The organism is Paraburkholderia mimosarum LMG 23256 = NBRC 106338 (genome assembly GCF_000739815.1).
Taxonomy (GTDB): domain Bacteria; phylum Pseudomonadota; class Gammaproteobacteria; order Burkholderiales; family Burkholderiaceae; genus Paraburkholderia; species Paraburkholderia mimosarum.
In genome coordinates, this window is record NZ_BBJJ01000055.1 from 1 (window position 1) to 48018 (window position 48018).

The 48018-nt window shown below is 63.6% G+C and carries 48 protein-coding genes and 1 tRNA gene; 14 read left to right on the forward strand and 35 right to left on the reverse strand.

The window, feature by feature from the left end; all coding sequences use genetic code 11:
* The 5 genes from BMI01S_RS42605 to BMI01S_RS27675 form a co-directional block, all read left to right on the forward strand.
* On the forward strand, positions 1–247 hold a 247-nt coding region (locus tag BMI01S_RS42605; protein ID WP_218002758.1), incomplete at its 5' end, for a hypothetical protein.
* A gap of 170 nt (positions 248–417) precedes the next feature.
* Entirely contained in the window at positions 418–1632 is a 1215-nt protein-coding gene (locus BMI01S_RS27660) for a DUF2863 family protein (protein ID WP_028210378.1), read from the forward strand.
* A gap of 196 nt (positions 1633–1828) precedes the next feature.
* Complete coding sequence (locus BMI01S_RS27665) at positions 1829–2764, forward strand: helix-turn-helix transcriptional regulator (protein WP_042291220.1); 936 nt, start codon at positions 1829–1831, stop codon at positions 2762–2764.
* A gap of 10 nt (positions 2765–2774) precedes the next feature.
* Positions 2775–3449: an energy-coupling factor ABC transporter permease gene (locus tag BMI01S_RS27670; protein WP_028210379.1), complete on the forward strand. Its 675-nt coding sequence runs from the start codon at positions 2775–2777 to the stop codon at positions 3447–3449.
* A gap of 182 nt (positions 3450–3631) precedes the next feature.
* Positions 3632–4300, forward strand: coding sequence for a BspC domain-containing protein (locus tag BMI01S_RS27675; protein ID WP_028232057.1), 669 nt, complete (start codon positions 3632–3634; stop codon positions 4298–4300).
* A gap of 86 nt (positions 4301–4386) precedes the next feature.
* Here the strand turns inward: BMI01S_RS27675 and BMI01S_RS27680 are convergent, their stop codons facing one another.
* Together BMI01S_RS27680 and yaaA are read right to left on the reverse strand one after the other, a co-directional pair.
* A complete protein-coding gene (locus tag BMI01S_RS27680) occupies positions 4387–5550 on the reverse strand; it encodes a M14 family metallopeptidase (RefSeq protein ID WP_028210381.1) in 1164 nt (387 codons plus the stop codon).
* A gap of 41 nt (positions 5551–5591) precedes the next feature.
* Complete coding sequence (yaaA, locus tag BMI01S_RS27685) at positions 5592–6395, reverse strand: peroxide stress protein YaaA (protein WP_028210382.1); 804 nt, start codon at positions 6393–6395, stop codon at positions 5592–5594.
* A gap of 77 nt (positions 6396–6472) precedes the next feature.
* Between yaaA and BMI01S_RS27690 the strand changes: the two genes are divergently transcribed.
* On the forward strand, positions 6473–6961 hold the full coding sequence (locus BMI01S_RS27690; protein ID WP_028210383.1) for a putative toxin-antitoxin system toxin component, PIN family: 489 nt from the start codon (positions 6473–6475) through the stop codon (positions 6959–6961).
* A gap of 116 nt (positions 6962–7077) precedes the next feature.
* Entirely contained in the window at positions 7078–8268 is a 1191-nt protein-coding gene (locus BMI01S_RS27695; RefSeq protein WP_028210384.1) for a pyridoxal phosphate-dependent aminotransferase, read from the forward strand.
* Between the two features lie 96 nt (positions 8269–8364).
* On the opposite strand, the gene BMI01S_RS27700 is transcribed toward BMI01S_RS27695, so the two are convergent.
* Entirely contained in the window at positions 8365–9006 is a 642-nt protein-coding gene (locus tag BMI01S_RS27700) for a glutathione S-transferase family protein (RefSeq protein WP_028232056.1), read from the reverse strand.
* 108 nt (positions 9007–9114) lie between these two features.
* Here BMI01S_RS27700 and BMI01S_RS27705 point away from each other — a divergent pair, with 108 nt between their 5' ends.
* The 6 genes from BMI01S_RS27705 to BMI01S_RS27730 all read left to right on the forward strand — a co-directional run bounded on the left by BMI01S_RS27705 (position 9115) and on the right by BMI01S_RS27730 (position 14223).
* Positions 9115–9342 carry a hypothetical protein gene (locus BMI01S_RS27705; RefSeq protein ID WP_028232055.1) on the forward strand — a complete coding sequence of 76 codons (228 nt, stop codon included), beginning with the start codon at positions 9115–9117 and terminating at the stop codon, positions 9340–9342.
* A complete protein-coding gene (locus BMI01S_RS27710; protein WP_028232054.1) occupies positions 9339–10127 on the forward strand; it encodes an oxepin-CoA hydrolase, alternative type in 789 nt (262 codons plus the stop codon). Before BMI01S_RS27705 ends, BMI01S_RS27710 begins: the two co-directional genes overlap by 4 nt.
* Before the next feature lie 43 nt (positions 10128–10170).
* Positions 10171–10890: a histidine phosphatase family protein gene (locus BMI01S_RS27715; protein ID WP_028232053.1), complete on the forward strand. Its 720-nt coding sequence runs from the start codon at positions 10171–10173 to the stop codon at positions 10888–10890.
* A gap of 42 nt (positions 10891–10932) precedes the next feature.
* Positions 10933–12060, forward strand: coding sequence for a phosphotransferase (locus BMI01S_RS27720; RefSeq protein ID WP_028210389.1), 1128 nt, complete (start codon positions 10933–10935; stop codon positions 12058–12060).
* A gap of 58 nt (positions 12061–12118) precedes the next feature.
* The gene (locus tag BMI01S_RS27725; protein WP_028210390.1) at positions 12119–13378 is read left to right on the forward strand and encodes an acyl-CoA dehydrogenase family protein; all 1260 of its coding nucleotides are present in this window, start codon (positions 12119–12121) and stop codon (positions 13376–13378) included.
* Positions 13379–13512: 134 nt separating this feature from the next.
* On the forward strand, positions 13513–14223 hold the full coding sequence (locus tag BMI01S_RS27730; protein ID WP_028232052.1) for a glutathione binding-like protein: 711 nt from the start codon (positions 13513–13515) through the stop codon (positions 14221–14223).
* An 86-nt stretch (positions 14224–14309) separates the two neighbouring features.
* On the opposite strand, the gene BMI01S_RS27735 is transcribed toward BMI01S_RS27730, so the two are convergent.
* The 28 genes from BMI01S_RS27735 to BMI01S_RS27870 all read right to left on the reverse strand — a co-directional run bounded on the left by BMI01S_RS27735 (position 14310) and on the right by BMI01S_RS27870 (position 41485).
* The gene (locus BMI01S_RS27735) at positions 14310–14780 is read right to left on the reverse strand and encodes a MaoC family dehydratase (RefSeq protein WP_028232051.1); all 471 of its coding nucleotides are present in this window, start codon (positions 14778–14780) and stop codon (positions 14310–14312) included.
* Complete coding sequence (locus tag BMI01S_RS27740) at positions 14777–15247, reverse strand: MaoC family dehydratase (RefSeq protein WP_028232050.1); 471 nt, start codon at positions 15245–15247, stop codon at positions 14777–14779. The genes BMI01S_RS27735 and BMI01S_RS27740 overlap by 4 nt, the downstream gene beginning before the upstream one ends.
* Before the next feature lie 39 nt (positions 15248–15286).
* Positions 15287–16411, reverse strand: coding sequence for an acyl-CoA dehydrogenase family protein (locus tag BMI01S_RS27745; RefSeq protein WP_028210393.1), 1125 nt, complete (start codon positions 16409–16411; stop codon positions 15287–15289).
* A gap of 11 nt (positions 16412–16422) precedes the next feature.
* Positions 16423–17619: an acyl-CoA dehydrogenase family protein gene (locus tag BMI01S_RS27750; RefSeq protein ID WP_028232049.1), complete on the reverse strand. Its 1197-nt coding sequence runs from the start codon at positions 17617–17619 to the stop codon at positions 16423–16425.
* A gap of 67 nt (positions 17620–17686) precedes the next feature.
* Positions 17687–18121, reverse strand: coding sequence for a DUF1178 family protein (locus BMI01S_RS27755; protein ID WP_028210395.1), 435 nt, complete (start codon positions 18119–18121; stop codon positions 17687–17689).
* Between the two features lie 231 nt (positions 18122–18352).
* The gene (locus BMI01S_RS27760) at positions 18353–18943 is read right to left on the reverse strand and encodes an NUDIX domain-containing protein (RefSeq protein WP_028210396.1); all 591 of its coding nucleotides are present in this window, start codon (positions 18941–18943) and stop codon (positions 18353–18355) included.
* 105 nt (positions 18944–19048) lie between these two features.
* Positions 19049–19351, reverse strand: a complete 303-nt coding sequence (locus BMI01S_RS27765) for a DUF2818 family protein (RefSeq protein WP_028210397.1) — start codon at positions 19349–19351, stop codon at positions 19049–19051.
* Positions 19351–20823 carry an NADH-quinone oxidoreductase subunit NuoN gene (gene nuoN, locus BMI01S_RS27770; RefSeq protein WP_036018109.1) on the reverse strand — a complete coding sequence of 491 codons (1473 nt, stop codon included), beginning with the start codon at positions 20821–20823 and terminating at the stop codon, positions 19351–19353. Before nuoN ends, BMI01S_RS27765 begins: the two co-directional genes overlap by 1 nt.
* A gap of 25 nt (positions 20824–20848) precedes the next feature.
* Entirely contained in the window at positions 20849–22348 is a 1500-nt protein-coding gene (locus tag BMI01S_RS27775) for an NADH-quinone oxidoreductase subunit M (RefSeq protein WP_028210399.1), read from the reverse strand.
* Between the two features lie 13 nt (positions 22349–22361).
* Positions 22362–24416: an NADH-quinone oxidoreductase subunit L gene (nuoL, locus tag BMI01S_RS27780; RefSeq protein ID WP_028210400.1), complete on the reverse strand. Its 2055-nt coding sequence runs from the start codon at positions 24414–24416 to the stop codon at positions 22362–22364.
* A gap of 11 nt (positions 24417–24427) precedes the next feature.
* The gene (gene nuoK / locus BMI01S_RS27785; RefSeq protein ID WP_006052894.1) at positions 24428–24733 is read right to left on the reverse strand and encodes an NADH-quinone oxidoreductase subunit NuoK; all 306 of its coding nucleotides are present in this window, start codon (positions 24731–24733) and stop codon (positions 24428–24430) included.
* A gap of 17 nt (positions 24734–24750) precedes the next feature.
* A complete protein-coding gene (locus BMI01S_RS27790) occupies positions 24751–25425 on the reverse strand; it encodes an NADH-quinone oxidoreductase subunit J (protein ID WP_028210401.1) in 675 nt (224 codons plus the stop codon).
* Between the two features lie 175 nt (positions 25426–25600).
* Positions 25601–26089 (reverse strand): NADH-quinone oxidoreductase subunit NuoI, encoded by a 489-nt coding sequence (gene nuoI, locus BMI01S_RS27795; protein WP_028210402.1) that lies wholly within the window; start codon positions 26087–26089, stop codon positions 25601–25603.
* Positions 26090–26102: 13 nt separating this feature from the next.
* Positions 26103–27167 (reverse strand): NADH-quinone oxidoreductase subunit NuoH, encoded by a 1065-nt coding sequence (gene nuoH / locus BMI01S_RS27800; RefSeq protein ID WP_028210403.1) that lies wholly within the window; start codon positions 27165–27167, stop codon positions 26103–26105.
* On the reverse strand, positions 27168–29501 hold the full coding sequence (nuoG, locus tag BMI01S_RS27805) for an NADH-quinone oxidoreductase subunit NuoG (RefSeq protein ID WP_028232048.1): 2334 nt from the start codon (positions 29499–29501) through the stop codon (positions 27168–27170).
* Positions 29502–29597: 96 nt separating this feature from the next.
* The gene (gene nuoF, locus BMI01S_RS27810; RefSeq protein ID WP_028210405.1) at positions 29598–30926 is read right to left on the reverse strand and encodes an NADH-quinone oxidoreductase subunit NuoF; all 1329 of its coding nucleotides are present in this window, start codon (positions 30924–30926) and stop codon (positions 29598–29600) included.
* Entirely contained in the window at positions 30923–31408 is a 486-nt protein-coding gene (nuoE, locus tag BMI01S_RS27815; protein WP_028210406.1) for an NADH-quinone oxidoreductase subunit NuoE, read from the reverse strand. Before nuoE ends, nuoF begins: the two co-directional genes overlap by 4 nt.
* A 129-nt stretch (positions 31409–31537) precedes the next feature.
* Positions 31538–32791, reverse strand: a complete 1254-nt coding sequence (locus tag BMI01S_RS27820) for an NADH-quinone oxidoreductase subunit D (protein WP_028210407.1) — start codon at positions 32789–32791, stop codon at positions 31538–31540.
* Between the two features lie 9 nt (positions 32792–32800).
* Positions 32801–33406 (reverse strand): NADH-quinone oxidoreductase subunit C, encoded by a 606-nt coding sequence (locus BMI01S_RS27825; RefSeq protein WP_028210408.1) that lies wholly within the window; start codon positions 33404–33406, stop codon positions 32801–32803.
* 21 nt (positions 33407–33427) lie between these two features.
* Positions 33428–33907 (reverse strand): NuoB/complex I 20 kDa subunit family protein, encoded by a 480-nt coding sequence (locus BMI01S_RS27830; protein ID WP_027819582.1) that lies wholly within the window; start codon positions 33905–33907, stop codon positions 33428–33430.
* Positions 33908–33979: 72 nt separating this feature from the next.
* Complete coding sequence (locus BMI01S_RS27835; RefSeq protein ID WP_028205678.1) at positions 33980–34339, reverse strand: NADH-quinone oxidoreductase subunit A; 360 nt, start codon at positions 34337–34339, stop codon at positions 33980–33982.
* A 164-nt stretch (positions 34340–34503) separates the two neighbouring features.
* Positions 34504–34588: transfer RNA gene (locus tag BMI01S_RS27840), tRNA-Leu, on the reverse strand.
* 110 nt (positions 34589–34698) lie between these two features.
* On the reverse strand, positions 34699–35088 hold the full coding sequence (gene secG / locus BMI01S_RS27845) for a preprotein translocase subunit SecG (protein WP_028210409.1): 390 nt from the start codon (positions 35086–35088) through the stop codon (positions 34699–34701).
* A gap of 100 nt (positions 35089–35188) precedes the next feature.
* Positions 35189–35983: a triose-phosphate isomerase gene (gene tpiA / locus BMI01S_RS27850; protein ID WP_028210410.1), complete on the reverse strand. Its 795-nt coding sequence runs from the start codon at positions 35981–35983 to the stop codon at positions 35189–35191.
* A 157-nt stretch (positions 35984–36140) separates the two neighbouring features.
* On the reverse strand, positions 36141–37154 hold the full coding sequence (locus BMI01S_RS27855) for an NAD(P)H-quinone oxidoreductase (protein WP_028210411.1): 1014 nt from the start codon (positions 37152–37154) through the stop codon (positions 36141–36143).
* Between the two features lie 145 nt (positions 37155–37299).
* Positions 37300–39459 carry a polyribonucleotide nucleotidyltransferase gene (pnp, locus tag BMI01S_RS27860; protein ID WP_028210412.1) on the reverse strand — a complete coding sequence of 720 codons (2160 nt, stop codon included), beginning with the start codon at positions 39457–39459 and terminating at the stop codon, positions 37300–37302.
* A 323-nt stretch (positions 39460–39782) separates the two neighbouring features.
* Entirely contained in the window at positions 39783–40052 is a 270-nt protein-coding gene (rpsO, locus tag BMI01S_RS27865; RefSeq protein WP_028210413.1) for a 30S ribosomal protein S15, read from the reverse strand.
* A gap of 179 nt (positions 40053–40231) precedes the next feature.
* A complete protein-coding gene (locus BMI01S_RS27870; protein WP_154671359.1) occupies positions 40232–41485 on the reverse strand; it encodes a branched-chain amino acid ABC transporter substrate-binding protein in 1254 nt (417 codons plus the stop codon).
* A 242-nt stretch (positions 41486–41727) separates the two neighbouring features.
* Here BMI01S_RS27870 and BMI01S_RS27875 point away from each other — a divergent pair, with 242 nt between their 5' ends.
* Positions 41728–42279, forward strand: coding sequence for a hypothetical protein (locus BMI01S_RS27875; RefSeq protein WP_161635547.1), 552 nt, complete (start codon positions 41728–41730; stop codon positions 42277–42279).
* A gap of 115 nt (positions 42280–42394) precedes the next feature.
* On the opposite strand, the gene BMI01S_RS27880 is transcribed toward BMI01S_RS27875, so the two are convergent.
* The 4 genes from BMI01S_RS27880 to ltrA all read right to left on the reverse strand — a co-directional run bounded on the left by BMI01S_RS27880 (position 42395) and on the right by ltrA (position 47694).
* Positions 42395–43945, reverse strand: a complete 1551-nt coding sequence (locus BMI01S_RS27880) for a 2-isopropylmalate synthase (RefSeq protein ID WP_028232046.1) — start codon at positions 43943–43945, stop codon at positions 42395–42397.
* Between the two features lie 389 nt (positions 43946–44334).
* On the reverse strand, positions 44335–45210 hold the full coding sequence (pssA, locus tag BMI01S_RS27885) for a CDP-diacylglycerol--serine O-phosphatidyltransferase (protein WP_028210417.1): 876 nt from the start codon (positions 45208–45210) through the stop codon (positions 44335–44337).
* Positions 45211–45222: 12 nt separating this feature from the next.
* Positions 45223–45876, reverse strand: coding sequence for a phosphatidylserine decarboxylase (locus BMI01S_RS27890; RefSeq protein ID WP_028205688.1), 654 nt, complete (start codon positions 45874–45876; stop codon positions 45223–45225).
* A gap of 117 nt (positions 45877–45993) precedes the next feature.
* Complete coding sequence (gene ltrA, locus BMI01S_RS27895) at positions 45994–47694, reverse strand: group II intron reverse transcriptase/maturase (RefSeq protein WP_028232045.1); 1701 nt, start codon at positions 47692–47694, stop codon at positions 45994–45996.
* Positions 47695–48018: the final 324 nt, after the last annotated feature.

The window sequence follows — 48018 nt, forward strand, 5'->3', positions numbered from 1 at the left end:
AACTCAACTACCGGCTTCTTTCTGCGTTGCTGCGTCAGCAGCAGAGAAACGAAATTATGAAGACTGCCGGGCGATCTGTCAACAGGTTTTTTTACTTCGCTTAACCTGCCGCGCAACCTCGAACCACCCGCAGACCCAGACGCCACAAGGCTTTCGCCCGGGCTTCCCGTCTCCCCGCGCCTTCATCGAAAGCGCGAAAGACCGGAATTCTAGTCACGCCCGTGACATCTTGCAAGCGGTTTTTTGACGCCCTGGCACAGCAGTAAACAACCCCTTCTCGTGGACGTCAGCGGCCCACCCTCAGCCGCCATCCCGCATCGCATAAGCCCACATTGGGCGCGCTTCTGCTGGCCAATCAGATGACGCGCGCGGAACCGACTAGAATATGGGGTTCTCTGCCCCCCAACTCACAGATTTATGCGCTCGCGAATCGCCAAACGCCTTCCTCCTGACGCCGACAAGCTCGTCGGCCTCTCGCTCGCCCTGTTCGCTTCGGGCAGCCGTACCGAAGACCGCTTCTGGGAGGCCAAGCTCGACACCCTGCTCGCGAAGGTCGTGCGCAACGGCAATCAGACTACGCTCGACGCCGCGCTCGACCATCTGCAGCAGAATCATCCGGACGCCTATGGGGCGCTCGCCGATATGGCCGAGACGCACAGCGAGTCGTTCGTCGTCGAACATGAAGGCGCCCAATTCGAGGCACTGCTCGTGGCCGCGCCGGTGCTGGCCTGGACGCGCTATGTCATCCCTTCGGGCCCCCTCAAGGCCGACGCCTCCGACGCGCTGCGCACGCACCTCCAGGCGCACGTCCTCGCCAACGGGACGCGCGTGGCGATGGCCCCCTATCTCTATAGCATCGACCAGTTGCCGCGCCACCATGTCGAAACGTGGCGCCTCGCCCAACAGCTTTCGCAGGCGGCGCTGAGCGGCACACCCGCGAAGATCAGCTCCGGCGAACTGCCGGAAACGTCTCCGATTCTCGCCGATCCGCGTTTCCTGCTGGCCGTCGTCGCCGCGCCCGTCGGCGCCGCGCTCTTTCGCTGGCAGGAAGAGGAGCACGGCTCGCGCATCGAGCGCGGCCAATGCCTCGAGCAGTGGGCCACTCAGGGCGGTGCCAACCTCGCAGTCGTGATGCCGGGCTGCGAGTTCGAGTGTCTGCTGCCGGATGCCTACTACTCCGCCTGCCGCGACGCTGACGAGCGCGTACGCCCACACACGATCCGCACCGCCGTGCGCTACCTGCTCGACACGATCGGTGCAGCCGCGCAAGACCTGCGCGCCGTGGTCGCGGGGTTCGGTGAGCGTCGTATCGACGAATACCGCATCGGCTTCACGAAGCGGGGAAGCAATGACGTGCTGTATGGCGTAGTGTGGCCGCTCTATGGGCGAGAAAACGGCGACGCCGATATCGACGAAGAACCAACCGAGGAGAACGTCAGCAACGGTCCGCTCGACGAGATCGTCGAGTTGCTGAAGGAATCGGGCATCACCGATATCCGTCGTCACGCGGGTCGTTTCGAGCCGGAATATTGCGATGACTGTGGCGTGCCGCTCTATGCGGATCCGCTCGGTGAGATCGTCCACGCCGAAATGCCAGAAGATGCTGAGCCTATACAGCCACACTTCCACTAAGACAATTCCCTAATTCCTACGCGGTCCCGCCTGTTTGCGGGACTTTTTTTTGCCCTACGTCTTACGCCTTTTGGACAGGCCGCCAGAGCGCAACCTTTTTGTCATTATGGCGCTGTTGGTCTGGTTCACCGCCGTACAGAAGCGGTGCGTGTTTCACAACATTTCGAGAGGCCGTCAACGAGAGGAGGGCATAGCCATGCGGTTCGTCGTACTCAATCCGGACGCCGAAAGGCGAGAAGGGCTCAAGGCGCTGTTAAGACAAATCGACCGTCGCGCACGTTTCAATGATGCGCCGGACTGGCGGAGCGCCGAGCGCGCGATGCAACGGTTCACACCCAACCTGTTCGTGATCGACTGGCACGACGGCATTCGCGCCGGCGAATTGCGCCACTTCGTCATGCGGCACCGCACACTGCCCGTCGCCGTGCTGGTGGACGGTACCGAAACGCACGCGGCCGTCAGCACGCTCATCGACGAAGGCGCGCGCGGGATCATCCGTCGCACAACGGATTCCATTCTGATCGTGAAGTTTCTCGAACTCATCCTGCTCGGGGGCGATCACCTGCCGGCGGACGTCTTCGGCCCGTGTACGCCCTGGCCCTTGCCACCCCGGCGCAACGCCAAGAGCGCTGCACAAGTCCGAAGGCTGCGCCCGAAGGTCCATCTGTCGCCTCGCCAGGAGCAGATCCTGCGGTGCGTCCATATGGGCAACACGAACAAGATGATCGCGAGAGCGCTCGGGATCAGTGAGGGAACGGTGAAAGTTCATCTGACAAGCATCTTTCAGCAGCTCGGCGCGCCAAACCGCGCGGCAGCGGTCGCGATCTACAACGGCTTGCTGGCGAACCAGCTGCAGGTGCTGCGCGCCCAGTGCGAGCACCCGCCGCGGCCGCGGCACGGCGAACATGGCCCAGTGCCGTTGCGCACACGCGAGAATTTGACGTTCCTCTATCCGTTGCCGTCAGGCGACAGTGTCGAGCCGCTGCCGATGGCCGCAGAGCCCAACGCGCCGTACGGCGAGCCCGTCGCCGCACCGTCGTCGCAGCGCGCCGAGGGCGACATTCCCGAGGAAAGCGCAGACGAGGAAGCCTTGGTGCCCGCTCGCGCACACGGTTTGTCTTCCAACGAGTAATATGAAGCACATGGGGTTCCTATTCACGCCGCTTCCGCTCTGGGTCGCTATCGGTGCATGGGTTGTCACCGTGGGGTCGCTCGCGTTCGCGTTGTGGAAGAACCCTTTCAGGCGCCTTCAGGACGCAACGCTCCAGCACGTGTGGCTCGCGATCGTGGTCGCGATCTCCGTGCTGTGGGCGAGCAACGCATGGCTCGAGGACGGCACCGTGCTGCATCTGCTCGGCGCCACGCTCATGGTCACGCTGTTCGACTGGGGGCTCGCGCTCGTCGCCATGGGCGTCGTGGTGGGGCTCGCAGCGCTCGTGTTCGACGCACCCTGGGAGGGCGTGGCACTGACCTTCCTCCTGTTCGGCGCCTTTCCTGTCGCGATTTCTGCGCTGCTGCAGCGCGCCTGCACCGCGTGGCTACCGCGTAATCTCTTTATGTTCATCGTCGGTCAGGGCTTCGTCTCGCCGGCTATCGCCGTTTCGGCCGCAGCGTATCTCGCCCTCGGCACCCATGTCGCGCTCACCGGGGGGTCGGCGCTCACCGTTCCCGCCGGTTATGCTTTCAGCGTATTTCTGCTTGCATCGGGCGAAGCCTGGTTCACCGGAATGGCAACCGCGCTGATCGCCGTTTATCGGCCAGCCTGGGTCACCACCTACGACGTACGCCGCTACCGCCTGGGCGGGCCGCGCACGTAGTGCTGTGACAGTGTGTCTCCACCAGGCGCGACGTGAAGCCGCGACTGCGAGGCGTCGCTCACCGCAACGCCTCGACTCCGCCGTTCAGGCAGACGAAAATTATTGCTTCCCGGATTGAACTCATCGCGGTCGCGCGGCATCTTACGGTGCCTGACGTCTCACCCTTCATTCCAGGCAAGCAGATGGACTGCAACCACGCATCCCGCCGGCTGCTGTTCGTAGCCGGCCAACTGGCCGCATGCGCCGCGAGCCTCATGCTCATCGCCGCACCCGCAGCCCAAGCCGATCAACTCGATCAACACAACGATCTCGTCAACCAGTTCGTCGGCCAGATGCACGCCGACCCGCTCGTCGCCGACTGTGCAGCACACGGCAACTTCGTCGCCAGCACCTCCACGGCGCTCGATCACGTCGAGTTTCCGCCAAGCTCGTTTGACAGCGCACACGCCAGTGTGACGCCGTGGAACGACTCGTTCGACGAACGCAAACAGCGCGTCAAGGTCGATACGATCGTGACCGTCGAAGGCATCGGCATTCCCAAAGAAAGGGGCAACTCGCCCTACGATCTGAAGTTTCGCTGCGGTTATGTCGGACAGCAGATGCTCGCGTTCAGCTGGAACGATCCGGTCCCGCCGTCGCGCGCGCACAGCGGAACGGCATCCCATGGCAGCGCGCACGGAAAGGGCAAGCATTCGACGAAGAAGTCCACCGGCAAGAGTTCGAAGAACGCGCCCGCCAGCAAGTCGAGCCACAAGCCTTCCACCAGCAGCACGAAGTCGGCCAGCAAATCTGCGACGACGAAATCCACAGCCAGGAAAACGCCTTCAAAAAAGAAGACGACGGCAGCCTGAAATCGTCGGCGTTGTCGATGCAAAAAGGGGGAAGCGATTTGGTCGCTTCCCCCTTTTTCTTCGTGCCCGTGTGGCTTACGCGCGTGTTACGAGAACGTCTCGACGTGATGCAGAATGGCCTGCAGCATCGCGGCGCCAAGCGCCGCGCTGCGCTCGCCGTTCCAGCCTACCCGTTCGTCGGGCAGGTTGGCGTTGTCCTTGAACGGCATCTCGAGCGTGAGTGAAAGGCAGCCGTAGCGATGACCGATGAACTTCGAAGCCAGCTTGAGCGCGTCTTCGCGATAGCGGCTCGCCTCGTAGCCGTGCTGGTCCTGGAAGTCGGGGCTCGCCACCTTGAACGCGTCGATGAACGCCTTCTGCTCGACGCGTTGCTGATCGGTAAAGCCAGGCAACATTTCCGAGCCCGCGACGAACACGTAAGGCAGCGTCTCGTCGCCGTGGATATCGAAGAACAGATCGACGCCCGTGGCTTCGATCGCATCGCGCACGACCAGCACCTCGGGGCTGCGCTGCGCGTCCGGCTCGGTCCACTCGCGGTTCAGGTTCGCACCCACGGCGTTGGTGCGCAGATTGCCGTGCACGCTGCCATCCGGATTCATGTTCGGCACGATATGGAACACGGCGCGATCGTAGAGCTTGCGCGCGACCGGATCGCCCGCCCAGTCGCCCCATCCAGCGAGACGCTTGACGAGGCCTTCGACGAACCACTCGGCCATGCTCTCGCCCGGATGCTGGCGCGCGATGATCCATACCGTCTTCTTGCGCTTGCCGTCGGGCGCCGTATCGCCCGGCATGCCGAGCGAAAGCAACGAAATCGGCCGGCCTTCCACGCTCTGTCCGAGTTCCGTGAGCGTCGCATGCGGCAGCTGCTGCAGCGCCCCGAGGAATTCCGAATGACGCTCTTCGCTATACGGCTCGAAGTATGCGTAGTAAATGCTGTCGAAGTCGGGCGTGTGGTCGATGACGAGCTGCTTGCCGTCGTAGGCAGTCGGCACGCGGAACCAGTTCACGCGGTCATAGCTCGCCACGGCCTGGTAATCGCGCCAGCCTTCGGGAAACGCACAGGCCGCTGCGTTCTCGAACGTCATCACGCAGTTTTCGCCGCGCACGCCCGTGACGCGGAAGTAGAACCATTGCGCGAACTCCGATTGATTGTCCGTGCGCACGCGCAGACGGATATCGTCGGCGCGCTCGCACGATAGAACTTCAATCGCGCCCGCATCGAACTGGCTGGTGATCGCAATCGTCATGTTGGTTTCCTTCCCGCTTGCCTGGCCATTCATCTGGCCAATTAGTCGGCGATACGCCGACGGAATACGTAGGTCGAATCGTTCGATGCATCCGCATCGAACGCATAGCCTTCCACATCGAATGCCTTGAGCGCTTCGGGCTCGGCAATGCGGTTCTCGACGGCATAACGCGCCATCAAGCCTCGCGCCCGCTTCGCGTGGAAGCTGATGATCTTGTAGCGGCCGCCCTTCCAGTCCTCGAATACGGGCGTAATGACGCTCGCCGCGAGCTTCTTCGGCTTCACCGCCTTGAAGTACTCGTTCGACGCGCAGTTCACGACCACGCGCGCGCCCTTCGCCGCTTTGTTCGCGCCGGCATGATTGCGTTCCATCTGCGCGTTGATCGCGTGCGTGATGCGCTCGCCCCAAAACGCGTAGAGATCCTTGCCGCGCGCGTTTTCGAAACGCGTGCCCATCTCGAGGCGATACGGCTGAAGCAGATCGAGCGGACGCAGCAGGCCATAGAGCCCCGAGAGCACGCGCACATGCTGTTGCGCATAGTCGAGATCCGCGGACGAGAGCGATTTCGCGTCGAAGCCTTCGTAGACGTCGCCATTGAACGCGAGCACGGCCTGCTTCGCGTTGGCCTGGCTGAATTGCTTCGACCAGTCGGCATAGCGCTGGAAATTCAGGCGCGCGAGCGGATCGGAAATGCTCATGAGCGAGCCGATCTGCTGAGGCGAGAGGCGGCGCAGGCCATCGATGAGTTCGGCTGCGTCGTCGACAAAATCGGGGATGGTGTGGGTTTCGACGTGCGCTGGCGTGTCATAGTCGAGCGATTTGGCCGGCGACAGAACGATTATCATAGAGGCTTGCAATGTTCAAACACGAAAGCCCGATTGTAGCGAATTCACGAATGACCGGCCTCACGCCCCCGACCGCAATCCCACCCTCGTCCGCCGTGGCGCCCGTGCTTCCCGTGGTGCTCGATTCGAATGTCTGGCTCGATATTCTCGTGTTCGACGATCCCCACACGCGCCCCATTCGCGTGGCGCTCGAACGCGGCGCGATCCGCGCACTGATCGACGTGCGCTGTCAGGCCGAACTGGCCCACGTACTCGACTATCCGCAGTTCGCCGGGCGCGGCGTTGCGAAGGCAGATGCGCTGGCTGTCCTCGACGGACTCGTCGAACGAATCGAACTGGCCGAGCTCACCGCCGACGCGCGTCCCCTGCCCCAATGCCGCGACCGCGACGACCAGAAATTTCTCGAACTCGCGCGCGCGAGCGGCGCGCGATGGCTCGTCTCGAAGGATCGCGCGGTCCTGAAGCTCGCGAGGCGCGTGGCGCGAGATTTCGGCTTTCGCATCGCCACGCCCGATGCTTTCGTCGCCGAATGCGTGCAAGGCGCCGCCGAGGCGGTCCATGCCTGACAAGCAGCGGAAAAGGTGCGCGCGTCCGGTCTGAGCACCGCGGCCGCGCCGATTTGCCTACAATCGGGCTTTCGAACCCGGCTTTCCCGGTCCAACGTCAAACACCCGCCCGCGACATGAACGCACCGCATCCCACGCAGCATTCGCAGGACACCCTGCTCACGCCCTCTTTTCCGTCGCGTCTGCCGAACGTCGGCACGACGATCTTCACCGTGATGAGCGCGCTCGCCGCCGAAAAGGGCGCGGTGAATCTGGGCCAGGGCTTTCCGGACTTCGATTGCGACTCGCGCATCGTCGAAGCGGTCGCGCAAGCCATGCGCGAGGGCCACAACCAGTACCCGCCCATGGCGGGCGTTGCCGCCCTGCGCGAGGCGATCGCGGACAAGATCGAGCGCGTCTATGGCCGCCGCTACGACGCCAACAGCGAGATCACGGTGACGGCGGGCGCCACGCAGGCGCTCCTCACGGCGATCCTCGCGACCGTGCATGCAGGCGACGAAGTGATCGTGGTCGAACCGACCTACGACAGCTATCTGCCCTCGATCGAACTGGCCGGCGGCAAGCCGGTATTCGTGACGCTCGAAGCGCCCGACTACGCGATTCCGTTCGACCGCCTCGCCGCGGCCATCACGCCGAAAACGCGCCTGATCCTCATCAACACGCCGCACAACCCCACGGGCACCGTCTGGCGAGCGGACGACATGCAGAAGCTCGAGGACATCGTGCGCGGCACGAACGTGCTGGTCCTCTCCGACGAGGTGTACGAGCACATGGTCTACGACGGCCAGCCGCACGAAAGCGTGGCGCGCTACCCGGAACTGGCCGCGCGCAGCTTCATCGTGTCGAGCTTCGGCAAGACCTATCACGTGACGGGATGGAAGGTAGGCTACGTGGCCGCGCCCGCGCCGCTCACGGCCGAGTTCCGCAAAGTGCATCAGTTCAACGTATTCACGGTGAACACGCCGATGCAGTTCGGCCTCGCGCAGTATCTGCGCGATCCCAGGCCGTATCTGGAACTGCCTGCGTTCTATCAGAAAAAGCGCGATTTCTTCCGCGCGGGTCTCGCCAATACGCGCTTCAAGCTGCTGCCGTGCGAGGGCACCTATTTCCAGTGCGTCGACTATTCGGCGATCAGCGATCTGCCCGAAGCCGAGTTCTCGAAGTGGCTCACCGCCGAGATCGGCGTGGCCGCCATTCCCGTGTCGGCGTTCTATCACGAGGCGCACGAATCGGGCGTCGTGCGCTTTTGCTTCGCCAAGCAGGAGAGCACGCTCGCGACCGCGCTCGAGCGGCTCGCGCGGCTCTGAGTTTGCGCACGCGCGATGAATCCACGAACGGCAGTGCGTTCCCGATCATCGCGCGCTGCAGCGGGCTGTACGGCACCTGGCGAAAAGTCGCGGCGCTTACGAGTTCGCTTCGAGGTACGCCTTGCGGTCGGCGTTGACACGCTGTGCCGTCGGCCGCTCGGCGATCAGCTTGATATACGACTTCCAGTCGATGCCCGCATCGGCGAGGAAATCGCTGCCATAGACCGCCAGCGTCGCGCGGCCCACGAGCGGCAAGCTCACGAACGCCGCCGCATCGGCCACGCCGAACTGCTCGCCTGCCACGTATGGCGCGAACTTCGCGAGCCGCCTGAAGCCCGCCACATAGCGGCGCAGGCGCTTTTCCATCGTCGCCTTGACCTCGTCGGTCGTCTTGCCGCCGAAAAACGCCTCGCCGTACAGCTCACGCGCGTTCAACTCCAGATGCGTCTCGATAAAGACGATGAGTTCGCGCTCCTTCGCCGCCTGCCACGGATCCGCCGCGAAAATGGGCTTCTCTGGAAAGCGCGCAGCCAGATATTCGACGATGACTTCCGACTCGCACAGAAAGCCCTGTTCCGTTTCGATATAAGGCACCTTGCCGCCCGGCGACCGAGCGAGCAGCGCCTCTTCGAGCGGCAGTTTCGTCGGGACTTCCTCAAACGCAATGCCGTGCTCGAGCAGCAAGAGTTTGACCTTGTTGTAGTAATTCGAGAGCGCGAAACCATGCAGCTTGATCATCCTCGTTGCCTCCTTGACAAGGGCAGTTCCCTCGCGGAACCGCCGAATCGTTTTCATGATAAATGTACGACCGTGCTATTCTAGGCCAATCATGGAGCCAGGCTTCCAATGACTTTCCCTCATTACAACATTGAGACAGCAGATGTCGTCGGGACCGGCGCGCAGCGTGCGGGCGCGCCCCGCCCGATCCTGCGCCACATCCACGCCGCGCCAGGCGAAGGCGCTATCGCCTCGTCGCCCTGGTATGTGCGCCGCGTGCATCCCGGCCTTTCGCTGACGCTACCTGAAGCATCGGATACCGCAGACATCAACGCATCGAACGAGGAACCGCAATGAGCGCCGAACTCCGCAGCACCCGCCCGCAAAACCATGAATCGACGCTCGTCCTGACGCTGTCGAACCCCGGCGCGCGCAACGCGCTGCATCCCGACATGTACGCGGCCGCCGTCGAGGCGTTCGACGCCGCCGAGCGCGATCCCTCACTGCGCGCGATCGTCCTCACGGGCGCGGACAACTTCTTCTGCGCGGGGGGCAACCTGAACCGCCTGCTCGAAAACCGCGCGAAGGACCCTTCGGTGCAGGCCGCCAGCATCGACATGCTGGCCGCATGGGTCACGGCCATGCGCCAGTCGAGCAAGCCGATCATCGCGGCCGTGGAAGGCGCGGCCGCCGGCGCGGGCTTCTCGCTCGCGCTCGCTGCCGACCTGCTGGTCGCCGCCGACGACGCCAAATTCGTCATGGCCTATTCGCGCGTGGGCCTCACGCCCGATGGCGGCGGCTCCTGGTTTCTCTCGCGCTCCCTGCCGCGCGCGCTCGCGTTCGAACTGATGGTCGAAGGCAAGCCGGTCGCAGCGCCGCGCCTCGCGGAGCTGGGCGTGGTGAACCGGCTCGCGAAGCCGCAAACGGCGCTCGACACGGCGCTTGCCTGGGCCGACGAACTCGCGAAGATTTCGCCGAACTCGGTGGCGCGCATCAAGGGCCTGACTAACGTAGCCGACTCGCAGCCGCTCGAAGCGCAGCTCGCCGCGGAGCGCGACAGCTTCGTCGCCTCGCTCCATCACCGCGACGGGCTCGAAGGCATCACGGCGTTCCTCGAGAAACGCGCGCCCGTCTACCGGTAAGTCGGCTCCGAATCCTGCTTCACATCGTTCAATCGGCACACCCATGAGCGAATACCAGTTGCCCACGCGCCGCCGCATTTACCTGATGCGGCACGGCGACGTCACGTACTTCGACGAGACGGGCCGCGCGATCGACCCGGACACCGTGCCGCTCAACGAGAAGGGCCGCGCCCAGGCAACGGCTGCGGGCGAGGCGTTCGCCTTGCAGGGCGTGCGCTTCGACCGCGTGATCGTGAGTGGCCTGCGCCGCACGGTAGAAACCGCGCAGCGCGTGCTCGCGGCGACCGGCCAGGCGGTCGGGCTCGAGGTAGAGCCTGCGTGGGAGGAGATTCGCGGCGGGCGTCTTGCCGCGATTGCGCCGGACGAAGTCGAAAACGCCTTCCTGCGCGCATTCGATGGCATCGTGGCGGAAGACACGCGCTTTCTCGGCGGCGAGACCATCGGCGAGCTGCTCGATCGCGTGCTGCCCGCGGTGGACGCGCTACGCGAGGATCCCGCCTGGGACACCGCGCTGCTCGTTCTGCACGGCGGCGTGAACCGCGCGATTCTCTCGCACGCGATCATGGCGGGCGGGCGTGCATTCTTCGGCCATCTCGCGCAGGCCACGGGTTGCATCAATGCGCTGGACGTCGGCAGCGCGCCACAGGACTGGGTCGTGCGCGCGATCAACCACGCGCTGCCCTCGCCGCTGCACTGCGACGTACGCAACACGACGATGGAAATGCTTTACGCGCAATACCTGCGTTACAGACCGCCGGGTTGACGGGCGGCGGCCCACGGGAGAATCAGGAAAAGGGAGACGACTATGGCGCAAACCACCCCGGATGGAGACACGCAAGCGAACACGCCGGCGCGCACCGACTACTCGGCGTTCGTTGGCACGCGCCCGGTCGCCGACCGCCAGCGCTTCGACACCGAGGCGCTGGCCGCATGGCTCACCACCCACGTTGACGGCTTTACAGGCCCGCTCGCGGTCGAGCAGTTCGCCGGCGGCCAGTCGAATCCGACGTTCAAGCTCGTCACGCCCGGCCGCACCTACGTCATGCGCGCGAAGCCGGGGCCGAAGGCGAAGCTCCTGCCCTCGGCGCACGCGATCGAGCGCGAATACCGCGTGATGGATGCACTCGCCGCGACCGATGTACCGGTGGCAAAAATGCTCGCGCTTTGCGACGACGAAGCGGTGATTGGCCGCGCGTTCTACGTGATGGAGTTCGTGGAAGGCCGAGTGCTTTGGGATCAGTCGCTGCCCGGCATGACGCGCGAAGAGCGCGGCGCGATCTACGATGAAATGAACCGCGTGATCGCGGCGCTCCATAACGTGAAGCCGGAAACGGCAGGTCTCGCCGATTACGGCAAGCCCGGCAATTACTTCGCACGCCAGATCGATCGCTGGAGCCGACAGTATCAGGCCTCGGAAACCGAGCGTATCGACGCGATGCATCACCTCATCGAATGGCTGCCGCAGCACATGCCCGACGAGTCCGGCAACGGCGGCTCGCGCGTGTCGGTCGTGCACGGCGACTATCGGCTCGACAACCTGATCTTCCACCCGAGCGAACCGCGCGTACTGGCCGTGCTCGACTGGGAGCTCTCCACGCTCGGCGACCCGCTCGCAGACTTCTCGTATCACTGCATGGCGTGGCACGTCGATCCCGCGCAGTTCCGCGGCATCGCCGGGCTCGACTGGCAGGCGCTCGGCATTCCCGACGAGGCGCACTATGTCGCGCGCTATTGCGAACGCACCGGTCTGCAGATTCGCGGCGACTGGAACTTCTACCTGGCGTACAACATGTTCCGGATCGCGGCGATCTTGCAGGGCATCATGAAACGCGTGGTGGACGGCACCGCCGCGAGTGCGCAGGCCATCGACGCGGGCCGTCGCGCGAAGCCCATGGCCGAACTCGCCTGGCGCTACGCGCAGAAAGTCCGCTAAGACTCATCCGGGCACGGCTCACACTTCATTGTCATTGCATCGCATTGCGAGGTTACCGATGAATTTCGATTACTCCCCGAAGGTGCAGGCGCTGCGCGAGAAGCTGCTCGCGTTTTTCGACGAACACATCTATCCGAACGAGGCCGTCTTCCACGAGGAAGTCGAGCGCAATCGCGCGAACGGCGATCCGTGGGTGCCCACGGAAATCGTCGAGCAGTTGAAGGAGAAGGCACGTGCAGCGGGCCTCTGGAACCTGTTTCTGCCGGCCTCGGAGCGCGGCGCGGGGCTCACGAACCTCGAATATGCGCCGCTGTGCGAGATCATGGGCCGCGTGCACTGGGCACCCGAAGTGTTCAACTGCAACGCGCCCGACACCGGCAACATGGAGACGATCGAGCGCTACGGCACCGAGGCGCACAAGCAGCAATGGCTCGTGCCGCTGCTGGCCGGTCAGATTCGCTCTGCATTCCTGATGACGGAGCCCGATGTGGCATCGTCGGATGCCACCAACATCCAGACACGCATCGAACGCGACGGCGACGAGTACGTGATCAACGGCACGAAATGGTGGTCGTCGGGTGCGGGCGACCCGCGCTGCGCGATCTACATCCTGATGGGCAAGACCAATCCCACCGCGCCGCGCCATGCGCAGCAATCGATGATCCTCGTGCCCTCCGATGCGGCCGGCATCACCGTGCGTCGCCCGCTCACCGTGTTCGGCTATGACGACGCACCGCACGGCCACATGGAAATCACGCTCGAAGACGTGCGCGTGCCCGCCTCGAACATCCTGCTGGGCGAAGGGCGCGGCTTCGAGATCGCACAAGGGCGCCTCGGGCCCGGCCGCATCCATCACTGCATGCGCCTCATCGGCCTCGCTGAACGCGCACTCGAATTCATGGCGAAGCGCGCCCTCTCACGCGTCGCGTTCGGCAAGCCCGTTGCGCAGCAGACGGTCACGCAGGAGCGCATTGCCGAGGCGCGCTGCATGATCGAGCAGGCGCGCCTGCTCACGCTCAAGGCCGCGTACATGATGGACACCGTCGGCAACAAGGGCGCGCGCGGCGAGATCGCCATGATCAAGGTGGTGGCGCCGAACATGGCCTGCCAGGTGATCGACTGGGCGATGCAGGTCCACGGCGCGGCGGGCGTGAGCGGCGACTTCCCGCTTGCCTACTCATACGCATCGGCGCGCACGCTGCGCTTCGCCGACGGCCCCGACGAGGTGCACCGCAACGCCATCGCCCGGCTCGAACTCGCGCGCTACATGGACGCGGGCGCGGCCTCGCGCGTGGAAATGCCGGTCACGCGATCGTAGGTTCCCGTAAGTCCACAAGCGCAGCAGGGGCGCTCGGGCGCCCTCTGCGTGTGGCGTCAATCTATGCTAATTTGCGCCGGATCCGGCGTCGCAGGAGCTTCGCGCCGCCTCTTCTATGGTGCCAAGGAGCCACGATGATCGATGTCTACAGCTGGGCTACGCCAAACGGACACAAAATCCACATCATGCTCGAGGAAACCGGCCTCGAATACCGGGTGCATCCGGTCGATATCGGTGCGGGCGACCAGTTCAAGCCTGAATTCCTCGCCATCAGTCCGAACAACAAGATTCCCGCCATAACCGACTCCGAAGGGCCGCGCCGTGCTGACGGCAAGCCTTTTTCGCTGTTCGAGTCGGGCGCGATCCTCATCTATCTCGCCGCGAAAACCGGCCGCTTCCTGCCCGAGGACCTCGCGGCGCGCTATGACGTGCTGCAATGGGTGATGTTCCAGATGGGCGGGCTCGGCCCCATGCTGGGTCAGGCGCACCATTTCCGCATCTACGCACCCGAGAAGATCGACTACGCCATCAACCGCTACACGAACGAGGCGAAACGCCTCTACAACGTGATGGAAACGCAACTCGAAAAGACCCGGTATCTGGCCGGCGACGAGTACACCATCGCGGACATCGCCGCTTTTCCGTGGACGCGCTCATGGCAAAACCAGGGCATCGACCTCGAAGCGCTGCCCAACGTGAAGCGCTGGCACGAAGCGATCGCCGCGCGGCCCGCGGTCCAGCGCGGTGTCGAAGTGCTCGCCAATGCGCGCAAACCCCTGATGGATGACAAGGCGAGGGAAATGCTGTTCGGTGCGACGCAGTACGAGAAGCACACGACGGCCTGAGCACGCTGGTAGCGCGAGGCCTGGCGAGGCAAGTGTGAAGGGGCGCCCCCCAAGAGCGGAGCGCCCTTTTTGTTGACCTTGCAACCTTAGAAGTAGTGCCGCGTGATGAACTCGGCCACGCACGCCGGTCGCTCGCTGCGCTCTCGCTCGATGCTCACGTCCCACACGACCTGCACGCCGTCGCCCTCCACGTCGCTCACTTCCTTCACCGCGATACGCGCGCGCACCTTCGCACCCACGGGCACCGGCTGCGTGAAGCGCACGCGGTTCAGGCCGTAGTTCACGCCCATGCGCTGGCGCATATGCAGCGTCGCGCCGAGCAGCGCGGGAACCAGCGAGAGCGTGAGAAACCCATGCGCGATCGGCCCGCCGAACGGCGACTCGCGGCGCGCACGTTCGGCGTCGACGTGGATCCACTGGTGGTCGCCCGTGGCGTCGGCAAAGCCGTGCACGTCCGCCTCGCTCACCTCGCGCCAGCCGCTCACGAGCGGCGCTGCGCCGATCAGCGCGCGCAAAGCGGCCGCATCGGCGATCTGCATGATGTCGCTTTCGCTCACGATGCGCCCGCCGGCGAGCTTTTCGCATTGCGAAGGCCGAACAGCGCCTTCGAGCGGACCGTCACGATCAGTTCGCCGTGCTGGTTGTGCCCTTCCCACTGCGTCTCGACGATACCGCGATCGGGCTTGCTCGCCGATACGCGCTTGCTCAGGATCGCGTGTGTCATCGTGAGCGTGTCGCCCACACGCGTGGGCTTGAGCCAGCGAATCTCGTCGACGCCCGGCGAGCCCATCGACGTCGAATCCTTCAGGAAGTTGCGCACAAACATGCCCATCATGACCGAGCACGTGTGCCAGCCGCTCGCGACGAGGCCGCCGAACATGGACGCCTCGCCGGCCGCCTCGCTCACGTGGAACGGCTGCGGATCGAACTGCTCCGCGAAATGCACGACTTCGTCGCGCTCGAAGGTGTGCGAGCCGATGACATAGCGCTTGCCCACTTCCAGATCTTCGTAACTCAGGCCCATCCCGTACTCTCCGCTTATATCGCTTGGTGAGGCCACGCGTTATGCTGCCTGCGCGAAACCGGGCAGCGAGGCGAAGCGCTCGAGGTGATGATCGACGTCGCCGAGCGTCGTTTCGATGATCGCGAGGCGCTTGAACAGGTGCGCGGCCGCGACTTCGTTGGTGACGCCCATGCCGCCGTGCAGTTGCACGGCCTGCTGGCCGATGAAACGCGCCGCCTGCCCCACGCGTACCTTCGCCGCCGAAATCGCACGGCGCCGTTCATCTGCCGACTCGCTACTGTAACGCGCGGCGGCGAGGTAAGTCAGCGAGCGGGCCTGCTCCGCGTGGATCAACATCTCTGCCATGCGGTGCTGCAACGCCTGGAACCGCGCAATCGGCACACCGAACTGCTGCCGCGTCTTCGTGTATTCGACCGTTGCATGGTTGAGTGCGTCCATAGCGCCCACCGCTTCCGCGCACAGCAGGAAGGTGGCGTAGTCGGCAATCTTCTCCCACGTCGCCGCGCCGGTATGCGCGTCGCCGAGCCGGCGAGCGCGCGCTTCCTTGAACGTGAGCGTAGCCGCGCGCTGGCCGTCGATCGTGCGGTACTCGTTCACCTCGACGCCCTGCGCATCGCGCGCCACGACGAAGAGCGCCACCTGGCCCGCAAGGCGCGCCGGCACGATCCAGTAGCCGGCCTGGGCGCCGTGCTGCACGACCGACTTCGCGCCGCTGAGCGCGAAGCCCGCGCTGGTTTCCGACGCCTCTGTTTCCAGTGCGAACAGATCGTAGCGCGATTGCGGCTCGTGGAATGCCGCGGCGAGCTTGACCTCGCCCGAGGCGACGCCTTCGAGCAGCGCCGCATTTTCCGCGACGGACGCGCCCGCGAGCTTGAGCGCCTCGACGCCCACCGCGGTCGCCCAGTACGGCTCCACTACGAGCGCACGGCCCAGCTCTTGCATGACGACGAGCATGTCGAACGGCGCACCGTCAAAGCCGCCCTGCTCCGCCGGCACCGGGAGGGCGGTGAGGCCCAGCTCGACGAACGCACTCCAGTGTGAGTCCGATACGCCCGCGGGCGTCTTCACGATCGCCTGCCGCGCTTCGAAACCGTAATTTTTGTCGAGATAGCGACGCAGCGCGTCCGCGAGCTGCTGTTGCTCTTCCGTGAAATTGAAGTTCATTGCGCCGCTCCTCAGATCCCCAGGATCATCTGCGAGATGATGTTCTTCTGGATTTCGTTCGACCCGCCGTAGATCGACGTCTTGCGATAGTTGAAGTAGTACGCCGCGAGCGGGGCCGCGTCGTCGTCGCCGCCCGCCGCGTGCGCGTGCTCGCCCTCGAGGAACGCGGGGTCGAACGGCGCCGCGAGCGGGCCGACCGCATCGACCATCAGTTCGGTCAGCGCCTGCTGGATTTCGGTGCCCTTGATCTTGAGCATCGACGCCTCGGGGCCGGGGCCGCGTCCGTTAGAAGTGCTCGCGATCACGCGCTCTGCCGTGACTTCGAGCGCCATCAGCTCGATCTCGACGGCCGCGACACGCGCCGCGAACACCGGATCTTCGAGCAGCGGCTTGCCGTGTTTCTTCTGCTTGAGCGCCACGCCTTTGAGGAAAGCCAGCTCGCGGTTCGACGCACCCACGCGCGCGATGCCCGTGCGCTCGTGGCCCAGCAGATACTTCGCATAGGTCCAGCCGCGATTCTCCTCGCCGACGAGATTCTCGACGGGCACCTTCACGTCCTCAAAGAACACTTCGTTGACCTCGTGGTCTTCGTCGAGCGTAATGATCGGACGCACGGTGATGCCGGGCGTTTTCATGTCGATCAGGATGAATGAAATGCCTTCCTGCTTCTTCGCGGCGGGATCGGTGCGTACGAGGCAGAACATCATGTCGGCGTGCTGGCCGAGCGTGGTCCAGGTCTTCTGCCCGTTCACGACGTAGTGGTCGCCCTCCCGAACCGCGCGTGTGCGCAGCGAGGCGAGATCGGAACCCGAGCCCGGCTCGGAATAGCCCTGGCACCACCAGTCTTCGCCGGAAAGGATGCGCGGCAGATAGCGGCGCTTTTGCGCTTCGTTGCCGTACTTCATCAGCACGGGCGCGACCATCGAGACGCCGAATGGCAAGACCATCGGCGCGCCGATGCGGCCGCATTCGGCGTCCCAGATGTGGCGTTGCGTTTCGGTCCAGCCGGGCCCGCCCCATTCCACGGGCCACGCGGGCGCGGACCAGCCTCTTTGGCCGAGCAGCTTGTGCCAGCTGGCGATGTCGTCGCGGGTCAGGCGTTTGTGGTTGAGAACCTTTTCGCGTAGCGCTCGAGGCAGATTGGCCTCTAGCCAGGCGCGGATTTCGGCGCGAAACGCGTCGTCGGCGGGGGTGTAATCCAGATCCATGCGCAGTGTCTCCTGGCCGCGGCAGGTGCGAAGCGAACCCCGCGCCGCGGCGAAGACCCGCATGGCGTTATTGCAGCGGACCCTTCAGCGCGGCCGGAACCGGCAGCGGCATGACATCGATGCCTTCTTCGACGAGAGCTTGCGCGTCTTCCGCGGAAGCGACTCCACGGATGTTGCGCGACGGCGCTTCGTTGTAATGAATGCGCCGCGCCTCCTCGGCGAAACGGTCGCCTACGTTCTCCGTCTTCTCGAGGACCTCGCGAACGACACGCATCGCATGCGCCTGCCATTGCGCCGCCTGCTCCTGTGGCGACGCTTTGGGCATTTCGCTCGCGCCGGACAGGTTCAACCGGGGCGCGGACGGCAAACGGCTCACATTCGTGGCGCCGCACATCGGGCATTCAACCAGCTTGCGCGAGAGCTGCGACTCGAAGTCGTCAGCCGATGCGAACCAGCCTTCAAACCGATGGCCGTCTGGACACTGTAAATCGAGGACCTTCATGGGGAATCGAGGCTTGCGATGAGTTTAGCGCAAATCGTAAATTTGTGAACGACCGTTCGAAAAAAATCGTACGATCGACCACCGGGATCTTCCCGGGGGTTCGATTGTAGCGCCGCTTGCGCGCCCGCGCTGAAGGTGCTTCGCCACGGCTTTGCGCCCCTTGCTCCTGAAAGCGACAACGGCGGCCACGAGGGCCGCCGTTGCTCGGGACTTCGCGACGCCTGAATCCTCTCAGCCCTGCTCCGCCTTCGCGAGCGGCCACGCGCCCGAAAGCGCCTTCTCCAGCCAGAACGTGCCGATGATCGTCTTTACGTCGGTGATCTTGCCCGTGCGCACCCATTCGAGCAGCTCCGGCACCGTCGCCTTGAACGTCTCGAGAAACTCGCCGTCGTCGAGTTGGGCGGCGCCGGCGGTCAGCCCGCGCGCGAGGTAGATGTCGATGAATTCGGTCGAGTACGAGATCACAGGATGGATCTGCGCGAGATAGATGTACTCGCGTGCCGTATAGCCCGTCTCTTCCTTCAGTTCGCGGATCGCGCAGGCGAGCGCACCCTCTTGAGGATCGAGCTTGCCAGCCGGGAATTCGGTCATCACGCGCGCGAGCGGGTAGCGGTACTGGCGCTCCATCAGCACGTGGCCGTCGTCGAACAGGGGAATCACCATGACCGCGCCGGGATGCTGGACGAACTCGCGCGTTGCGTGCTTGCCGTCCGGCAGGGCGACGGTGTCGCGCTTGAGGGTCAGGAAGTTGCCCGCGTAGAGCGTCGTGCTTTCCACGCACGTCTCGGCGAGCGCCGGATCGTGTCGATGATGTTCAGCCATATTCAGCCTCGTGGGTGCTCAGAAAAATCGGGACGCCGCGGGCGCGCCGCTTGAACGGGAAACGGTCGAACGGAGCGGACCCGGCTGCATGCCGGACCGCGCGCATCACGCCGGGCGGCGTTTGACGAGATATTGCCAGGCGAAGCCGGGAAACGCGAACACCACAAAAAGACTGAAGGTGATCGCGTAGAACTGCCAGCCCTGGTCGAAACGATTGCCGGCGCGCGTCTCCAGCAGGAAGCCGAACGTACCGACCACAAAATACAGCACGATCATTTCAGCGATGCGAATCCACGCACTCTTCTTCGGTGCGCGAAGCGGCACGACGCCGAACAATCGCTGATTGAGGAACGGCAGGTTGGCGCCCGCGAGCGCCAACAGCACAATGAACCAGCCTGCTGCCGACATCAGAGCGGCAGCGTATGCGTCACGGCCTGCAGGCAGATCGACATCAGCGGGCCAGGCACGACGCCCAGCACGAGCACCGCCACGCCGTTGAGCGTGAGCAGCGCGCGGTTGGTTGCGTCGCTCTCGATCGGCGCATCGTCCTGCGGCGCGTCGAAGTACATCAGCTTGACGATGCGCAGGTAGTAGAACGCGCCGAACAGCGACGTGATCACGGCGAGCACGGCAAGCCACGTGAGGCCGGCGTTCATGGTCGCCTCGAGCACGGCGAGCTTCGCGTAGAAGCCGACCGTAGGCGGAATGCCGGCGAGCGAGAACATCATCAGCATCATGACGAACGCGAACACCGGGCTGCGCTGGTTCAGCCCCTTGAAGTCGTCGATCGTTTCGGCCTCGAAATCGCGGCGGGCGAGCAGCATGACCACGCCGAACGCGCCCAGGGTCGTGATCAGGTAGACGATGCTGTAGAACATGGCCGAGCTATACGCGCTGGCCGCGCCCGTCGCCTTGTTGTCGACGATGCCGGCGAGCAGCCCCAGCAGCACGAAGCCCATGTTCGAGATGGCCGAGTACGCGAGCATGCGCTTGACGTTGCGCTGAACGATACCGGTGATGTTGCCCACGATCATCGAAAGCGCGGCGAGGATGATCAGCATCTCTTGCCAGTCGACAGCCAGCGGCAGCAAGCCCATCACGAGGAAGCGCACGGCCCAGGCGAACGCCGCGACCTTCGGTCCGCCGCCCGTGAGCAGCGTCATGGCCGTCGGCGCGCCTTGATAGACGTCGGGCACCCACATGTGGAACGGCACCGCGCCCATCTTGAACGCCACGCCTGCAACGATGAACACCACGCCGAACAGCAGGACGACATCGTTGATGTGACCCGAAGCCACCGCCTTGAACACTTCGTTCAGTTCCAGCGAACCGGTCGCGCCGTAGAGCATCGAGATGCCGTACAGCAGAAAGCCCGAAGCGAGCGCGCCCAGCACGTAGTACTTCATGGCCGCTTCGTTCGACTGTGTCGCGTCACGACGCAGCGCGATGACCGCGTATAGCGACAGCGACATCAGCTCGAGGCCAAGGTACAGCGTGAGGAAGTTGTTGCCCGAGATCATCGTGATCTGGCCGAGCAGCGAGAACAGGCCAAGCAGGAAGAACTCGCCCCGGAACATGTCGCGGTCTTCGAGGTACTTGCGCGAGTACACGATCGTCACGGCGTAGCCGAGCGTGACCACCGCCTTCATTGCGCTCGCGAACGGATCGACCACGAACATGCGCGTGAAGTAGTAGTTCACGTGCGGATCGAACGCGTCCACCGCGAACCAGATACCGGCGATGACCGTGGTCAGCAGCGCAATGAAGTAGGTCGTGCGCCGGCCCGAAGGACCAGTGAACGTGTCGTTGAGCCACGCGAGCACGAGGCCGGTCATCACCAGGCCATCGGGCAGCAGAGCGTACATAGGGGCGTTTGGCATGATCTTTTGTTCCTCCGCTCGGGTATTACTGTGACAGCGGCAGTTTCGACACTGCGACGTGGGAGAGGAGGTTTTCCACGGAAACGTGCATCACATCGGTAAAGGGCTTCGGGTAGATGCCCATGAAAAGCGTAAACAGCGCGAGCACGGCAAGCATGAAGTATTCGCGACAGTTGATGTCCTTCAGCTCGCGAACGTGGTCGTTCGCAACGGCGCCGAAGTACACCCGCTTGTACATCCACAACGTATAGGCCGCGCCCAGGATCAGCGTGAACGCCGCCCCGAAAGCGATCCAGAAGTTGTACTGCACGGCAGCCAGAATCACCATGAATTCGCCTACGAATCCGGAGGTGCCCGGCAGGCCGCAATTGGCCATCGCGAACAGCATGACCAGTGCCGCGAACTTCGGCATGGTGTTGACCACACCGCCGTAGTCCGCGATATCGCGCGTGTGCATGCGGTCGTACAGCACCCCGATGCACAGGAACATGGCGCCCGAGACGAAGCCGTGCGAGATCATCTGGATGATTCCGCCTTCCATCGCGAGCTGGCTCGACGGGCCGAACATAAAGAAGCCGAGCGTGACGAAGCCCATGTGGGCAATCGACGAGTACGCGACCAGCTTCTTCATGTCCGCCTGCACCATCGCCACGAGGCCGATGTAGATCACGGCGATCAGCGACAACGTGATGATGACCGGCGCCAGGTAGTGGCTCGCGTCCGGCGTGACCGGCAGCGAGAAACGCAGGAAACCGTACGCGCCGAGCTTCAGCATGATGGCGGCCAGCACGACCGAGCCACCCGTCGGCGCTTCGACGTGCGCGTCCGGCAACCACGTGTGGACCGGCCACATCGGCACCTTGACGGCGAATGCGAAGAAGAACGCGATGAACAGCAGGATTTGCGGCGTCATGGCAATCTTCGCGGCCTGCCAGGAAGCCAGGTCGAAGGTCCCGGTGATGCGGTACAGGTAGAGCAACGCGACCAGCATCAGCAGCGAGCCGGCCAGCGTGTAAAGAAAGAACTTGAACGCCGCGTACACGCGGTTCGGGCCGCCCCACACGCCGATGATGATGTACATCGGGATGAGCGTGGCTTCGAAGAACACGTAGAACAGCAGGCCGTCGGCCGCGCAGAACACGCCGATCATGATGCCCGACAGGATGAGGAACGACGCGTAATACTGCGCGACGTTCCTCGTGATGACCTGCCAGCCCGCGATCACGACGATCACGGTGATGAGCGCCGTGAGCACCACGAACCACATCGCGATGCCGTCGACGCCCAGGTGATACGAAATATTGAACCGCTCGATCCAGACCGACTTCTCCTCGAACTGCAGGGAAGCCGTGGTCGTATCGAAGCCCGCAACGAGCGGAAGGGTGACGAGAAAGCTAAGCACCGAACCGATGAGTGCGAGCCAGCGGTCCGCACTCGGGTTCCGACGGGAACCCACTACAAGAACGATGATGCCGAATACGATCGGCATCCAGATCGCAATACTGAGAATCGGAGTTGCGTGCATGCGTTTCCTCGCCTTATTTGCCGCTGAGCGTTACAAACAGGGTAAGGAGGCCAAGCATGCCAATGATCATGGCAAATGCGTAGTGGTAGATATAGCCGGATTGCAGGAACCGAATGACAGTTGCAAACCAGCCGATAAACTTGGCGCTCCCGTTCACGACGCCGTCGATCACGACGACATCGCCCTCCTTCCACAGACCGCGACCGATGGCGACCGCTCCGCGCGCGAAGACGATTTCGTTGATCTTGTCGAGGTAATACGCATTTGCCAGCAGCTTGTAGACCGGCGAGAACGTGCGCGACACGACGGCCGGCAGTTCCGGGCGCTTCATGTAGAAGAACCACGCCACCACCACACCCGCGAGTGCGAGCCACACCGGCAGACCCGAGAACGCATGCGCGCCCATCGCGGCCCAGCCCTGGAATTCCTTGCCCATCTCCGTGAGCGCTTCGTGGTTCTCGCCAATGAAGATGACGTTCTCGAACGCCACGCCATGCGAGAAGAAACCACCGTAGAGCAGCGGCTGGATCGCGAACGCACCGGCGATCACCGAAGGAATCGCGAGCAGCACGAGCGGGACCCAGATGACCCACGGCGACTCGTGCGGCACGTGCACGTGGTGATCGTCGTGGCCGTGGCCATGATCGCCCTGGCCGTGCGCAGCCGCTTCGGCGCCCATCGGCGATTCGGGGTGCTTCGGCCCGCGGAAGCGCTCTTCACCGTGGAACACGAGGAAGTACATGCGGAACGAGTACAGCGCCGTGACGAACACGCTCGCCACCACCGCGAAGTACGCGAAGCCCGAACCCGGCAGGTGCGAGAGCTTCACGGCGTCGATGATCGAGTCCTTCGAGTAGAAGCCCGAGAAGAACGGCGTGCCGATCAGCGCGAGCGAGCCGACGAGCGAGGTGATCCACGTGATGGGCATGTACTTGCGCAGGCCGCCCATGTTGCGCATGTCCTGATCGTGGTGCATGCCGATGATGACCGAGCCCGCGCCGAGGAACAGCAGCGCCTTGAAGAACGCGTGCGTCATCAGGTGGAAGATCGCGACCGGGTAAGCCGACACGCCGAGCGCCACCGTCATGTACCCAAGCTGCGAGAGCGTGGAGTAGGCCACCACGCGCTTGATGTCGTTCTGCACGACGCCAAGGAAACCCATGAAGAGCGCGGTAATGGCGCCGATCACGACGATGAACGACAGTGCCGTTTCCGAAAGCTCGAACAGCGGCGACATGCGCGCGACCATGAAGATACCGGCCGTCACCATGGTTGCCGCGTGAATCAGCGCGGAGATCGGCGTCGGGCCTTCCATCGAATCGGGCAGCCAGACGTGCAGCGGGAACTGCGCCGACTTGCCCATCGCGCCGATGAAGAGGCAGATACACGCGACCGTGAGCAGGTTCCACGAGGTGCCCGGGAACGTCAGCGCGGCGATTTCATGGCCCTTCGCGAACACGTCGTTGTAGTTGAGCGAGCCGCCGTACGCGAGCAGCAGGCCGATACCCAGCAGGAAGCCGAAGTCGCCCACGCGGTTCACGAGGAACGCCTTCATGTTCGCGTAGATGGCGCTTTCACGCTTGAAGTAGAAGCCGATCAGCAGGTACGAGACGAGACCCACCGCTTCCCAGCCGAAGAACAGCTGCAGGAAGTTGTTGCTCATCACGAGCATCAGCATCGAGAAGGTGAACAGCGCGATGTACGAGAAGAAGCGCTCGTAGCCCTCTTCTTCGGCCATGTAGCCGATCGTGTAGATGTGCACCATCAGCGACACGAAGGTCACGACGACCATCATGAGCGCAGTCAACGAGTCGATGAGGAAGCCGACTTCGAACTTCAGGCCGCCAACCGACATCCATTCGTAGACGGTCGCGTTGAAGCTCGCACCGGCCATCACGTCGAGCAACGTGATGCACGAGAGCACGAACGCAATCGCGACGCCGAGAATGGTCACCGTATGCGCGCCCGCGCGCCCGATCGTCTTGCCGAACAATCCGGCAATGATGGAACCGGCGAGAGGCGCCAGCGGAACCGCCAGCAATAGGGTTTCGTTGAGTGTTGTTGCCATAGCAGCCTGCCTTAGCCTTTGAGCTGATCGAGGTCCTCGACGTTGATCGTGTCGAGGCTGCGGAACAGAGTCACAAGAATAGCCAGACCAATCGCGGCTTCCGCTGCCGCAACAGTTAGCACGAAGAACACGAAAATCTGTCCGTGAACGTCACCGAGGTAATGCGAGAACGCGACGAAGTTCGTGTTCACCGCCAACAGCATCAGCTCAATCGCCATCAGGATGATGATGACGTTGCGCCGATTGAGAAAAATGCCAACGATCGAGATCGCAAAGAGGATCGCGCCGAGGACGAGATAATGGGCCAGGGTCAACATGGTTCGCTCCTTCGCGCTTAGCTCTTCGTTGCCGGTGCGGCGGCCGCTGCAGGATCTGCGGCTTCGGCTTGCGCCGGTTCCGGCGTTTCCACGACGGCCGGCATCTTCACGAGGCGCACGCGGTCCTGGCGACGCACGTTGACCTGCTTCGAAACGTTCTGGCGCTTCGCGTCCTTCGGCTCGCGCACCGTGAGGGCGATGGCCGCGACGATCGCCACCAGCAGCACGAGGCCGGCGACTTCGAAGGCGAAGATGTAGTCGGTGTAGATGATCTTGCCGATCAGGTGCGCATTCGACACCGAAGCGGCAGCCGCGGCCGAAGTATCGGGCACCGGCGAGCTCGTCGCGCCGTAGCCGTGCCACAGGATCAGCGCGGTTTCGATCACGATGATCGCGCCCACGATGGTCGCCACCGGGATGAAGCGCTTGAAGTCGCGGCTCAGCACGTCGATGTTGATGTCCAGCATCATCACCACGAACAGGAACAGCACCATCACCGCGCCCACGTAGACGAGCACCAGCAGGATCGCGAGGAATTCCGCCTCGAGCAGCATCCAGATCGCGGCCGCGTTGAAAAACGCGAGCACGAGGAAGAGCGCGGACGCGACAGGATTGCGCGAAGTGATCACCTTCAGCCCTGATAGCGTGAGCAGCAGCGCGAAGATGTAGAACAGGACGGTCGTGAATTCCATGATTACTGGTTCATCGTTGAGGCCTTCGTGAGGCGGATTGCGCAACGCAGACTGGCGGCCAGACCAGCGAGCGCCGCGCCGCGGCGGTCAGGCTGCGAGAACGCGCGGGCGTCGGGCACACGCGTTCCCCGCAGCCGGCCCGAACCGCGGGCCGATGCAGCGTCAAACTGAAAGATCAACGGTACGGTGCATCCGCTGCCTTGTTCGCCGCGATCTGTGCTTCATAGCGATCGCCGACGGCCAGCAGCATATCCTTCGTGAAATACAGGTCGCCGCGCTTCTCGCCGTGATACTCGAGAATGTGCGTTTCGACGATCGAATCGACCGGGCAGCTCTCTTCGCAGAAACCGCAGAAGATGCACTTGGTCAGGTCGATGTCGTAACGCGTCGTGCGGCGCGTGTTGTCCTCGCGCACTTCCGATTCGATCGTGATCGCGAGCGCGGGGCACACGGCCTCGCACAGCTTGCACGCGATGCAGCGCTCTTCACCATTCTCGTACCGGCGCAGCGCGTGCAAACCGCGAAAACGCGGGGACATTGGCGTCTTTTCTTCCGGGAATTGCACCGTGAACTTGCGCTTGAAGGTGTAACGACCCGTCAGCGCGAGACCCTTGAGCAACTCGGTCAGGAAAAACGTCTTGAAGAAGTTCTGGATAGCGTTCATTGCGTCGCCCCCCTTATTTCCAGATGCTCAACGGCGACATGTACCAGAAGCCGATCACGATCAGCCACACGATGCAGACCGGAATGAACACCTTCCAGCCCAGACGCATGATCTGGTCGTAGCGGTAGCGCGGGAACGTCGCGCGCGCCCAGATGAAAACCGACAGCAGGCAGAAGACCTTCAGCACCAGCCAGAAGACGCCCGGGATGAAGTCGAGGAAACCGAACGGCGCGCTCCAGCCGCCGAGGAACAGCACCGAAGCCAGCGCCGAGATCACGATCATGTTGATGTACTCGGCGAGGAAGAACAGCGCGAACGCCATGCCCGAGTAGTCGATCATGTGACCCGCGACGATTTCCGACTCCCCTTCCACCACGTCGAACGGATGGCGGTTCGTTTCGGCGATGCCCGAGATGAAGTAGACGACGAACATCGGCAGCAGCGGCAGCCAGTTCCACGAGAGGAACGTGATGCCCCAGCCGGCAAACATGCCGCGCATCTGCTGATGGACGATTTCCGACAGATTCAGGCTGCCCGAGACCATCAGCACGACGACGAGCGCGAAGCCCATCGCGATTTCATACGAGACCATCTGCGCCGCGGCACGCATCGAGCCGAGGAACGCGTACTTCGAGTTCGAGGCCCAGCCCGCGAGAATCACGCCGTACACGCCAAATGACGATATCGCCATCACGTAGAGCAGACCAGCGTTGATGTCGCCGAGCACCGCGCCCGCCTGGAACGGAATCACGGCCCAGACCGCAAAGGCCGGCACCACCACCATGATCGGCGCCACCATGTAGATCCAGCGGCTCGCCTGCGCGGGCTGGATCACTTCCTTGAGCAGCAGCTTCAACACGTCGGCGATCGGCTGCAGGAGACCGGCGGGACCCACGCGGTTCGGTCCGAGACGCACGTGCATCCAGCCGATCAGCTTGCGCTCCCACAGAATCAGGTACGCGACGCACAGCAGGATCACCACCGCAACGACGAGAATGCGCACCAGCGCCCACACCGTGGGCCATGCCACGCCGAGCAGCTGGCTGCCGCCTGCATTGATCGTATCGAACAAGCTCATTTACGCCTTCTCCACCAGCAGTTCACCGAACAGGCTGCCGAGTTGCGCGCCGGCCGGCGTCGCCGCCGACACGCGCACCACCGTCGGCGCAAGATTCGCATCGCGCGTTGCGGGCGCCGTGACCGACAGATCGCCCTGGCGCACGCGCACGGCTTCGCCTTCCTTCAGGCCGAGTTGATCGAAGTATGCCGCCGGCAGGCCGATGGCATTCGCCACGCGGGCCGCCATCGTGAGCTGCAGCGCTTCGCCGCGGCGCACGACTGGATCGGCGTGGTAGATCGGCACGTCGGCGATGCGCTCGAAGCGGCCTTCCGCGGCCTTCGCAAGGCTGCCGCGCGCCACCGCGGCGGCTACCTTGTTCGACAGGCGGCCTTCGAAGCTGCCGTCGTCGATGGCCTTGCGGCGCACTTCCTCGGCGGTGCCGTATTCGAAGCCCTTCGCGCCCAGCAGCGTGCCGAGCACGCGCAGGACCTTCCAGGCCGGACGCGTGTCGCCGAGCGGGCGCACGACGCCATTGAACGTCTGAACCGTGCCCTCGGCGTTGACGAAGGTGCCCGACGTTTCGGTGAACGGCGCGATCGGCAGCAGTACGTCGGCGTAGTCGAGGCCCGTTTTGTACGGCGAGAACACGGCGACCATTTCGGCCTGCGCGAGCGCGGCGCGCGCGGCGGCCGGGTTTGCGGTGTCGAATTCCGGCTCGACGTTGAAGAGCAGATAGCCCTTGCGCGGCTGCTCGAACGCTTCACGCGCATTGAGGCCGTCGCGCCCAGGCAGTGCGCCCGCGAGGTGCGCGCCGACGGTGTTGGCCGCCTCGGTGAGGAAGCCGAGCGTCGCGCCCGTCGTTTCGGCGATGAACTGCGCGGCTGCGTGCAGACGCGAGAATTCGGGATGCTGGACCGCGGCATTGCCGAGCAGCACGAAGCGGCGCTCGCCATTCGCAAGCGATGCGGCGACCTTGTTCGCGGCGTCGTTTGCTTGTGCGCCGGCGAAGCCTTCCGGCAACGCGACGCCCTTCGCTTGCGCAACGGCCGCCGCGATCGAGCCCAGCTCGTCGAGCCATGCCGAAGGGGCGGCGACGATGCGCTGTGCGTTGGGGATCAGCGAACCGTCGGCGGTTGCATTGAGGAACGAGACCTGGGCTCCGCCCTTCGCAGCCTGGCGAAGACGCGCGGCGAACAGCGCGTGATCGCGGCGCAGGAACGAGCCGATCACGAATGCCGAGTCCGCATACGAGAGTTCGGCGATCTTCGTGCCGAGCCACGGCGCGCCTTCGAGCGGCGCCGAGAAGTCGCTCTGGCGCAGGCGGAAGTCGACGTTCGGCGTGCCGATCGCATCAGCGAACTGCTTCGCCAGATAGAGTTCTTCGGTCGTGCTATGCGGGCTTGCCAGCAATGCGAGCTGGTTTTCGCCATGCTCGTCGCAAATGCCCTTGATGCCCTTCACGACGTATTCGAGCGCGGTCTGCCAGTCGGTCTCGATCCACTCGCCGCCCTGCTTGATCATCGGGCGCGTGAGTCGGTCTTCGCTGTTCAGGCCTTCGTACGAGAAGCGGTCCTTGTCCGAGATCCAGCATTCGTTGATGGCTTCGTTCTCGAACGGCAGCACGCGCATCACGCGATTGTTCTTCACCTGCACGACGAGGTTCGCACCGGTCGAATCGTGGGGGCTCACCGACTTGCGGCGCGACAGCTCCCACGTGCGCGCCGAGAAGCGGAACGGCTTGCTCGTGAGCGCACCGACCGGGCACAGGTCGATCATGTTGCCCGAGAGTTCCGAGTCGACCGTCTTGCCGACGAACGAGGTGATTTCCGAGTGCTCGCCGCGGCCCAGCATGCCGAGCTCCATCACGCCGGCGATTTCGTCGCCGAAGCGCACGCAGCGCGTGCAGTGGATGCAGCGCGACATCTCTTCCATCGAGATCAGCGGACCGACGTTCTTGTGGAACACCACGCGCTTTTCTTCGCTGTAGCGCGAGGCGGACTTGCCGTAACCGACGGCCAGATCCTGAAGCTGGCATTCGCCGCCCTGATCGCAGATCGGGCAGTCGAGCGGGTGGTTGATCAGCAGGAATTCCATCACGGCTTGCTGACCCTGCACGGCCTTGTCCGACATGGTGCGCACGACCATGCCTTGCGACACCGGCGTCGCGCACGCGGGCACGGCCTTCGGCATCTTCTCGACATCGACGAGACACATCCGGCAATTGGCCGCGATGGAGAGCTTCTTGTGATAGCAGAAGTGCGGGATGTACGTGTCGACCCGCTGCGCAGCCTGGATCACCATGCTGCCCTCGGGCACCTGCACCTTCTTGCCGTCTATTTCAAGTTCAACCATGATGGTTAATCGTCCCTAACCTGTTACCGCTCAATTTCACAGCGGCCTTCCCCGTCACATCGCCGTTGCGTCGTGCTGCGCGGTTCGCGCGCCTTCTCAGGCGGCCACCGTTTCCGAAGCTGCATGCGAGCCAGCGTGACCGCCGACGAGACAACGCTTGTTGTGCACGTGATATTCGAATTCGTCCCAGTAGTGCTTGAGCATGCCGCGCACCGGCATGGCCGCCGCGTCGCCGAGCGCGCAGATCGTGCGGCCCATGATGTTGCCGGCCACCGAGTTGAGCAGGTCCAGGTCTTCCTGGCGGCCCTCGCCGTGCTCGATGCGGTTCACCACGCGGTACAGCCAGCCCGTGCCTTCGCGGCAAGGCGTGCATTGACCGCACGACTCTTCGTAATAGAAGTACGAGAGGCGCAGCAGCGAGCGCACCATGCAGCGCGTTTCGTCCATGACGATGACGGCGCCCGAGCCCAGCATCGAGCCCTGCTTGGCGATGGAGTCATAGTCCATGTCCGTCTGCATCATCAGGTCGCCCGGAATGACCGGCGCCGACGAACCGCCCGGAATCACGGCCTTGAGCTTCCTGCCGCCGCGCACGCCGCCGGCCAGCTCCATGAGCGTCGCGAAAGGGGTGCCGAGCGGAATCTCGTAGTTGCCCGGACGCTCCACATCGCCCGAGACCGAGAAGATCTTCGTGCCGCCGTTGTTCGGCTTGCCGAGTTCCATGTACGTCTGCGGACCGACGCTCAACAGGAACGGCACCGCCGCGAAGGTCTCGGTGTTGTTGATCGTGGTGGGCTTGCCATACACGCCGAAACTGGCCGGGAAAGGCGGCTTGAAGCGCGGCTGGCCCTTCTTGCCTTCGAGCGACTCGAGCAGCGCCGTTTCTTCGCCGCAGATGTACGCGCCATAGCCATGGTGCGCGTGCAGCTGGAACGAGAAGTCCGTGCCGAGAATGTTCTCGCCGAGATAGCCCGCCTGGCGCGCTTCTTCCAGCGCGGCCTCGAAGCGGCGATAGACCTCGAAGATCTCGCCGTGGATGTAGTTGTAGCCAACGGTGATGCCCATCGCGTACGCGCCGATGGCCATGCCCTCGATCACGCTATGCGGGTTCCAGCGCAGGATGTCGCGATCCTTGAACGTGCCCGGCTCGCCCTCGTCCGAGTTGCAGACGAGATACTTCTGGCCCGGGAACTGACGCGGCATGAAGCTCCACTTCAGGCCGGTCGGAAAGCCCGCGCCGCCGCGGCCGCGCAGACCGCTCGCCTTCACGTCGGCGATCACCTGCTCGGGCGGAATCTTTTCTTCGAGGATGCGGCGCAGCTGCTTGTAGCCACCGCGCGCAACGTAATCTTCGAGATGCCAGTTCTCGCCGTTGAGGCCCGCGAGAATCAGCGGCTTGATGTGACGGTCGTGCAACGAAGTCATTTCGAAAGCTCCTCGAGCAGCTGGTCGATCTTCGCGCGGCTCATGAAGCTGCACATGCGGTGATTGTTCACGAGCATCACCGGTGCGTCGCCGCACGCGCCCATGCACTCACCCTCTTTCAGGGTGAACTTGCCGTCGGGCGTGGTTTCGCCGAAGTCGATCCCGAGCTTCTGCTTCAGGTATTCGGCGGCGCTCTCCGAGCCGCCTTCCGGGCCGAGCTGGCACGGCAGATTCGTGCAGAGCGTGATCTTGTGCTTGCCGACCGGCTTCGTCTCGAACATCGTGTAGAACGTGGCGACTTCCTGCACGGCCACCGGCGGCATGCCGATGTAGTCGGCCACGAACTGCATGAGTTCGGGGGACAGCCAGCCATGCTCTTCCTGAGCAACGGCCAAAGCCGCCATTACGGCAGACTGTCGCTGATCGGCGGGGTACTTCGTCAACGCGCGATCGATTTCTTTCAGGCCTTCAGCTGAGATCATTTTCAGACACGACTCTTTCAATTCCTACCGAACGAAAACCTGCCGCGCGCTCCTGCACAGTCGCTGCGACAGACGTGGCGTTCCATGCTGCGTGCGCCCGGGACCGGGCGCACCTTACTGCGCGCAGCCCTAGCGGTCGATTTCACCGAACACGATGTCCTGCGTGCCGATGATCGTGACCGCGTCGGCAATCATGTGACCGCGCGCCATTTCATCGAGCGCGGACAGGTGGGCATAACCCGGCGCACGGATCTTCAGACGATAAGGCTTGTTCGCGCCATCTGACACCAGGTAGATGCCGAATTCACCCTTCGGATGTTCGACGGCAGCGTACGCCTCGCCTTCCGGCACATGGAAGCCTTCCGTGAAGAGCTTGAAGTGGTGAATCAGCTCTTCCATGTTCGACTTCATGTTCACGCGGGAAGGCGGCGCAACCTTGTGATTGTCGATCATCACCGGGCCGGGATTCTTGCGCAGCCACTCAATGCACTGTTTCGCAATCCGCGTGGACTGGCGCATTTCCTCGACGCGCACGAGATAGCGGTCGTAGCAGTCGCCGTTCACGCCCACCGGGATGTCGAAATCCAGCTGATCGTAGACTTCGTACGGCTGCTTCTTGCGCAGGTCCCATTCGATGCCCGAGCCGCGCAGCATCGCACCCGTGAGACCGAGCTGCATGGCGCGCTCGGGGCTCACCACGCCGATGCCGACCAGACGCTGCTTCCAGATGCGGTTGTCGGTGAGGAGCGTTTCGTACTCGTCGACGCAACCCGGGAAGCGCGTGAAGAAGTCGTCGATGAAGTCCAGCAGCGAGCCCTGGCGCGCCTCGTTCATGCGGGCGAGCGCCTTCTCGTTGTGGATCTTCGAAGCCTTGTATTGCGGCATCGCATCGGGCAGATCGCGGTACACGCCGCCCGGACGATAGTAAGCCGCGTGCATGCGCGCGCCCGACACCGCCTCATAGACGTCCATGAGGTCTTCGCGCTCGCGGAACGCGTAGAGGAACACCGCCATCGCGCCGACGTCGAGCGCGTGCGAGCCGATCCACATCAGGTGGTTCAGCACGCGCGTGATTTCGTCGAACAGCACGCGGATGTACTTCGCACGAATCGGCACCTCGATGCCGAGCAGCTTTTCGATGGCGAGCACATAGCCGTGCTCGTTGACCATCATCGACACGTAGTCGAGACGGTCCATGTACGGCACCGACTGGATGAACGTCTTGCTCTCGGCGAGCTTTTCCGTCGCGCGATGGAGCAGGCCGATGTGCGGATCGGCGCGCTGGATCACTTCGCCGTCGAGCTCGAGCACGAGGCGCAGCACGCCGTGCGCTGCCGGGTGCTGCGGGCCGAAGTTGAGCGTGTAGTTCTTGATCTCTGACATGCGACCCTCTTAGTGTTTCCTCAGACCACCGTAGCGATCCTCGCGGATCACGCGCGGCGTGATCTCGCGCGGCTCGATCGTGACCGGCTGGTAGACCACGCGCTTCTGCTCCGGGTCGTAACGCATTTCGACGTAGCCGGAGACCGGGAAATCCTTGCGGAACGGGTGGCCGATGAAACCGTAGTCGGTCAGGATACGGCGCAGGTCGGGGTGGCCTTCGAAGACGATGCCATAGAGGTCGAACGCCTCGCGCTCGTACCAGTTGGCCGAATTCCAGATCTCGACGAGCGAGGGCACGATGGGCACCTCATCGTCCGGCGCGAACACGCGCAGACGCAGACGCCAGTTGTTCGCGAGGGAGAGCAGGTGCGACACGGCGGCGAAGCGCGGACCTTCCCAGGCGCCATCGCCGAAGGTCTGGTAGTCGACGCCGCACAGGTCGATCAGTTGCTCGAAGCGCAGCGAGGGGTTGTCGCGCAGCTCCCTGGTCACGGCGAGGGAGTCTCCCGCCTTGACGACCAGCGTCAGTTCGCCGAGGGCTTCGGTGAGGCTGACGATGCGCGCGCCAAGGGCCGCTTCGAGGTTCGCTTTCAGGGTCTCGAGTTTGCTTGCCATATTGTGGGGAGGCCGCGGCCTTTATTGACGGGCGATGGTGCTGGTGCGGCGAATCTTCGCCTGCAACTGGATCACCCCGTAGACCAGGGCTTCCGCTGTCGGCGGGCATCCCGGCACATAGACATCGACCGGCACGATGCGATCACAACCGCGCACGACCGAGTACGAATAGTGGTAATAGCCGCCGCCGTTGGCGCACGACCCCATCGAAATGACCCAGCGCGGCTCGGCCATCTGGTCGTAGACCTTGCGCAGGGCGGGCGCCATCTTGTTGCACAGCGTGCCGGCGACGATCATGACGTCCGACTGACGCGGGCTCGGACGGAACACCACGCCGAAACGGTCGAGGTCATAGCGGGCCGCGCCCGCATGCATCATCTCGACCGCACAGCATGCAAGTCCGAACGTCATCGGCCACAGGGAGCCGGTGCGCGTCCAGTTGATCAGTTTGTCGGCCGTGGTGGTGACAAACCCTTCCTTCAAGACCCCTTCGATACTCATGTGCTTTCCACTCCAGACGGACAGCCCGCAGTTTCCCCGCGGTGCCGCCCATGCTATCCGGCGATTAACCCATTATTCCCAGTCGAGACCACCCTTCTTCCAGATGTAGGCAAAGCCCAGCAGGAATTCGAGCAGAAACAGCATCATCGACAGGAAACCGGGCCAGCCGATGTCGCGCAGGGCCACACCCCACGGAAACAGGAATGCCGTTTCGAGATCGAAGATGATGAAAAGGATGGCGACCAGGTAGTAGCGTACGTCGAACTTCATGCGCGCGTCTTCGAACGCTTCGAAGCCGCACTCGTACGGCGAATTTTTTTCGCTGTCTGGCCGGTTGGGACCGAGGACCTTGCCGATTGTCACTAGCGCTATGCCCAGACCGACACCCACGAGGAGGAACAGAAGGACGGGGAAATAGGCAGCGAGGTTCAAGGCTATCCTCTATATCGGTTGGTTCTGAGGTTCCGCTGGAACTTGCGTCGCCCCGCGGGAATCACTTCACGTACTTCGCGCTGCGAACAGAAAACGAACACGACGTAAGAAGCAAAAATGCCAGCCGAAGCTGAAGCAAGCGGCTGGCATTTTTTAGATAACATTGGTGCCGACGGCGAGACTCGAACTCGCACAGCTTTCGCCACTACCCCCTCAAGATAGCGTGTCTACCAATTTCACCACGTCGGCACTACATGCAATCCGGGACAACAATTATTGCAACCCGCGAATCGCTTCAAGACTTAAATTCTAACTTGTTTCCGTTCTTTGTTCAACGCACAAAAACAGGTTTTTCCAAATTATTTCGGAACGTCGTTGCCGGGCTGCGAGGCTGCTGCCACCGGCGAAGCCGCTGCCGGAGCGGACGCGCCAGGTGCGGATGCAACCGGTGCCGAAGCGACGATGGGGGCCGGAGCCGAAGCGCCAAGCACGCCCGCCGAAGGCTTCGCATGATACGACCCCAGGTACGTTAACGCAAGGGTCGAGCAGAAAAACACCGTTGCGAGAACCGCCGTGGTACGCGAGAGAAAATTCGCGGAACCGCTCGCGCCGAACAGGCTGCCCGACGCGCCGCTGCCGAACGCAGCACCCATGTCCGCGCCCTTGCCGTGCTGCAGCAGGACGAGGCCGATCACCCCGAGCGCCGACAGAAGCTGAACGACGATAATCAACGTTTTCAAATACAGCATCACACTCACCTGAGTCCTGGTTGAACGCCCGCCCCTGCTGGAGCAAACGCATTAGCAGCCCGCACGATGCGCCTTGTTACTTGCGCCCGTGCGCGAGCCTTTAGCCCGCGACTCTGGCGCCCGCCGCAGCGGCCGCGCAGATCGCGAGGAAATCACCCTCTTTCAGCGACGCACCACCAATCAGGCCGCCATCGATATCGGCCTGACGGAAGAGCTCCGCCGCATTTTCCGGCTTCACGCTGCCGCCGTAGAGCAGCGGCACGTCCGCCACCTGCGCGCCCTTCGCAGCGAGGCGCGCGCGCAGGAACGCATGCACCTGCTGAGCCTGCTCCGACGTTGCGCTCTTGCCCGTGCCGATCGCCCAGACCGGCTCGTAGGCAACGACGATGCACGCCGCCTCTTCGACCGACAGCGCCGCCAGCACCGCATCGAGCTGTGCGCCGACTACGCGCTCGGTCGCGCCCGATTCACGCTCTTCGAGCGTCTCGCCCACGCAGACGATCGGCGTGAGGCGCACCGCGAGCGCGCGCTGTGCCTTCTGCGCGACGACCTCGGAGCTTTCGCCATGGTAAGCGCGGCGCTCCGAGTGACCAACGATCGCAAAGCCCGCTTCGAAGTCGGCCACCATGCCTGCCGCGACTTCACCCGTATAGGCCCCCTGCTCGTGCGCGGAAACGTCCTGCGCGCCCCACACGACACGACTGCCGCCGAGCAGCGCCTGCGTCTGCGCGAGGTACGGAAACGGCACGCATACGCCAACGCGCACGTCCGCGGGCAGCGCCTGCACGCCGCGCGCGACGGCTTCGAGCAGTGCCGCATTGGCCGCGAGGCGGCCATGCATCTTCCAGTTACCGACTACGAGCTTCGATCGTTGTTTCGTTGGCTGTTTCGTCATTGTTCCGGTTGCTGTTAAAAGCGGACGCAAAACACATAATTTTACTGCGTGAAATCCAGACGGGTCAAACCGCTGCGGTTCGATGCGCGAAAAATACCCGAAAAAAATCGAGACGAATCAAGTAAGAGCCGGGCCGTACGCACGTGCCGGCCCGAAGTCAGCCCGCGGACCAGTCGAGCACGATCTTGCCGATGTGCTCGCTGCTTTCCATCAAGGCATGCGCCTCGGCGGCCTGTCCGGCTGGAAACACGCGGAATATGACGGGCTTGATGCGGCCCTCTTCGATCAAGGGCCAGACCTTCGCCTTCAGCTCCTGCGCGATCTGCGCCTTGAATTCGACGGAACGCGCGCGCAGCGTCGAACCGGTGACCGTGAGCCGGCGACGCAGGATCTCGCCCATGTTGAGTTCGGCTTTGGAGCCGCCGAGCGTCGCGATGAGCACGATGCGGCCGCCCGTAGCAAGCGCGGAAAGTTCACGCGCCACATAGCCGCCCGCCACCATGTCGAGAATCACGTCGACGCCACGGTCGTTCGTGAGCGCCTTGACGACCTCGACGAAATCGCCGGTGCGATAGTTGATGGCGCGATCGGCGCCGAGCGCCTCGCAGGCGCGGCACTTGTCGTCCGAGCCAGCGGTCGCGAACACGCGGAAGCCGAGCGCGTGTGCGATCTGGATCGCCGTCACGCCAATGCCGCTCGAACCGCCCTGCACGAGTAGCGTCTCGTTCTCGCCACCTTCGCCTTTGCCGAGGCAGGCGCGCTGGAACACGTTGCTCCAGACCGTGAAGAAGGTTTCCGGCAGCGACGCCGCCTCCACGTCGGTGAGGCCATTCGGCACGGGCAGGCATTGCCCGAGCGGCGCGATCGCGTATTCGGCGTAGCCGCCACCCGCAATCAACGCGCACACGCGATCACCGATTTTCAACCCGAACGGATTGCTTTTCTCGTCGATCGTTCCGCCCACGATCTCACCCGCCACTTCGAGTCCTGGCAGGTCGGAAATGCCCGGCGGCGGCGCATAAGAACCTTTGCGCTGGAACACGTCGGGACGGTTCACGCCCGAGGCGCTCACCTTGATCAGCACTTCGCCGGCCTTCGGCTCGGGGGTCGGCCGTTCGGCCAGCTTGAGCACGTCCGGCGCACCGAATTCGGTAATCTCGACTGCCTTCATCTCGCATCTCCGCAGGGCCGCGCCCCGATCTGGATGGCGTTGCGCACGCGACGACATTGACGCTTGCGCATTGCCACTCGCACTCATTGTCATAAAAAAACGGCCGGAGCGTTTTGCACGCTACCGGCCGTTGGAGCTTACCGCGTTACTGCTGCGGTTCGCCCTGCGGTGCGCCGCCCGCATTGCCGCCATTCGCCTGCTCATTGAGCAGCGCCTTGGCGGACAAACGCACGCGACCCTTCTCGTCCGTCTGGATGACCTTGACCTTCACGACCTGGCCTTCCTTGAGATAGTCGTTGATGTCCTTGATGCGCTCGTTGGCGATCTCGGAGATGTGCAGCAGACCATCCTTGCCCGGCAGCAGATTCACGATCGCGCCGAAGTCCAGCAGTTTGAGCACTGCGCCTTCGTACACCTGGCCCACTTCGATTTCGGCCGTGATGTTCTCGATGCGCTTCTTCGCTTCGGCCATACCTTCGCTCGACGTGCTCGCGATGGTCACCACGCCGTCGTCGGAGATGTCGATGGTCGTGCCCGTTTCTTCGGTCAGCGCGCGGATCACCGAACCGCCCTTGCCGATCACGTCGCGGATCTTTTCCGGATTGATCTTGATGGTGATCATGCGCGGAGCGTATGCCGACAGCTCGGTGTTCACGCCCGACACGGCCGAGGTCATCTTGCCGAGGATGTGCATGCGGCCTTCCTTCGCCTGCGCGAGGGCGACCTGCATGATTTCCTTCGTGATGCCCTGGATCTTGATGTCCATCTGCAGCGCGGTCACGCCAGCTTCCGTACCCGCCACCTTGAAGTCCATGTCGCCGAGGTGATCTTCGTCGCCGAGAATGTCGGTCAGGACCGCGAACTTGTTGCCTTCGAGGATCAGGCCCATCGCAATACCGGCGACGTGCGCCTTCATCGGCACGCCGGCGTCCATCAGCGCGAGGCAGCCGCCGCACACCGAAGCCATCGACGACGAACCGTTCGACTCGGTGATTTCCGAAACCACACGGATCGAGTAGCCGAACTCCTCGGCGCTCGGCAGGCACGCGACCAGCGCGCGCTTGGCGAGACGGCCGTGGCCGATTTCACGGCGCTTGGGCGAACCCACGCGGCCCGTTTCGCCGGTCGCGAACGGGGGCATGTTGTAGTGGAGCATGAAGCGGTCGCGGTACTCGCCTTCGAGCGCGTCGATGATCTGCTCGTCGCCCTTGGTGCCGAGCGTCGCGATGACCAGCGCCTGCGTTTCGCCACGCGTGAAGAGCGCCGAACCGTGCGTACGCGGCAGCACGCCGGTACGGATCTCGATCGGGCGCACGGTGCGCGTATCGCGGCCGTCGATGCGCGGCTCGCCGTTCAGGATCTGCGAACGGACGATCTTCGCTTCGAGGTCGAAGACGATGTTGCCGACCGTGGCCTTGTCGGCCGCCGTCGTGCCAGCCGCAGCCGCTTCTTCTTCGAGCCTGGCCGACGTCGCTGCGTAGACTTCCTTCAGCTTGGTCGAGCGCTGCTGCTTGTCGCGCAGCTGGTAGGCGGCGAGCAGGTCGTTGTAGGCGATGTCGGTGACGCGGGCGATGAGCGCCTCGTCCGTCGGCGCCGGCTGCCAGTCCCACTCGGGCTTGCCGCCTTCACGCACGAGTTCGTGAATCGCGTCGATGGCCGTTTGCATCTGCTCGTGGCCGAATACCACGGCGCCGAGCATCACGTCTTCCGGCAGCTGGTCGGCTTCCGATTCCACCATCAGCACTGCGCGCTCGGTACCGGCCACGACGAGGTCGAGGCGCGAATCCTTGATCTGCGCGCGCGTCGGGTTGAGCACGTACTCGTTGTTGATGTAGGCGACGCGTGCCGCGCCCACCGGACCATTGAACGGCAGACCCGAAATCGCCAGCGCAGCCGACGCGCCGATCAGCGCGGGGATGTCAGCCGGAACTTCCGGATTGATCGACAGGACGTGGATCACGACCTGGACTTCGTTGTAGAAGCCTTCCGGGAAAAGCGGGCGCAGCGGACGGTCGATCAGGCGCGAGATCAGCGTCTCGCCTTCCGACGGGCGGCCTTCGCGGCGGAAGAAGCCGCCCGGGATCTTGCCGGCCGAATAGGTCTTTTCGATGTAGTCGACGGTGAGCGGGAAGAAGTCCTGACCCGGCTTGGCGGTCTTGGCGCCGACGACGGTCGCGAGCACGACGGTGTCTTCGACGTCGACGATGACGGCACCGCCGGCCTGACGGGCGATTTCACCCGTTTCGAGGCGCACGTTGTGCTGGCCCCATTTGAATTCCTTCACGACTTTGTTGAACATGGTCATGGTCACTCACTCCTTACTCATTTGTTATGCATTGCCCGCACACGCGGGTGATGCGGCAAGACAGGCTCCGGCACCGCGCAGGAAGAGGAGTGTTATGCCATTCCAGCGGATCGCGACCTTGCGACACAGGCGCACACGATCTGCTGGAATGACACAAAGCTCTGCCCCGAGGCCCGGCCCTGCTGCTCGTACTGCTGGTGCTACGTGGTATTGCTTTCGAGCCGGCAGGCATCGAATCAAACCTGCATGAAGCGCGCCGTTCAAAAACAAAATGCCTGCATCAGCGGAAACTGACACAGGCATCTTTGTGGAAGACCTTCCGGTTACTTGCGCAGACCCAGCTTCTCGATCAGCGCGCGGTAACGATCAGCGTCCTTGCCCTTCAGGTAGTCGAGCAGCTTGCGGCGGCGGCTCACCATGCGCAGCAGACCGCGGCGGCTGTGGTGATCCTTGGCGTGCGACTTGAAGTGCGCGGTCAGTTCGTTGATACGCGACGTCAGGAGCGCAACCTGAACTTCGGGCGAACCCGTGTCATTGGTGCCGCGCGCGAATTGCGCGACGACGTCGGACTTCTTGATATCTGCTACGGACATTTTGCTTTTCCTTTAAAACAAACGAGCGGTCACGGAAGAAAGGCCGTGCCGTGGCTTGGTTCTTACTACTCTGCTTTTGCTTCTTTACTACCCAACTACCTTGCCGCGGATTCGCAACAAGGGGCGCAGTATAGCACAGCCCCGATTCGCCGCGCACCCGCTTGCAACAAGGCACGCAGTCAGGGCCGCTTCATCTGGCAGGTGGTGGCCGGTACGGTGCGTTCAGCGGGGACCGCCAGCACCGTGCGAAAACCGTATCCCGAGCCTTCATTGTCGTACCGCACGCCCGGCGTGCCCTGCCTGTCCATCTGCATGACGTAAAGGGGCTGGATGGCCTGGTGGTCGTCGGCGCGCATCCACATCGGGTGGAAGCGGGCTTCGTCCCCCGTGAAGCGCAGGCCCTCCAGCGCTTTCGCGACCGTCTCGGGGTCGGCCGTGCCGGCCTTCGTCATGGCCTGGGCGAGCATCTCGACCATCATCGACATGCGCAACACCGGATAGTCCGCCTGGGCCTCCGGGTAACGCGAACGGAACGCCTTGTACCACGCATCGGAGGCCGCGCCGCCCGCGTTCGGGTGCCAGTCTGCCACGGCAATCACGCGCTTCACGCCCGCGTCGCCCAGCGCTGCGGGCGCGCCGAGGCTATTGCCATAGAACGTGTAGAACTTCGTTTCGAGCCCCTGCTCGCGCGCGGCCTTCACGAGCAGCGTAAGGTCGTTGCCCCAGTTGCCCGTGATGACGGCGTCGGCACCCGTCGCCCGGATCTTGGCGACGTACGGCGCGAAGTCCTTCACGCGGCCGATAGGGTGGAATTCGTCGCCAACGATGGCGGCGTCCGGACGCCGCTTCGCCAGCGCTTCGCGCGCGAGCGTGCTCACGACGTGCCCGAAGCTGTAGTCCTGATTGAGCAGATACACCTTCGTAACCGTCTTGTCCGCGGCGATGACGTCGGCGAGCGCGTCCATGCGCATGCCCGCGTGCGCGTCGAAGCGGAAGTGCCAGAAGCTGCAGTTCGCGTTGGTGAGCGCCGGGTCGTCCGCGGAATAGTTGAGGAAGACCTGGCGGTTGTCGGGCGCGCGTTCGTTCTGGCGATCGATCGCCGTCACGAGCGCCGCCGCCACCGCCGAGCTGTTGCCCTGCATGACATAGCCGATATGGCGATCTTGCGCCGCGCGCAGCTGCATGAGCGCCGCCTCCGGGCTGCCCTTGCTGTCGAGCGTGACCAGCTCGAGCGGATGCCGCCCGTCACGCAGCGCGACGCCGCCTCCCGCATTCACGCGCTCCACGCCGAAGCGCAGGTTGCGCTCGACCGCCGCGCCCGCATCGGCGAACGGGCCGGACATGCCTTCGATCAGCGCAAGCTGGACCGGCTTGCCCGCCGGGGCCTCCTGGGCCTGCACGCCAGTTGCGGCCGCAAGCCCGGCCGCCATCATGAATACGACTGCCGCCGCACGCCTTCTTCCTGCCTTCATGCGTTCTTTCCTCAATGCCGACTTTTCCGTTGCCCGCCGGTTTGTCAATCGAAGCGCGGATCATAGGCCGCGAGACGGGGCGACGGCAAGGCCGCCCTCCCGCACGGGACCGCGCAGCCCAGGTCCGCGAGCATCGCGTGGCGTGTCAAAATAAGGGATCCAGATTCACGGCGGTCAATGCAATCTTGCCAACGGGGGACATCATGTTCACGCGCTTCTCAACCTCGCTTGCAACACGCGTGCGGATCGCCGCGCGCCGTGCGCGTCTCGGCCTCTTCGCGGGCGTGGGCGCACTCGCGCTCGCGGGCTGTGCGCAGCCGTGGCAGCAATTCCACGCGGGCGACGACGCCCAGGCCGTGGTCGCCCGCTTCGGACCGCCCGCCGAAATCTACGACTTGCCCGATGGCGGCAAGCGCCTGATGTGGCCGACGCAGCCGATGGGCGAAACCACGACGGCCGCCGACATCGACGCCAGCGGCAAGGTGGTGAACTTGCGTCAGGTCCTGCAGCCCAACGAGTTCTATCGCGCCGAAATCGGCAAATGGACGCGCACCGACGTGCTCGTGAACTTCGGCCGCCCGGTCGAGACCGCCTACTTCCCGCTGATGAAGAAGGAAGCCTGGACCTACCGTTACCTCGAAGACAACGTCTGGTACATGCTCTACAGCTTCTACTTCGACGAGCAGGGCATCCTGCGGCTCACGCAGAAGACGCCGGATCCGCTGCACGACCCGGACCGACGCAGCCTTTTCTGAGCGTTCCGATCCCCGCGCAGCAAAACAAAACCCCCGAGCGCTTGCGAGCCCGGGGGTTTTTCGATCGCCGCATTCGCGCGACAGGGCAAAGCGGGGCCATACGCCCCGCCACTGCTTACGCGCGCTGCGGATTGAGCTTGTCGCTATCCGACGAGTAGAGCTTGTTGAGCGCCGAGATATACGCCTTCGCGGAGGCCGCGACGATATCGGGATCGGTGCCCACACCGTTCACGATGCGGCCCGCCTTCGACAGACGCACCGTCACTTCGCCCTGCGCCTGGGTGCCCGTCGTGATCGCGTTCACCGAGTAGAGCAGCAGTTCCGAGCCGCTGCCCACTTCCGTTTCGATCGCGTTGAGCGTGGCGTCCACGGGGCCGTTGCCGGCCGCTTCGCCCGTCACTTCCTTGCCGTCGGCCGAGAACACGATGCGCGCGTGCGGACGCTCGCCGGTTTCCGAGTGCTGCGCGAGCGAGATGAACTTGTAGTGCTCCTTCTCCTGCGCCTCCGCCGACTCTTCAGTGACGATCGCGATGATGTCTTCGTCGAAGATTTCGGCCTTGCGGTCGGCCAGTTCCTTGAAGCGCGCGAACGCGTTGTTCAGTTCGGCTTCGCTGTCGAGCGCGATGCCCAGTTCCTGCAGGCGCTGCTTGAACGCGTTGCGGCCCGAGAGCTTGCCGAGCACGATCTTGTTCGCGCTCCAGCCCACGTCTTCGGCGCGCATGATCTCGTAGGTGTCGCGCGCCTTGAGCACGCCGTCCTGATGGATGCCCGAGGCATGTGCGAACGCGTTCGCGCCCACCACGGCCTTGTTCGGCTGCACGACGAAACCGGTGATCTGCGAAACGAGCTTCGATGCCGGCACGATTTGCGTGGTGTCGAGGCCGATCTCGAGGCCGAAGTAGTCCTTGCGCGTCTTCACGGCCATGACGATTTCTTCGAGCGACGTGTTGCCCGCGCGCTCGCCGAGACCGTTGATCGTGCACTCCACCTGACGCGCGCCGCCGATCTTCACGCCGGCCAGCGAGTTCGCCACGGCCATGCCGAGGTCGTTGTGGCAGTGCACCGAGAACACGGCCTTGTCCGAGTTCGGAATGCGCTCGCGCAGCGTCTTCACGAGGTTGCCGTAGAGCTCGGGAACGCCGTAGCCGACCGTATCGGCGATGTTGATCGTCGTCGCGCCTTCGTTGATGACGGCTTCGAGCACGCGGCACAGGAAATCCATGTCCGAGCGGCTGCCGTCTTCGGGCGAGAACTCCACGTCGTTCGTGAACTTGCGCGCAAAGCGCACGGCCAGCTTCGCCTGCTCGAGCACCTGCTCGGGCGACATGCGCAGCTTCTTCTCCATGTGCAGCGGCGAAGTGGCGATGAACGTGTGAATGCGGAAGTGGTCGGCGGGCTTGAGCGCGTCGGCGGCGCGCTGGATGTCCTTGTCGTTCGCGCGGGCGAGCGAGCAGATCGTGCTGTCCTTGATCAGGCCGGCGATCGTATGGATCGCGTCGAAGTCGCCGTTCGAGCTGGCCGCGAAGCCGGCCTCGATGACGTCCACTTTCATGCGCTCGAGCTGCTTCGCAATGCGGATCTTCTCTTCCTTCGTCATCGACGCGCCGGGCGACTGTTCGCCGTCACGCAACGTCGTATCGAAAATGATGAGCTTGTCTGCTGCCATTTCGGGTCTCCAGGGGGACTTGTTCAGTGTCAAAACCGCATTTTGGGTGTTCGCGCCACCGATGGCGACGCTGACAATGAACGAGGCTTACGGAGGGCGAGCGAGATCAGCGCGGCAGGCGCGCTAGCGCTAGCGTGCTTAGGGGCGCGCCGGCTTGAAGGGAAAAGAGGGGGAACTGGATGGTATCCATGGCGCCGACTATAGCCGGAATCGGCCGATAGTGCAATGGGAGGCGACCGGCGTGGGCAACCGGCGCGGGCAACCAGCGTGGGCGACCAGCGTGGGCAGTCAGCACGGGAGAGCTGTAGGCGCAAACAGCGGGCGGCGTCAAAAAAAAAGGGCCGCACTCACGCACAGCCCTTCTTGCAGGATTGCGTCACACGCGCACGCTACCGCTCTCGCGGCGACGAACGCGCCGGGTTCCCGCGCCCGCGCACGGCCTGGTACGCCCAGAACACATAGCCCGAAAGCCCATACAGCACGAACAGACCGAACAGCATCAGCGGCGGATCCGACGAAACGAGCACGAACGCCACGACCACGAGCAGCGTCGCCGCGAAGGGCACACGGTGGCGCACGTCGAGCGCTTTGCCGCTGTAGAACGGCGCGTTGGACACCATCGTCACGCCTGCATAGATCGTCAGCACGAAGGCGACCCACGGCAGCCAGGACAGCTTGAGGGGCACGCGGTTGTCGGTGGCGAGCCACACGAAGCCGGCGATCAGCGCCGCCGCAGCCGGGCTCGGCAGCCCCTGGAAGAATCGCTTGTCCACCACGCCGATGTTCGTGTTGAAGCGCGCGAGACGCAGCGCCGCTCCCGAACAGTAGACGAAAGCCGCGAGCCAGCCCCAGCGCCCGAGATCCTTGAGCACCCATTCGTACATCACGAGCGCGGGCGCCACGCCGAACGACACCATGTCCGAGAGGCTGTCGAACTGCTCGCCGAAGGCGCTCTGCGAGTGCGTCATGCGCGCCACGCGCCCGTCCATCCCGTCGAGCACCATCGCCACGAAAATGGCGATGGCCGCCACTTCGAAACGCACGTTCATCGCCTGCACGACTGCGAAGAAGCCGCAGAAGAGCGCGGCCGTGGTGAACGCGTTGGGCAGCAAATAGATGCCGCGCTTTTTCAGGAACTCCTGGCGCGCCGCGCGCCGGTTCGCGGCGACACCCATCGGCTCCTGCACCGACTTGTTGCGCCGGAACGGCCGCGGCAACGGCCCGCCGGCCGGGTTGCGGGGTCGACGCTGTTTGAATCCGGCCATCGCAACCCTCCTTTACGCCGATTGCGTCGGCAGTTCGGCGAGGATCGTCGACGAGGCGGACACCTTCTCGCCGATCGACACGCGCGGGCGGCTGCCCACGGGCAGGTAGACGTCGACGCGCGAGCCGAAGCGGATGAAACCATAGCGCTGGCCGCGCGAGAGCGGCTCGCCCGCACGTACGTAGCAGAGAATGCGGCGCGCGATGAGGCCGGCGATCTGCACGGAGGTGACGGTCGTGCCGTCGGCCATCGTCAGCACGACGGCGTTGCGCTCGTTTTCGGTCGAGGCCTTGTCGATGGCGGCGTTCAGGTACGCGCCCGGGAAGTACTCGACCTTGGCGACGGCGCCATCGACAGGCGAACGTTGCGAGTGCACGTTGAAGACGTTCATGAATACGCTGATCTTGAGCGCTTCACGGTTTGCGTACGGGTCGTGCGCGGTTTCCACGGCGACGATGCGGCCGTCTGCCGGGCACAGCACGGCGTTGGCCTGGCTGGGGATGGGGCGCGGCGGATCGCGGAAGAACTGAACGACGAAGATGAGGATGAGCCAGAAAGGCCATGCGAGTCCGAAGCCTGCGACCGCATGGATCAAGAGCGCCACGACGGCCGCAATGGCGATGAACGGCCAGCCTTCGCGCGCGATGATCGGATGGGGGTAATTCATGGTGGCTTCGCTGTTATTTGGAGGGTAGCCCCCCTTCCTCGCGGAAGGAGAGCCCCCTAAGAACCGTACGTGCGAGTTTCCCCGCATACGGCTCCAATCTACGATCAAAGCCCAGTCTTATGACCGGGCCGGCTTAGTCAGCGCGATTTTACCTACATGCACCTGCCGGTGGCAGTCGGGATGTAGTAGCACTCGGTTGAACAGAGCGTCAGAACCTCCATGCACCCGGTACTCCAAGTGATGGTTGTGCCAGCCCGTCTCCTGAGTCAAAGCGCCGCCGCAGTGCGCACATAGACCGCCCTGCGACATGTACAGCGATGCCCATTGCTTCCGGTGTCGCATTGATCCTTCCATGCGCGCCTGACGCAACTGCTCGCCATACTGCTCCCACTCAGGATCAAAGGGATTGAAGTCGCCTTTGATCTTCCTGTGCCGCCTGATTGCCGTATCGCGAAGCTGATACAACTCATTCAGGCCTTTACTCCCATCGTCTCTAACTACGGGAACAGCAAAGATCCAAGTGCGGTCACCGTCCGAGTGAAAGTACTTCTTCCTCACCCAGCCAGCGCCCTTATTCGGATGTCGCCGTTTCGACCACCACCAGAGTCTCCGAAAGATCAGAGACTCCATGCGGCAGTACGCCTGCTTGGCCACCACGGGGCTGTGATACTGCGCCCAGCCTCGGAGCATCGGGTTCAGCAAGTGGATCAGGTCCCCCTGCCGTACCGTCTTGTTACCGCTGATCGTCTCCGATACCTTGCGATAGAACGCTTGCGCGTTCTTCTTGCTCGGTTTGATGAGTAGCTTTCCCGAGTACTTCCGAAAATTCCACCCAAGGAAGTCGAAGCCGTCGTCAATATGCGCAATGCGCGTTTTCTCCTCGGATAGTCGCAAACCTCTTACCGCGAGGAATGCTTCCACCCAAGGTCGGACTTCTTGCTCCAGCACCTCTCTCGAGTCGCCGGTAATCACGAAGTCATCCGCGTACCGCACTACATTTACCTTCAGCTTCTTCGCCTTCGCGATCCCGAATTTCGCAACGAGTTGCCCAATCAGTTCTCGCTCCAGCCCGTTCAGCGTCACGTTAGCCAGCGTCGGGGAGATGATCCCTCCCTGTGGCGTACCGGCCTCAGTCGCCTGTAGCTGCCCCTTGTAAATCAGGCCAGCCTTCAGCCATTTCCGGAGGATCTCCTTGTCCATAGGGACATGGGTCACCAGCCAGTCATGACTGATGTAGTCAAAGCAGCCCTTGATGTCCGCCTCCAGTACCCATCGGGCAGAGCCCTTCTGAGACATGGCGACGAAAATCTGCGACATGGCATCGGCCGTCGAGCGGTTTAGCCTGAACCCATACGAGTTCGGGTCGCTCGTCGATTCCGACACTGGCTCCAAAGCCAGCAGATACAAGGCTTGCATCGCCCTGTCCCGCATGGTTGGAATGCCCAGAGGGCGTTCTTTCCCATTGGCCTTGGGGATAAAGACTCTCCGTAATGGCAGAGGCTTGTACCCGCGCCGCTTCAACCTGCCGACAGCTGCCCATCGGCTCTCAGGCGAATCCCATAGCTCGCGATCGACTCCAGCCGTTCGCGCACCTTGGTTCTGCGTAACACGTCGTACCGCGTACAGCTTTGCGGACAACGTGCGGGTCAGCATCCGTTGCAGGGCTTTCACCCTGCGCCAGTCACCTTCCCGCGTCGCCTTCGCAATTCGAATCTGCATCCCTCTCACGTTCCGTTCAACTTGCCGCCAATCTACGGCGTGCCAGTTGTCCGGCGCGTGTGAAAGCGCAGACCCATCCTTTCGGACAGATACTCTCATGCTGCTCTCCCGCTTGAAGAAGTGAATCCCGCGCGAGGAGCAACACGTCCCTTGCGGGAGCGTTTTGCTCCCGCGAAGGGGTAAGAACAACACTGACGACTAAGAAGCCGCCAGCAATCACTATTTCCGCTAGAGGGTAGTCAGCCGTCTTGCGACGGTAGACCAGACGGAAGTCTGCCCGCTTTCGCGTGGGGTGATGTCTCAACCCCTATCCGAATCATTAAAACCCGGCTTTCGCTTTCTCCGTCGTCCCATACCTGCACAATCAACAGCGTTCCTCACGGTTCGCCTGCCAGTCATAATGCACTGGCGACCATACAGGCT

What these genes read in the sequence shown, in the direction of transcription:
- BMI01S_RS27660 (WP_028210378.1), top strand. Translation starts at nt 418, where the DNA reads ATGCGCTCGCGAATCGCCAAACGCCTTCCTCCTGACGCCGACAAGCTC.
- BMI01S_RS27665 (WP_042291220.1), top strand. Translation starts at nt 1,829, where the DNA reads ATGCGGTTCGTCGTACTCAATCCGGACGCCGAAAGGCGAGAAGGGCTC.
- BMI01S_RS27670 (WP_028210379.1), top strand. Translation starts at nt 2,775, where the DNA reads ATGGGGTTCCTATTCACGCCGCTTCCGCTCTGGGTCGCTATCGGTGCA.
- BMI01S_RS27675 (WP_028232057.1), top strand. Translation starts at nt 3,632, where the DNA reads ATGGACTGCAACCACGCATCCCGCCGGCTGCTGTTCGTAGCCGGCCAA.
- BMI01S_RS27680 (WP_028210381.1), bottom strand. Translation starts at nt 5,550, where the DNA reads ATGACGATTGCGATCACCAGCCAGTTCGATGCGGGCGCGATTGAAGTT.
- yaaA (WP_028210382.1), bottom strand. Translation starts at nt 6,395, where the DNA reads ATGATAATCGTTCTGTCGCCGGCCAAATCGCTCGACTATGACACGCCA.
- BMI01S_RS27695 (WP_028210384.1), top strand. Translation starts at nt 7,078, where the DNA reads ATGAACGCACCGCATCCCACGCAGCATTCGCAGGACACCCTGCTCACG.
- BMI01S_RS27700 (WP_028232056.1), bottom strand. Translation starts at nt 9,006, where the DNA reads ATGATCAAGCTGCATGGTTTCGCGCTCTCGAATTACTACAACAAGGTC.
- BMI01S_RS27705 (WP_028232055.1), top strand. Translation starts at nt 9,115, where the DNA reads ATGACTTTCCCTCATTACAACATTGAGACAGCAGATGTCGTCGGGACC.
- BMI01S_RS27710 (WP_028232054.1), top strand. Translation starts at nt 9,339, where the DNA reads ATGAGCGCCGAACTCCGCAGCACCCGCCCGCAAAACCATGAATCGACG.
- BMI01S_RS27715 (WP_028232053.1), top strand. Translation starts at nt 10,171, where the DNA reads ATGAGCGAATACCAGTTGCCCACGCGCCGCCGCATTTACCTGATGCGG.
- BMI01S_RS27720 (WP_028210389.1), top strand. Translation starts at nt 10,933, where the DNA reads ATGGCGCAAACCACCCCGGATGGAGACACGCAAGCGAACACGCCGGCG.
- BMI01S_RS27725 (WP_028210390.1), top strand. Translation starts at nt 12,119, where the DNA reads ATGAATTTCGATTACTCCCCGAAGGTGCAGGCGCTGCGCGAGAAGCTG.
- BMI01S_RS27730 (WP_028232052.1), top strand. Translation starts at nt 13,513, where the DNA reads ATGATCGATGTCTACAGCTGGGCTACGCCAAACGGACACAAAATCCAC.
- BMI01S_RS27740 (WP_028232050.1), bottom strand. Translation starts at nt 15,247, where the DNA reads ATGGGCCTGAGTTACGAAGATCTGGAAGTGGGCAAGCGCTATGTCATC.
- BMI01S_RS27745 (WP_028210393.1), bottom strand. Translation starts at nt 16,411, where the DNA reads ATGAACTTCAATTTCACGGAAGAGCAACAGCAGCTCGCGGACGCGCTG.
- BMI01S_RS27750 (WP_028232049.1), bottom strand. Translation starts at nt 17,619, where the DNA reads ATGGATCTGGATTACACCCCCGCCGACGACGCGTTTCGCGCCGAAATC.
- BMI01S_RS27755 (WP_028210395.1), bottom strand. Translation starts at nt 18,121, where the DNA reads ATGAAGGTCCTCGATTTACAGTGTCCAGACGGCCATCGGTTTGAAGGC.
- BMI01S_RS27760 (WP_028210396.1), bottom strand. Translation starts at nt 18,943, where the DNA reads ATGGCTGAACATCATCGACACGATCCGGCGCTCGCCGAGACGTGCGTG.
- BMI01S_RS27765 (WP_028210397.1), bottom strand. Translation starts at nt 19,351, where the DNA reads ATGTCGGCAGCAGGCTGGTTCATTGTGCTGTTGGCGCTCGCGGGCGCC.
- nuoN (WP_036018109.1), bottom strand. Translation starts at nt 20,823, where the DNA reads ATGCCAAACGCCCCTATGTACGCTCTGCTGCCCGATGGCCTGGTGATG.
- BMI01S_RS27775 (WP_028210399.1), bottom strand. Translation starts at nt 22,348, where the DNA reads ATGCACGCAACTCCGATTCTCAGTATTGCGATCTGGATGCCGATCGTA.
- nuoL (WP_028210400.1), bottom strand. Translation starts at nt 24,416, where the DNA reads ATGGCAACAACACTCAACGAAACCCTATTGCTGGCGGTTCCGCTGGCG.
- nuoK (WP_006052894.1), bottom strand. Translation starts at nt 24,733, where the DNA reads ATGTTGACCCTGGCCCATTATCTCGTCCTCGGCGCGATCCTCTTTGCG.
- BMI01S_RS27790 (WP_028210401.1), bottom strand. Translation starts at nt 25,425, where the DNA reads ATGGAATTCACGACCGTCCTGTTCTACATCTTCGCGCTGCTGCTCACG.
- nuoI (WP_028210402.1), bottom strand. Translation starts at nt 26,089, where the DNA reads ATGAACGCTATCCAGAACTTCTTCAAGACGTTTTTCCTGACCGAGTTG.
- nuoH (WP_028210403.1), bottom strand. Translation starts at nt 27,167, where the DNA reads ATGAGCTTGTTCGATACGATCAATGCAGGCGGCAGCCAGCTGCTCGGC.
- nuoG (WP_028232048.1), bottom strand. Translation starts at nt 29,501, where the DNA reads ATGGTTGAACTTGAAATAGACGGCAAGAAGGTGCAGGTGCCCGAGGGC.
- nuoF (WP_028210405.1), bottom strand. Translation starts at nt 30,926, where the DNA reads ATGACTTCGTTGCACGACCGTCACATCAAGCCGCTGATTCTCGCGGGC.
- nuoE (WP_028210406.1), bottom strand. Translation starts at nt 31,408, where the DNA reads ATGATCTCAGCTGAAGGCCTGAAAGAAATCGATCGCGCGTTGACGAAG.
- BMI01S_RS27820 (WP_028210407.1), bottom strand. Translation starts at nt 32,791, where the DNA reads ATGTCAGAGATCAAGAACTACACGCTCAACTTCGGCCCGCAGCACCCG.
- BMI01S_RS27825 (WP_028210408.1), bottom strand. Translation starts at nt 33,406, where the DNA reads ATGGCAAGCAAACTCGAGACCCTGAAAGCGAACCTCGAAGCGGCCCTT.
- BMI01S_RS27830 (WP_027819582.1), bottom strand. Translation starts at nt 33,907, where the DNA reads ATGAGTATCGAAGGGGTCTTGAAGGAAGGGTTTGTCACCACCACGGCC.
- secG (WP_028210409.1), bottom strand. Translation starts at nt 35,088, where the DNA reads ATGCTGTATTTGAAAACGTTGATTATCGTCGTTCAGCTTCTGTCGGCG.
- tpiA (WP_028210410.1), bottom strand. Translation starts at nt 35,983, where the DNA reads ATGACGAAACAGCCAACGAAACAACGATCGAAGCTCGTAGTCGGTAAC.
- BMI01S_RS27855 (WP_028210411.1), bottom strand. Translation starts at nt 37,154, where the DNA reads ATGAAGGCAGTCGAGATTACCGAATTCGGTGCGCCGGACGTGCTCAAG.
- pnp (WP_028210412.1), bottom strand. Translation starts at nt 39,459, where the DNA reads ATGACCATGTTCAACAAAGTCGTGAAGGAATTCAAATGGGGCCAGCAC.
- rpsO (WP_028210413.1), bottom strand. Translation starts at nt 40,052, where the DNA reads ATGTCCGTAGCAGATATCAAGAAGTCCGACGTCGTCGCGCAATTCGCG.
- BMI01S_RS27870 (WP_154671359.1), bottom strand. Translation starts at nt 41,485, where the DNA reads ATGATGGCGGCCGGGCTTGCGGCCGCAACTGGCGTGCAGGCCCAGGAG.
- BMI01S_RS27875 (WP_161635547.1), top strand. Translation starts at nt 41,728, where the DNA reads ATGTTCACGCGCTTCTCAACCTCGCTTGCAACACGCGTGCGGATCGCC.
- BMI01S_RS27880 (WP_028232046.1), bottom strand. Translation starts at nt 43,945, where the DNA reads ATGGCAGCAGACAAGCTCATCATTTTCGATACGACGTTGCGTGACGGC.
- pssA (WP_028210417.1), bottom strand. Translation starts at nt 45,210, where the DNA reads ATGGCCGGATTCAAACAGCGTCGACCCCGCAACCCGGCCGGCGGGCCG.
- BMI01S_RS27890 (WP_028205688.1), bottom strand. Translation starts at nt 45,876, where the DNA reads ATGAATTACCCCCATCCGATCATCGCGCGCGAAGGCTGGCCGTTCATC.
- ltrA (WP_028232045.1), bottom strand. Translation starts at nt 47,694, where the DNA reads ATGAGAGTATCTGTCCGAAAGGATGGGTCTGCGCTTTCACACGCGCCG.